This is a genomic window from Autumnicola psychrophila (assembly GCF_031846645.1).
Classification (GTDB): Bacteria; Bacteroidota; Bacteroidia; order Flavobacteriales; family Flavobacteriaceae; genus Autumnicola; species Autumnicola psychrophila.
This window is the reverse complement of sequence record NZ_JAVRHN010000008.1, coordinates 57672-115342: the sequence shown is the minus strand read 5'-3', so window position 1 is coordinate 115342 and position 57671 is coordinate 57672. Positions and strand designations below refer to the sequence as shown.

Here is a 57671-nt window from a genome sequence, read left to right as displayed (position 1 = left end):
GGATTCGAAATTGCCGAAGTAGATTTAAAACTCCGTGGTCCCGGAGACATGATGGGCACGCAGCAAAGCGGAGTCCTTAATTTAAAGATTGCAGATATTGTGAAGGATAACGATATTCTTAAAACTGCAAGACATCATGCGCTGCAAATCCTGAAAGAAGATCCGGATCTCGCTTTAGAAAAAAATGCCGTTCTAAAATACACCTACGCTCAACTCGTGAAGCATAAAAATATCTGGAATTATATAAGCTAATGTTATTGGATTGCTTTGTTCTAGGAAGAAAAGAGAAACAGGTATCCACAGGATCACCCGGTTCTAATGAAGCAGTATTCTTTTCTGTATTGTACGATAAAACACAGGAAGTGCCGCAAGCTTACAAAGCGGCATGTACTCCAGAGTTCTCTTTATTTAATGATGAAATAAAGCTTATTTACAGAGGTCGGCTTAATAATTCCAGCACCGGAAACGGGATTCTGGAAAAGGACGGGATCTTCGGGAAGCCATGGATGCTGTGTTAAATAACCGAAAAGTTTCTCTATTTCAAAAGTCCAGAATTGATTGTAATATTAAGTGGAAAGAATAATTTCTTGTCACAAATAGAAAAGACTTATTTAGCTTCAGGTATTTCCTATCGGCTTACTAAGTTTTTCAGTTTATTTTTGTTTAATTTTATTACTTCAACACTAAAAGAGATATAGATATGAGCGACTTAAAATTAGGAGACAAAGCACCAAATTTTGATGCAGAAACATCTGAAGGTAAAATTAACTTTTATGACTTTCTGGGAGATGGATGGGGAATATTATTCTCCCACCCTGCAGACTATACACCAGTTTGTACTACAGAACTTGGAGTTACAGCCAAGTATAAAGATAAATTTGAGAAGCGTGATGTAAAAGTCATGGCTTTAAGTGTAGACGGAGTAGAGTCTCATAAGGGCTGGATAGAAGATATTAACAGCACGCAGAACACTACTGTAAATTTTCCAATTATTGCAGATGAAGACAGGAAAATTGCCAATTTATATGGTATGATTCATCCAAAAGCAGATAACACCCTTACGGTAAGATCTGTTTTCATTATAGCTCCTGATAAAACAATCAAGCTAATGATCACTTATCCTGCAAGTACAGGAAGAAACTTCGACGAGTTGTTGCGGGTAATTGATTCCTTACAATTAACGGCAAATCATAAAGTAGCAACACCTGCAAACTGGAAAAGTGGTGAAGATGTTGTGATAAGTCCTGCCATTTCCAGCGAAGATGCTAAAAACATTTTCCCAAAAGGATTTAAAGAGGTAAAACCTTACCTAAGAATGACTCCGCAACCGGACGCGAAATAGAGAATAACCAAGTATATTAAAGATAAAAGCTGCATGAAAAATTTCATGCAGCTTTTTTTATATCCAATCCCTTCTTTTCATCAGGTGCTCTATATGCGCGCAATGATGACGGCAGTGCCAGGAATACATTGCAAGACAATTTAGAAGACGAACTTCTTTCTTACTCTCAGGATGGCGAAAAGTCCTGTAAAAATCATTTTGCTGCATTCCTTCAAGTAAAAATACCCATCTTGCATGCAGGGCTTTTAAATAATCCAGAGAAAGAGATACCGGAGCTTCTTTACTGTCAAAAAGTGCAGCATAGGCTTTTTCATCATACGCCTTTATCAACGGATTATCCTCTGTTAAAGCCCATTTAAACCGAATATACGCATGACTGTGGCTATCTGCCATGTGATGCACCAATTGTCTTATAGTCCAGCCGCCCGGTCGGTAGGTTGTATCGAGTTGATCGTCTTCCAGATTTTTCACCAGGTTTTGAAGCCCTTCAGGACAGCCTGCAATATCTCCTATCCAGTCCTGAACATAATTTTCAGGACGGCACTCCGGAAAATACAATTTCCCGATAGGATATTTTAATAATTCCAGTTGCTCTGAAGTCATTCTTAAAGATAAAAAAACGTGCTGAAAAAATCAGCACGTTTTGTCTTCAAAATTTTTGATCATCACAATAAACTGTAGTTCGATATTTGCCATTTTTCGGCACGCATCAAATTCAGCTATTTCACATCCATAAGTTCTACATCAAATACCAAAGCAGCATTTGGTGGAATCACTCCTCCTGCTCCACGTTCTCCGTAGCCAAGATGCGAAGGAATTACAAACCTTGCCTGGTCACCAACCTGTAGCATCTGGATACCTTCGTCCCAGCCTTTAATCACGTGACCCTGTCCAATAGGAAATTCGATTGGTTCTTTCCTTTTATAAGAAGAATCGAAAACGGTTCCATCGGTCAGCATTCCTTTATAATGTACAGAAACAGTCTTTCCTTTTTCAGCTTTTGCCCCGTTTCCTTTTTTCTCGATTTTATACCTTAATCCGCTATCAGTTTTTTCAAAACCCTGTGAAATTTCACCTAAAAGTTCTTCCTGTTGCTTTTTTGCAGCCGCTTCACGTTCTGCTTTTGCCCCGTTAAATTGTCTGAAAGATTCTACGGCATTAAAATTTTTAGCAGCTTCTCCTTCTCTTATAATTTCCAGTTTTTCGATCTTATCTCCCTGGGAAATTTTATCGACAACTTCCTGTCCTTCCACTACATTTCCAAAAACAGTATGTTTCCCGTCCAGCCATGGAGTTGCGCCATGAGTGATAAAAAACTGACTACCGTTGGTTCCCGGGCCGGCATTGGCCATAGAAAGTGTTCCCGGCGAGTTGTGTTTAAGATCAGGATGTATTTCATCCTCAAACTGATATCCCGGCCCTCCGGAACCTGTTCCTTGCGGATCTCCACCCTGCACCATAAAATCTGGAATCACACGGTGAAACTTTAATCCGTCGTAGTAAGGTTTTCCCTGGGGAATTGCATCATTTTCTATGTTTCCTTCAGCCAGACCAACAAAGTTTCCAACTGTTCCAGGAGTTTTCTCAAATTCTAAATTGACTAAAATCTCACCTTTTGAAGTGTGAAATTTAGCATATAAACCATTATCCATTTCTTCTGTTTTTTTATTGAAGTGCAAAGATACCGAAATAAAATATTAAGGTTAAAGGTTGATTGAAAAACAGCCTTCAAACCTGTCTGAAATGTTTTTTCCAAAGCGAAACTGCCTAAGTACATTAAATCACTAATACACCTTCTCCCCATTCACATAAGTTCCAAGCACCTTTATTTTCGGAATTTTTTCAGCTTCCACTTTCATAATATCCTTATCTAGAACTATAAAATCTGCAAATTTACCTTTTTCAATACTGCCTTTTTCATCTTCTTCAAAATTACTGAAAGCTGCCCAGATGGTCATTCCCCGCAAAGTTTCTTCCCGGGAAAGTGCCTCTTTCGCCATAAATCCTCCTTCCGGATAATTTTCAGTATCCTGACGTGTTACAGCAGCATAAAAAGTTAGAAACGGACTAACCTCTTCCACCGGAAAATCTGTTCCCAGGGCAATTATTCCAGCCTGGTCCAGCAATTTTTTATAAGCGTAAGCTCCTTCAAGGCGTTCTTCACCCAATCGCTCTTCAGCCCAGTACATATCACTTGTAGCATGTGTTGGCTGTACAGATGGAATTATATTTTTACTGAAATATTTAAAATCTTCTTCATCAATTACCTGCGAATGTTCAACCCGCCATCTCCTGTCTTCGCTCTCACTTAGCAACTCAGCATAGGTTTTTAATACAAGAGAATTCGCCGAATCACCGATCGCATGGGTATTTAACTGAAACTCTGAACCAGCTATTTTTCTTGCCGTCTCCTCAAAATCTTCAATTGGGGAAAGCAACGCACCAAAGTGTGCCGGCCTGTCGGTATATTCTTCTTTTAAAGCAGCTCCTCTCGATCCTAAAGCACCATCTCCATAAAATTTAAACGACCGCACATTTAATCGCTCAGTTTTATAAAGTCCTTTCTTTAAAAAAAAATCCAGGTTCTCTTCGGTGTTGCTGATCATTGCATAAATACGGATCTTCAAATCACCCTGTTCCTGAAGCTTATCTATTAATTCTATCGTGCTTTTGTCGATTCCGGCATCGTCTACGGTGGTAAGGCCATATTCAAAGCATATGTCCTGGGCTGCCAGCAAAGCTGCAGTTTGTTCTTCTGTGGTCGGTTCTGGTTGAGCATTGGTAACGAGGCTCATTGGATTATCTACAATTATCCCGGTAAGCCTGCCGTTTTTTTGCTCAATATCACCCCCTTCAAAAGGAGTTTCCGCAGTAATTCCGGCAGCATCCAGGGCAGCCTGATTAGCGAGTAATGCATGACCGTCTATTCTTGTTATCGCTATGGGAGTATCGGGAAACAGCCTGTCCAGCGTATCCTTTACAGGAAATTCCTTCTCCTTCCAGTCATTCTGATCCCAGCCTCTTCCGGTTATAAAATCTGATCCGGTTTTCTGCTGAAACTCTACAATTCTTGTAACTACGTCTTCAAAACTTTCAGTTCCTGTAAGATCTACCCGATTTTGCTGAAGTCCCAGTCTGTAGAAATGTGCATGGGCATCTATAAATCCGGGAAAAACAGCTTTTCCTTCAGCATTAAAAGTTTCTGCGTACGTATATTTCTCCTGAAGTTCTTCGGAAGAACCAATCGCCAGAAACTTTCCATCCTTCACTACAAACGCTTCTGCTTTACTGAAGTTATTATCTACAGTATATACTTCAGCATTAAAAACCAACAGGTCTGCTGATTCTTTTTCTTCTGAACATGCTGTAGAAACTACCGCAAGAATCAAAATGATTAAAATCTTTTTCATTTATTCGTTTTGTGTAAAAATAAAAAATACGCCCGATGAAGGGCGCATTTTCAGAATTATATATTCATTTACCAGTTTAAGCTTGTAGGATGCTTAAAATCCCATCGCTTCCCCAATAGCAGAACGAATATCGGGATTTGCAGCTGCGGCCAATGCAACTGACACAAAGAGCCCAATCATTGCATAAGAGAAATCTTTGAAAATCATTACTCCGGCTTTTTTGCGGTGCTTTTTTCCTTTCTTTTTACGTGCAAGGCTAATAGCAATTTCGCGTCCTCCAATCACCCCGAGGAAAACCCATGTTGTACTCATTGGGACAGTACTTATAAATAGCTTATAAATAAGCATCACCACATAGATTAAATCTACCAGCGTAGCCGCCCGGATATCAGAAATTCGGGTTTTTTCACTTACCACCTGCTGAATTTTGTCACCGCGCAAGTAAAACAAAAGACCAAGTCCCAGGAATATGGTTAGAGCAAATACCGTAAATTGAAAAACATCCAGCTGCCTTGGGAGAAACACGGCAATGTTTGCACCATCCTGCATTACCCAGACACCCCAAAGTGTACCACTCACAATCCATTGAGTGATAGTCCAGCTGTTATTAAATTTCCTGCTTTTAAAGTATTTTCTAATAAAGTTATATGATAGGTACCACACCAAAAATGACAGTACAAACGCCATTATATAACCGGTCCAGCTTTTCCATACCACAGAGGTAATTCCCGAAGTATCTGCACTAAAAACACTTAGGATAAGGAAAGTCGTGGAAACCGGCATCCGTAACCTCGTCAAAATCAATAAGATCAACGGAGCTATAATCTGGAAGAAACTAAATTGCTCAGGATGAGGATATGGTGTGCTTCCATCGGGTTTGGTAAGCCGCTGAAATGTGACATCTCCGTCGTACTGAAACCAGCTCCAGGTAACTACGCCCAGAAAAATAGTTCCAACATAGAGCCACAAAACCCACCATTGCTTTTTTTTATTGCTTTCAATAAAAGTTCCAAGGGACTGGATACTATCGTTTGCTACAGTTGCATACGCTGCAAAAAAGAAGCCCAGCCACATCGCGGCCCGGGTGTTACCAGTGAAAATTCCGGCCATTATAATCCCGATTATGATAATTGCCAGGAAAGTCTTTTCCTGCACTAAGAAATCGAGGATATTTAAGTAGGGTCGATCGCGGTTAATCCGCCTGAATTTCTTTGCCATTTAGAATTTTTGATTACTTTTTAATTCGGATTTAATTTTTGTTTTTCCGGGTGCAATATTAACTCAATTTTAAGTTTCCAATGTTTACTAATTGTTAAGTAATGGAATTTGCTCAAGATAACAAATTTCTGAAAAGCAATAACTTAAGCCGAAAAGGCCGAAAATTGGCAAATTAGTCTTATCATTAAAAAAGCACCCCGGAAGGTGCTTTTACTACTATAATTCTAAAAAAGATTTTAATCATGTTTTTTCTTCTAGAAATCGAATTTATAGGTTGCCCCGGCTAAAACCTGTAATCCCTGAACCTGGAAGTTCGTCCAGCGTTCATAATCGTTGTTCAGCAGGTTATTTCCTCTAACAAAAGCTGAAAGTTGCTCATTAAAACGATAACCCAGGTGGGCATTCAGATCAAAATAGGCGTCCAGCGTTACAATTTCTTCAAGTAAAGAACCGTCTACTTGCGTGTTGTCGATAATTGCCAAATCCTGACGTTCGCCTCTAAAGAAAATATTTCCACCTGCATACCATTTTTCAGTAATCTGATAATCGGCATTAAGGGAAGCCTTCACATTTGGCAAATTCCATGCTTCTGCTTCTTCATCGGTAGAATATCCAAGATATTCTGCATTCAGGGAAAGATGAAAATTCCTGTTCACATCAACATTTAGTTCTCCAAAGAACGAAAACGTATTTACATCATCATAAACGACCTGGAAAGAGTTTCCGTAGCCATAATTTTCTATAGAAGCGAGCGGACCTGTAGGATTTCTTCGGAATAAAGCTTTGTTGAATTGAGAAGCATATCCGGCTCTAGCATTATACCCCAAAAATGTGGTTAATCTCCCTTTTGCGCCTACATAAGCATCATATTCGGTCTCTGTTGGCTGGATCGCCAAACCAGGGGATACATAAGGGTTTTTCTGGTAGAAATCGTAGTAGGTATTTTGCTCAAGATCTCCTTCAATCCCTGCATAGGCAGTTAAAAGATCTGAAAGTCTGTAACTTCCCGTAATCTGTGGATACAGATAAAAATTATTATCGCTGTTCTCGGGATCAAGACTGAAGAAAAGTCCAATTCCTAAATTTAGAGTAAGATCATCCCGAAGCACCAATAAACTCGGACTAAAGCCGAAATTCATAAAAGTGTAATCCTGCGCGGTACCATCCAAAGCGGCCTCTTCAAATTGCCCATTTACGATATCTGCGGTAATGTCTGAAGTAATAAGTTCTCCGGCAATATTTACTTCAAACGTTCCTTTGGCATCAAAATGATTTTCTGAAGAGCCGTAAGAATCTCCCGAATGTCTGAATTTTGCTTTTGCTTTATCAAAAAAGGAATCATAAAGGTCTATTTCACCACCTGCATAAACTGAAAAGTAATTTTGTGTAGGATCAATATCCATTACCTGATCATTGGAAAGTGCAGGATTTTCCGGCAACCCATACCAGTTAAAAAGCTGGTGCTGCCCTCCTACTTCTGTCTTCCAGGATAGCTCACGATCCCGGCGTGTATAGCTCAAATTAAGCTCGGTATCATAAAAATGATCATCCAGGCGAACTCCTTCTATCCCACCCTGCGAGGAATTATGATTAAGAAAAATTCCGAAGTTATCGGTACGATTTACTTCGAGATTACTGTAAAATTCGGCTAAAACATTAGAGTAATTTCCGAAACCAAGAGTGGCATAGTTGTCAAAAACCTTTGGTGGTCTTTCCCTTTCCACAGTGGTAGCACGACCTTTGGCCGGCGTAAAAGTGGAAGCAACCGGAACTGAAAAAATGCTGTACTGAACCGGCTTCTTCGCTGTATTTACTGAATCTGCCCGGGTAGGTGTTTCCCGTATTTTGGAAGCATCGCGTACAGAGGGCGAATACGGTTTTACCACCGTTACAGTTTCGCTGCCAATGGGATCCTGGGCAAAAAGGACTCCGCTGATTAAAAACAAGCCTAAAACCAGGTTTCTTTTTATTATCGCCAATGGGTTAAATGTATTTAGCATTAAGCTGAATTTAGAATATGTTTTTAGAGTCATACTATTTGGATTTGCAGCGCGGTCCTTTATTGAGAAAATTCGCATATAGGAGTTTCTTAAATATTAAATTGAGTATGATTAGTTTTGTACTGAAGAGTTGGTTTTGGATTCTTTTGCTTTGATCCTTGCCAGTTCAGATTTCGCTTCAGCGACTACTTCAGGCTGATTTCCGAAATTTTTAATCACATTTTCCAGAATGTAGGTTGCCTGGTAAGCATCTCCCAACTGATCGAAATTCTTAGCCATTAACACCAATCCTTTTGCTCCCCAGCGCTTGTATCCTGAGAAATCTTTAGCCAGGATTTGTACCGCAGCATTTGAGGCTTCATAATTTCCGCTCTTGTTTTTAAAGTAGGCGTCATAATATAAAGCTTCGGCAGCCAGTTCTCCGGTAGCAGTCTTTTGGACTTCAGTATAAGCAGTTTTTGCCCTGCTTTCATTTCCGTTTTTCATAGCCGCCCTTGCAACAATTACCTGCGCATCTGTTTTCGCCTTCTCTTCGGCTCCGGGATTCTGAAGAACCTTTTCCGCATAGGCCTGAGCTCTAGCAATATTGCCTTCTTCAAAGTAAGATTTCATAAGATTCGATTGCGCAAAAATCACGTTTTCCTGTGCTTCTGCCTGCTTTTCCAGTCTTTCCAGCAACGGAGTAGCTTCAGCATAATTTCCTTTTTCAAGATAAATCTGCGAAAGTCTTGCCAGCGCCTGTTCAGTAAACTCATTGTTGGGTTTACTAATCACAAACCTGTAATGGCTCATGGATTTATCTCTATTCCCTTCACGGAAGTATAGTTGAGCAAGGTAAAAATTGGCATTTATCGAGTGGATTCCGTTAGGAAACTCCTGAATATAATTTTCAAATCCTCTGATTGCCTGAGTGGTTTTATTATTGAGATATTGATTTTCTGCAGCTTCGTAAGAGGTATTGTCCAGATCTGCATCAGAAACTTCAACAAAATCTATATTTCTTACCCAACTCGCATACTCATCTGTTCTTCCCAAATCAACATAAACATTTCTTGCTGTAGAAACTGCCTGCATAGCTTCAGGAGTATTTGGATAATCTGCAACTACCTTTTTAAGTCTTTCCAGAGCTTTATCGCCTTCATTGGAATTATAATAGATCAATCCCTGTCTCAACATCGCCTTCGGAACCAGAGAACTGCCGGGAACATCACGTATTAATCGATTGTAAGACTGGACTCCCTGCGCAGTGTTGTTCATGGCAACATAAGTATTCCCTAACTCAAACAGCGCATCATCCCTATAAGAAGAACGTGGATATTTGTTCATGAAGTTGTTCAATTCTTCAATTTTAGTTTCGTTCCTGTCTACAAACCCATAGCTGATTGCCTTTTGAAAAGCTGCGTAGTCACTATTTTCCACATTATTGGCAATTGCACTATTATAGGCTTCCATTGCAGGCCAGTACTGGCTGTTCACGAAATAACTATCCCCAAGCCTCAGATAAGCATCGTCGCGTCTTGGTCCGTCGTTACTCGTATTTTCAGCATACCTCTTAAAGTAGTTAATGGCCTGCGCATATTCGTTCTTTTTGAAGTAAGCGTAACCCAAATTATAGTCCAGGTTTTTCATTTCTTCTGTACCGCGTGCAGCTGTCATTCCGCCAAATTCCTTATAACCAATTATGGCGTCATCTATACGATTTACATTGAATTCACTTTCTGCTTTCCAGAAAGTGGCTTTGGCCGTAATAACCGGATCACGTGGTTCAGCTAAAGCTTTTTCAAAGTTTTCCAGTGCCTGGTAATAATCTCCTTCCTCGTAAAGTTCGAGTCCGTAATAAAAAGCTACCTTTTGAAAAGCCTGTTTATCGCTGAAGTTCCTGTTGTTTTCCAGCAACCGCATCGCTTCTTCATAATTTCCGGAATTAATGAAGGAATCTACAAGTAACGTTTCTACCTCCTGCCTGGACTCTGAATCAGGATATTTTTCCAGAAAATTAAGCAACACCTGTGACGGACTCTCATAAGAATTACCAATCTCATAACTGAGTTTAGCATAATTGAGATAGGCATCTTTCTGAATTTTTGCATCAAATTCCATTTCACTGGCATTTTTAAAAGCATTCAGCGCCTGTTGTTTTTGATCAACATTCAGATAAGATTGTGCAAGGTGATAATAGGCATTTTGGGCAATAGAGTTATTTCCGTCAATAATTTTATTAAATTCAGAAATAGCGCTTTGATAATCGCCCTGTTTGTAATACGCATACCCAAGCTGGTAATAATCGGTATTGTTCCATTTACCGCGCAAGCCCTGATATTCCTTTAAGTAAGGAATTGCCTGTTCGTACTGCCCCAGATTAAAATAGCTTTCCCCGATAATTTTATTAAGCTGAGATTTTTCCTGTCGGTTGGAACTTGGCAATTGCTCGAGTCCAAGTTTAATGGCTTCTTCAAAATTTCCCAGTTTAAAATTCATATCTGCCTGGAAGTACGAAAGATCTTCACTGTAACGGTCGTTATCCTGTACCTGTTCAAAATTTTCATTGGCTTCTTCGTAATCATCGCTTTCGTAAGCCATAAATCCAATATAATATTTGGCCTGGGAACCGTATTCTTTGGAATCTCTCACTCGCTCCAGATAAGTCCGCGCCTGCTCATAATCATTTGAGCGAAAATATGCGTATCCATTATTAAAGTAAAAACGCTGCCTGTCCTTACGGCTCATCGCGTTTTCATCGACTTTATCGTACCATTTTCTGGCCAGCGCATATTTACCGGTATTAAAGTAATAATCGGCGACGTCTAAATAAGCAGAATTTGTTTTTGTACTGGTGGGATAACGCGTCACAAACCTTTCCATAAGCCGGTCTGCTCCTTGCTGATTTAGCCTTACAGCAGCATTCGCAATATAATATGCTGCATCGGCTTCAATTTTTTCATCTTCGGTTTCATCTTTTACATCATCAAAAAGATTTTGTGCTGCCAGGTATTGCTGATTATTATAAAGTTCCAAGGCGCGGTTAAAGTCGGCCAGGGTATTTGTAAAAGCAGCAGTTTGCTGGGCAAAGGCTTGAAATGATAGTAGTAGTAAAACAACAAAAAGAAAAGGTTTACTGGTTGTCATTTATAGTTTTTTAGGTTGAAGTTCAAAGATAATTTAATAGTCTTTTTTATAACGAGGAAAGCGGACTATAATTATGTTAATATGAAAAAAAGTAAACCGCCACTTTTTGAAAAATGTATATTTACAGATAATTTTACAACCTAATTAGTTTTACAATTTATGTCCCAACCTGTTCTGGAATTAAAAAATGCAGCTATTTATCAGCGTGAAAGTCTTATCCTTTCTGAAGTTGACGTGACGGTGAACAAAGGTGATTTTGTTTATCTTATCGGAAAAACAGGTACGGGAAAAAGTAGCTTTATGAAAACGCTTTATGGCGATTTGCCTTTAACTGAAGGAGAAGGCCATATTGTGGATTTTAACCTGCGAACGCTGAAAGAAAAGGAAATTCCTTATTTGCGCCGAAAGCTTGGGGTGGTTTTCCAGGATTTTAAATTACTTACGGACAGAAATATAAAAGATAATCTTCTTTTTGTCCTGAGAGCCACGGGCTGGAAAGATCAAAAAGGGATGGACAGCAAAATAGACGAAGTTCTGGACAAAGTAGGCATGAAAAGTAAGGGTTTTAAGTATCCTTATCAACTTTCTGGTGGGGAGCAACAAAGGGTTGCCATTGCACGTGCTCTTTTAAATGATCCGGAATTAATCCTCGCCGACGAACCTACCGGAAACCTGGATCCGCAAACCTCTGTTGAAGTAATGGAAGTACTTCAGGAAATAAGCAAAAACGGAAATACCATTTTAATGGCTACACACGATTATGCTTTATTGCTAAAATATCCATCCAAAACCCTGAAATGCGACGGACAACGGGTTTTTGAGGTGGTGCAGAAGACGGTTTAAAAGTTTGGAGTTCGGAGTTCGGAGTTCGGAGTTCGGAGTTCGGAGTTCGGAGTTTAAAGTTTTTAAAAAGGCATCCCGACAAGATAGATGTGACAAAAATTAGATCAATTTTCGAAGCAAAAGAGAGGCTTTAAAAATGCCAATTATCGACTATAGTTAGTTCGTTGTTTGCAGTTCGGAGTTTGGTTTCAGTTCGGAGTCGGTTTCAGTTCGAGCGCAGTCGAGAACAATAAAAGATGAACTTTTTCACTTCTTCACTTTTTAACCTGGAACTTTTTTACGGCTTGACCTCATCTGCAGGAACGGGTCTGTCCTTCTTATTTATGAAAAGGTAATAGATATTCACCCCAACAATTACAGCGTTGGTAATAATTACCGGCCAGGAGTCGATTAAAATTCCGTAGATAATAAATAAGATGCAACCCAGGCTGTTTACAATTCTAAGCTTTATGATATTTTTCATAAAGAAAGAAATTGCGACGAAAAAAGAGGAAAGGTAACCTATCCATTCTGTTACTGAAATCTCTAATATTTCCATGTGATTTTTGGGTATAAAAAAGGCCGTCAAGAAGTAAAACTCTGTTGACGGCCTACTGCAATGTAACAGTTACATTATTTTGTTACGCTTACGATCATTTTCTGTAAGGAAAATTTTTCTGATACGAATATGGTTTGGTGTAACCTCAACATATTCATCTTTCTGAATATATTCTAAAGCTTCTTCCAGTGAAAATTTAATCGCCGGAACAATCTTCGCTTTATCATCTGCTCCTGAAGAACGTACGTTAGAAAGTTTCTTGGTCTTGGTAATATTCACCGCCATATCATCCTGACGGGAGTTTTCTCCAATTACCTGACCTTCATAAATATCTTCTCCCGGATCTACGAAAAACTTACCTCTGTCCTGAAGTTTATCGATAGAATAAGGAATAGCCTTTCCTTTTTCCATAGAAACCAGGGATCCATTCTGTCTTTCAGGAATACCACCTTTTAGCGGTTGATATTCTTTGTAACGGTGCGCCATAATGGCTTCTCCGGCAGTAGCCGTTAACAACTGATTTCTCAAGCCGATAATACCTCTGGACGGAATAATAAACTGGATCACCATACGCTCACCTTTTCCTTCCATGCTTAACATTTCACCCTTTCTCATCGTCACCATTTCTACCGCTTTTCCTGAAACATTTTCAGGTAAATCGATAGTCAGTTCTTCAACAGGCTCACATTTAACTCCATCAATTTCCTTGATAATTACCTGTGGCTGACCAATTTGAAGCTCGTAACCTTCACGACGCATAGTTTCAATTAAAACTGAAAGGTGGAGTACACCACGGCCAAAAACCATAAATTTATCGGCACTATCCGTCTCTGAAACTCTAAGGGCAAGATTTTTCTCAAGTTCCTTAAATAAACGGTCTTTAATATGACGGGAAGTCACAAATTTTCCGTCTTTTCCAAAGAAAGGAGAATCGTTAATTGTGAAAAGCATACTCATCGTAGGCTCATCTATAGCAATAGTCTTCAAACCTTCAGGATTTTCGATATCGGCAACGGTATCTCCAATTTCAAAACCTTCAAGACCAACAATTGCACAAATATCGCCTGCCTGTACTTCTTCGATCTTTCTACGGCCTAAACCTTCAAAAGTATGTAATTCTTTAATTTTTGTCTTTTTAATGCTTCCGTCTCTTTTAACAAGGGAAACCTGCTGATTTTCCTTTAACGTACCTCTCTGAAGACGGCCGATAGCGATCCTTCCGGTAAAAGAAGAGAAATCCAGGGAAGTGATCAACATTTGAGGTGATCCTTCAAGGTCAACTTTTGGAGCTGGAATATGTTCTATAACCATATCCAAAAGAGGCTCCACATTTTCAGTCTGATTTCTCCAGTCTTCACTCATCCAGTTATTTTTAGCTGAACCGTAAACGGTTGGAAAATCAAGCTGCCATTCTTCAGCACCAAGTTCGAACATAAGGTCAAAAACTTTCTCATGCACTTCCTCGGGAGTACAGTTTTCCTTATCTACTTTGTTGATTACAACACAAGGCTTAAGGCCAAGGTCAATCGCTTTTTGAAGTACGAAACGCGTTTGCGGCATAGGCCCTTCAAAGGCATCAACCAAAAGCAAAACTCCGTCTGCCATGTTCAACACACGCTCTACTTCTCCCCCAAAGTCGGCGTGACCGGGAGTATCTATAATGTTAATTTTTGTGTCTTTGTAAGTAACCGAAACGTTCTTGGAAGTAATGGTAATCCCACGCTCTCGCTCAAGGTCATTATTATCCAGGATAAGATCTCCGGTATTTTCGTTGTCGCGAAAAAGCTGACAATGATACATGATTTTATCAACCAGGGTAGTTTTACCGTGGTCAACGTGTGCAATAATTGCGATATTTCTGATAGCTGTCATATAAGCCTGTTTTAAAAGGCTGCAAATGTACACCTATTTTTCAGGAATTTACTAAACTTAAGGGAGATAATTGTAAAATTCGGCATTCCCTTTACACGTGGGCAATAAACTGTAAATCAAATCACTATATTTTGATGCTAAAAGGAACAAATTCTAATCATTGTGCTATTATAAAAGCAAACTTTGCTCAAATTTGGTTTAAAGGGGGCAAAAAAGCTCTAGAATGCATCAATTTCTAAACTCATAAGCCACATTTTGATATTTATTTATTAAATAATGAGCAGTTCTCAGATCCATCTCTAAATTTGGCAATTATCGCTCATCTGCAGAGGGACCGTAGGTGGATGGTACAGGTAATTCTAATAACCGGAAATAAACACCCATTTGTGCCCGATGGTGGGGAAGCTGATTAAGAACCATTACCCTTAGAACTTCCAAACGCGGCATTTCCATAATTTTATTTCCGTTTTTTAGCATCCGCCAGGTCTTTTCATATTCTTTATCTGATTTTTTCAGGGCATTTTCTGCCTGAGTCAGATTAATCTTGAAAGCTTTAATTATTTCCGGAACGGTATCAAAGTCGGGAGCTTTATAAGCCTCCAAGTCCATTTCATCTAACTCCATTGTGGCAGTGATCCAGCTTGGGATTTCGGCCATGTGATTTGCGAGTTCTTTAAAACTCATCGATTTTGGATGAGGCCGCCAGTCAATTTTATCCTGCGGGATTCGGTTGAAAAATTTTTCTGTTAATACCGCTTCATGCTGAAGCTGGGGAAGAAACATATCCTGGATAGTCATTATCTAATTATTACGGTCACTGCTGTGAATTTACGACAAATTTCTACACCATAAATGATAAGAAACGATGAAAATTTTTCAGAATTAATCCTACTGCCCTGGAAGAAGAAAGAAAGTTTAATTTATTTTATCTTTGCTTCAGAAATCTTTAAATAGATTTTTCCAGGAATTCTGAATTTTCTGATGCGCTGGAGATTAAATTTTACTCTCAATTTTTATAAAATGAAGCTGAATACTATCCCGAAAATAAAAAATACAGATTCTAATAATTTCTTTTTGCTTTGCGGACCCTGCGCTATTGAAGGGGAGGAGATGGCATTAAGAATAGCGGAAAGGGTGGTGGAAATTACCAGCAAATTGGAAATCCCCTATGTTTTTAAAGGTTCTTTTAAGAAAGCAAACAGAAGCAGGATAGACAGTTTCACGGGAATTGGGGACGAAAAAGCATTAAAGATCCTCAGAAAAGTTTCCGAAACCTTTGATGTTCCCACCATAACCGATATTCACGAAATTAATGATGCCGCTCTTGCTGCGGAATATGTTGATATTCTGCAAATTCCGGCTTTTCTTGTAAGACAAACAGATCTTGTTGTTGCCGCCGCCGAAACCGGAAAAACAGTGAACCTCAAAAAAGGACAATTTATGAGTCCGGAAAGCATGAAACATGCTGTTACAAAAGTCCGCGACTGCAATAACGAAAATGTAATGGTGACAGATCGTGGGACGATGTTTGGCTACAGCGATATGATTGTGGACTTTCGAGGCATCCCTACCATGAAAGAGTATGCCACTACGGTTTTGGACGTTACACATTCTCTGCAGCAACCCAACCAAAGCAGCGGAGTAACCGGTGGGCGTCCTGATATGATTGAAACTATTGCCAGGGCGGGAATTGCTACCGGAGTGGATGGTTTGTTTATGGAAACGCACTTTGATCCTGCAAATGCCAAAAGTGACGGTGCAAATATGCTTCACCTGGACCATTTGGAAAATTTGTTGAGCCATCTTGTGGCGATTAGAAAGACTATAAACGGATTCTAGCTGAAATTTCAACCCATTCTATTTCAATAATTGAATTATAGCCGCGTGTTTACGACATTATTATAAATAGACCCAAAGCTATAACTAAAACCGGCAGAAAGGGATAATCCATAGGAGGTAGCCAATTGCCTCTGCCCCAGGAGGACCTCTTCCAGGGAGGCATCCCCTCTTGGTAAAGATAATTGATCCTGTACATAATCATAATCGGAAGAGAAATTGAAAGAAAGCCCTTTGAACACCCGTATTGACAGGTTACCTTCAAAAGAAATCCTGTTTTTACTGAAATCATGAAAATAATTAGATCCTTCCAGACCTGCTCTTACCGAGCCCCAGGGTTGTAAAACGCGCACTTCAAATTTTAGAGACTGATTATAGAGGGTTTCATCTAATTGCCCAAAAATAGTTTCTTCGATATAATCACGATACAGGTATCCTACACTATAAGCTATTGTGTATTCTTTACGAAGAGCCACTTTATATGGCAACAGACTATATTCTATTGCAGGAGCAATCCTGTATTCTAAGTCCAGATTTTCGAAGGAGTTGGAATCAATATCTAAAAAGGCTCCCAGCGACCAATGATTGCTTATACTCCGTACTACTTTTCCATCAAAACCATCCCGGTGCAAAATACTGCGAACATCCTCCCCATCTTTCACATAGGTTTCCTGATTATAATTAAAAAAAGGTCTCATGCCTATACGCCAGGTTTCCGTAACATAATCGGCATAGAAGCCATATCTAATATCCAGAGATCCCCTGCTAGTTTCTTTGTCAAAATTTACTCCTCCGTAAACTTCAAAAATCCAATTATTCCATGCATCATTTTGCGGCCTGCTTTCCACGGGTTGAGCATTAAATTCCACGTCTATAGAATTTACCAGTGAAGTCTTTACAATATAAGGCACCAGTCCCAATTTGATAATTTTATTGAGACCTATTCTTTCTTCCTCCCGTGTATTTGTTTGTATTGAGGTATAGGTAAGAGTAGTATTCATCTCCTTAAATCTTTCCTGCCCTATAAAGGAAAGTGTAAAAGTTTCGCCACCACTTGCAGTACCCTGGCTTGTAATAAATATATGAATTTCTGCCAATTGTGGATCACGAACATGGTTTACAAAATCTATCTGTTGGCGAATAAAACTACCATCACACGAGTTACAATCTACAAATACCGATACTCGATCCTGTAGCACATTTATCTCATTAACTTCAATTTCTTCTTCGATATTTATATCTGTAAGGGTTTCCTGGGAAAGCAAGGGTAAGGAATTACTGAAAAATAAAAAAGAAATCAACAATCCAAAAGAACACCGAGGGTAACATTTTTTAAGTAAAACAATAATTTTATTAATCAGCGTCATAAATTTGGCCTTTAGTTCTCCCTATGTCCCACACTTCTAACATTTCATCAATAACTAAAATTGAAAACAGGTAAGGAACAGGATTTTTTTCCATAGATCAAAATAACCACGAAATATGGAGCTAGTGGGCTTTGAAAAGGTTAAATGGCCTAAAGGAAAGGTTAAGATGGTTAAGGAAAGGTAAAGGGACTATAAATTCAAAATGTTCTATTTACTATTATGTATGAAAACTAGGTTTTTGAATAAGTGGATAATTAGCACACGTTTTCAGCAGTATAAAAACAAGCCGAGGCAGTAAATAATTCCTATTTATGCCGAAAATTGGCGTTTTTAAAGGGCCGCCTGATTTGAATAATTACTTTAACTGAAGCTCCACCATTACCGGAAAATGATCTGAAGGATATTTTTGTTCGTAAGAATTGTTCAGCACCCCGTATTTTGACACTTCTACTCCTTTTGAGGTAAAGACATAATCAATCCGTGAGATTGGAGCTTTACCATAATCGTATGCGTTAAAGGTTTTTTCCGGACCAAAAGCAGGTTCTTTAGTAATCGTTTTGCTGTCATTCAACTTTCCGGAAAGAAACCTGATGCCATTGGAATCAGGTTCCAGATTAAAATCCCCTGTAAGTATTACAGGAAAATTTTTCCGGTTTACCTCTTCGATTTTCTGCCAAAGAAGTTTTGCACTTTCTTCACGTGCTTTGTCCCCCCTATGGTCGAAATGTGTATTGAAATGCCAGAATTTATTGCTAGATTCCTTTTCCTGGAACAGCGCATACGTGCAGATTCGCGGATAAGCAGCATCCCAACCTTTGGATGGTTCTTCAGGAGTTTCGGAAAGCCAGAAAGTATTGTTCTGCAAAACATCAAACTTTGCAGTGTTGTACAATATTGCAGTAAATTCTCCTTCGGCTTTTCCATCATTTCTTCCAACTCCCAAATAATTGTACTGCTTTAGGTTAGCCTGAAAATAATCCAGTTGTTCCTTCTTTGCCTCCTGTAGCGGCAGCAGATCAGGTTCATAAAATCGAATAAGGCTCGCTAGCGCCTCTTTCCGTTTTGACCAGCTGTTTTCGCCATCATTCTCGTTGGCATATTTAATATTGTAAGTAATTAATCTCATTGTCCTGACTTTCATTGGTAGGGACCAGAAAAATAAGAGGAAAATTCCGGTCTGCATATTAAATTTTCTTAAAGAAAATTAACTTACCTGTACAGAATAAATTCTTCTGAAAAAACAAGAATAAATAAAATATAATGTTTTACTTTGTATTTCAAAGTACTTTAAGATGGAAAACAAAAAGTATCTGAATGATCTAAATGAGATCAGGGAAATGATGAGCCGCTCTTCACGATTTATTTCTCTTAGCGGCTTAGCCGGAGTATTCGCAGGTATATACGCGATAATTGGCGCCGTAGTTGCGAAAATCCTCTTATCCAGCTACGGCAGCTTTTATGGAGAGGCCTATAACTCTTTAAATGTTGATGTAAAAGATCCTGATTTAAGAATAAATCTGATAATTATTGCCATTTGTGTCCTGGTGCTTGCTATTGCCACTGCCATCGTTCTTACTACCCGAAAAGCCAAAAAGAACAATCAGAAAATATGGGACAGCACCAGCAAAAGATTGCTTATTAATTTCTTTGCGCCCTTAAGTGCTGGCGGACTGTTTTGCCTGGTTCTATTGCAGAACGATCTTATAGGGCTCATTGCTCCTGCCATGCTACTCTTTTATGGTTTGGCCCTTATCCACGCGAGTAAATACACCTTTGGAGATTTAAGGTCGCTGGGGTATGCTAACGTGCTTCTTGGTCTTATCGCCACGCAATTTATTGGCGACGGACTTTATTTTTGGGCTCTTGGTTTCGGAATTTTCCATATTATCTATGGTATTGTGATGTATAACAAATACGAGCGAAAACAGGCTTAAATGAAGAATATAATCAGCAACATAAATAAAGCTTTTGATCACCGCATCAGGCTGGGAATTATGAGCATTCTTATGGTGAATGAAGCTGCTGATTTTACAACGCTGAAAGAACTTCTGGGCGCAACAGATGGTAACATCGCAAGCCACACTAAAGCATTGGAAAAACAAGAATATATAACAGTGGAAAAATCATTTATTAATCGTAAACCCAACACTCGATATCTGGCAACAGATGAAGGCCGAAAAGCTTTCCAGGAGCACCTGGATGCTCTCGAAAAGCTTCTTTCCTCAGGTAAGCAAATTAAAAGAAAATAAAAAAATTTATTCGTAAACTTTGAATTTCAAAGTACTTCACTTAACTCTAAAATTAATTTATGAAAACTAAAAGAATTTTATTTATTGTACTAATAGTTGGCGCACTATTACTAATTCCATTAATCGCTATGCAATTCAGCGATGAAGTAGTGTGGGATCTTTTCGATTTCCTTGTCGTCGGGATATTACTTCTGGGAACAGGACTTCTCATTGACCTCGTCCTGAGAAAAGTTTCCACCACTAAAAACCGAGTTGTCATCTGCGGAATCATTTTCGCGGTCTTGTTCATCATTTGGGCAGAATTAGCTGTTGGCCTTTTCGGCTCTCCCTTTGCCGGAAGTTAGTCTTAACAAATACAACATGGAATATTTTGTAAATAAAGATTCGATAGTACGGCAGATTTGGGGAAAAGCAGATATCATCTGGCTAGTTAAATGCTTTATATATTACTTTTCAGAAAATGATTCCGCAAACAGATGAGGATAAATAGAAATTCAAAAATAACATATCTCGTCTCTTTTGTTTTACTGCTAATTATTGAAATAGTCATTGGCGTATGGGTAAAGGATGATTTTGTGAGACCCTATGGAGGGGACTTCCTGGTGGTAATTTTAATCTACTGCTTTTTAATGACAGTTACCAAACTTTCAGTTTTTAGAGCTCTAATTGCCGTTTTACTATTCTCCTTTGCGGTGGAATTCTTTCAGTTGATCAATATTGTAAAGGTTTTGCAGTACCAGCCACCAATAATCGTAATGATCATTCTTGGAAGCAGCTTTTCTGCATGGGATCTGGTGGCCTACAGCCTCGGAATTCTTTTTACCGGTGGAATTGAATATTTCAGGAGTTTAATTTTGAGCAAAACATGAGTGAAATTTATTCGTTAAGGAGTTCCAACCGGGTGGTCCAGACAATCAATGTGAAATGCTAATAAAGTTACCATCAGAAAAGTGGAAGGTCGAAAATTGCCATTTTCGGCATCGATTCTGAAAAGCGTTCGGGGAAAATTTTTTCAGTTCAATCAAAGATGAAAATAAATTTCATTCGATTCTGGGAAACCGACAAGTTTAATTTTCGCATAGCTTTTTGAGCTTTAGCAAAGCGGAAATCCTTAAAATGATTAATTTTCTGTATATTTGCAGGCCCGGATAAGAATATTGTCCGATTTCTTTGAAAAAATGATATTGTATTTTCTGTGGACCCAAATTTTGAACTGGTTTCAGAATTTCTTCAACAAAAGCTGAAATAAGTTCCGCTTAGTGTTGCGAAATGGAATGAAAACCAGATGTTGAAATTTCCATTTATAGGCAAGTTATCTGAAAAGATCTTCCAGATGGCACTGCTGAAAATTGAAAATTTGACCATTCTCCTTTGCGTTAGGGATTGCATCGGAAATCCTTTTTGTGAGGAATGCTTTGCATGACGAATAAAAAGATTGAAGCGAAAAGCCCGGCCACTACAGCTCCTGAGCTTGTCGAAGGAAGCGAAAAGTGGCAACGCCCAGACTATTAAAAGGATTAAAGGTTGGCATGAAAAATGCAATAAAGAAGATAAGTTCTTTACATAATGGGGTCGACTTGGTTTTGACAGCGAGTCTAATTGAGTTGTAAGCACGTCGAGCGCTGGGATATAGCTCGTAAATCTCATATTTCACACTTTTTTAAACGGCGAGAATAACTACGCCTTGGCTGCGTAACCGAATTACAGTAGGTTACACTTAGTCCCTGCAAGGCAGGGAGCCAAGATGTCTCGTGGAAGCCTTGATTTACGGCGTCCACACCAGAGGCACCGATAAAGTAAATATAGGAACTGCAGGGCCTTGATGTAGTTCTGAAATCTAAGCGAGGATACGTGTAAGGTTGGTGGTTTTCGGCCGGCTTTGCATCGACAATCAAACGAAGACTAAGCGTGTAGAAAGCATCTGAATTGCTTGTTTGGACGAGGGTTCGAACCCCTCCGACTCCACTTTTTGAGTATCAAACTCAATCAAAAACCCCGGAATCCCAGGATTTACGGGGTTTTTCAATTTTAATGATATCGTTTAATATCAATTGATATCAAATAAAAGGGGACCAATTCTACTCTGGTTTAGGCTCACATCACCCTGAAACAATAAATCCATACATAGCTGCAGTATCCAATTTTTTAACAGATTTTGAAATCCTTCTGGTATTTTTTGATTTGCGTAGTGGTGATTTTAATATTCGTAAAGATTTCCAAAAAATATATTGCCCCAGAAATAGTTCTGGATCTTGTAGCTCATAATTGAAAAGAATTCAAAGAGATATTTTGAAATTTCATGCTTTAGATATTGCAACAGATGTTCTGCCTTCGGGAGATTGTCCGATTTTAAGGCAGGTTTTGCAAAATTTATTAAATGGAAATAAAACGTGTGGCAAAACGTCAAAGACTGTCGCCGGTAATCTACTTTTATTTTAATAAGGGGAGTATTTTACAAACCATGAATACGCTTATAAATTTCCCCCTTCAGTCATAGAACCAAAAGTTATTATCATAAAAGGCGGTTGATAATAATAATGTGAAGCTTCAATAGTCGGGGTTTTCTTGGTAGCTTTTTCTATTTTCGCACCTATGAAGTTGCCCGAACACTTTCTAGTACTGTCCATACTGTTTCTGATCATTCTTGGTTGTGGCAAAAGCACGAAAAACAACCCTCCTGGATTTAAAGAAGATTCAGCAGAAGCATATTTTCAACAAGCTCTTAATGCTAAGGAACCTTCTAAAATGCTGGTTCATTTTAAAGAAGGCCTTAGATTAGGAACAATAACTAACGATACTATAGAGTACTACCTTTTGGATGGAATCATCTACTCATTCAACAAACTTAAGGAATATGATAGCTCCATGGCTTATTCTGAAAAAATGATCAGACAGGCCAGGATTAATCAAAAAACATATTTTGAAGCTTTAGGCTACTACCGTAAAGCAGTAATCCATCAGTATTTAAATAATTATAAAGAGCAATTCAGAAATGCCTTTAAATCCCGAAACCTATATTTAAGTATAGGAGATAGCCTGAGAGCTGGAAAAAGATCGCTGGAAATGGCGAATGCCCAGAGCAGTATGTCAGATTATACTGGAAGTCAGGAAAATGCTACCCTCGCATTAAGCCTTTTACAGAAGACTAAAGACTCATCTTATATAGGCAGTGCTCTAAACCAAATTGGTATCGCAAATCGTGAGCGTGGCTTTTACCAGGATGCAATAGCAAATTACGAATCAGGTTTAAAATATTCAACCTCGACTGAAGACAGCCTTTCCTTTTTGAATAACATGGCCCTGGCATACAGAGACAATGGCGATTTCAGCAAAGCAATTGATTACCTCAAATTGATCAATTCCAAAAATGAATATGCTGATAAGGAATCGCACGCCAGGTTTATAGACAATCTTGCCTACACTGAATGGCTCAGGGATTCAACAGCCAATGTGTTAGTTCCTCTTAAATCGTCGCTGGAAATGAGGTTGAAAAATAATGATCTAAAAGGCCTGACCTCTAGTTACAACCATCTTTCAGATTATTACTCAAATAAGGATAGGGTCCAGGCCAAAGAATATGCCGTCATGTCATTGGAGGCCGCCAGGAAAAATGACAGTAAAATTTCAGAATTAAATGCTCTGGAAAATCTTCTTGGGATTGTAGAACCAAGGGAGTCTGAGAAATACATCAGAAGATACCTTCATTTAAACGACAGTCTAAAAACAGCTGAATTAAAGGCTAAGAATTTCTTTGCCAAAATTAAACTTGATGAGGAACAAAAACAGAAGGAAATTGATGATCTCCAGGCTGAGTCCTTCAAGCAACAACTGGAATCTGAAGAATTAAAAAATCAAACCATAATTCTTTCTCTTGGTGGATTGCTGATCCTGGTTAGCAGCGGGTTTGGATTTTATTATTTAAAACAACGCCACGAAAAAGAAAAAATTCAGGAAATCCATCTCACTGAGACCAGGATTTCTAAAAAGATCCACGATGAATTGGCTAACGATGTATATAATGTAATGAGCGGAATGCAGGAAATTGCATCAAATGACATCATGAATAAACTAGATCATATTTACAATCGCACCCGTAATATCTCCAGGGAGAATAGTAGTATTCCTTTGGGAGAAAATTACTTACCTCACTTAATATCTACTATTAGTTCTTCCCTTTCAGAAAATATCCGACTCATTTTGCGTGGTGAAGAAAGTATTAATTAGAGTAAACTTAGTTCCGAGAAAAAGATTGTCTTATACAGGGTTTTACAGGAAATGATGATCAACATGAATAAACACAGCCGGGCCAGTTTAGTGGCGCTAATCTTTTCTGAAGAAAAGAATTTACTAAAGATCCAATATTCTGATAATGGAGTTGGTCTTTCAAAGGAAAGTCTAAAATCGGGTAATGGAATCCGAAATATGGAAAACCGTATTTTTTCTATAAAAGGAAAACTTAAATTTGAAACCGAACAGGAAAAGGGATTGAAAATTTTAATCCAGATACCAATATAGTATTTCGGCATGTTTAAAAAAGTATTAGTAGCAGAAGATATGGACAGTATCAACCATGCCGTTGCATCTGTTTTAGAAGAATTAAATATTCCTGAAGTAGCACATGCGCAGTATTGCGACAAGGCCTGGCTTTTAGCCAAGAAAGCCTCTCAGGAAGAAAAGCCTTTCGATCTACTTATCTGTGATCTTTCTTTCAAGGCGGACCACCGGGAAGAAAAGATCAAATCTGGAAAAGAACTTATAGCCATCCTTAAATCTGAAAATCCGGTCCTCAAGATCCTGGTAAATTCAATAGAAGATCATCCGCAAACCGTAAAAGATTTATGGGATTCTGGAAATATAGAAGCTTATGTGTGTAAAGATCGCCACGGACTAAAAGAATTAAAGGAAGCAATCCTACATTTAGATAAAGGTGAAACCTATAATTCTCCTTCAATTGAAAAGACTTTGAACAAAAATAACCTGTTAACCTTAAGCGACTTTGAAATAAATATTGTAAAGTATTTGGCAGAGGGCTTCTCTCAGGACGAAATTCAGGAAAAACTGAAAAGTGAGAATATTAAACCCAATAGTAAAAGTGCTATTGAAAAAAGGCTAAAAAGTCTACGGGAAGATTTTAGCGCAAACACCAATCCCCATCTTATATATATTATGCAGGATTTAAAGTTAATATAATAATATGCCAGACCTTTGGAGGTTAAATTGAGTAGGGTCGATTCTTACCGAAAAAGGCTGGCATATTTCTTTTTAATAAATAAGCCATTTTCATTCCAAAATTATAGTTCCTATATTTGTTATTTACCAAGTAACGGTTAGGAAACGTAAGTTGCGGATTAGGGATACGGATTTGTTAGATTAACTTTTTTCTACCCCCTCTTTAAAGCATTTATAATGTTATTTACATTATCGATTAATACTGCTATCAGATTCAAAGCCAAACGAGGCATTACATTGTTTTAGAAAAAGAGGATTTCGAAACGGGCCTTATAGTGTGCAAGAAGGAGAATAAAATCAAGTAAACACACTAAAAATTTAAATAGGGAAACTCTATTTCTATAGCATAAAATACGGGATAGTGTCTTAGATATTAATGAGCTCGTTATTTTTTTTGAGGCTTTGAGTTGGAAAATCACTATCACCTTTTAATACTACATCCTGTTCATCTTTAATTCGGAATTTAGCATCCCCTTTTTTAAAGAACTGCCACCATTTTTTGTGATCGTATATTATTCTTTGCGCTTTAAAGGCAAAAACAATAGGGGTTGCATTTTTATGTTCCAATACTACGTGATCCTTTTTAGACCTTTCTATATTTACATCAGCATCTACTATTCCTTTAATAGTTGCCTCTAAATCTACTTTTTGACCATTCCCATTTAGAGCTGAAATTGAAAAACTATTACTTTTGAGGAGTGAATTAATAACATACAGCTCACTATCTTTAAGCTTTTCCTTAAAAGTATTGAATTGTTCTACTTCCGGTTCAGATCCGCTGATAAAATTATCCAGCTCCAAAAGGGAAACATGGTCTTCCAGTACATTTTGATAACTTATTTCAAGTGAATTTATATGATTCATATTGAATTCTCCCGAGAGTTTTCCCATCTTCAATTTATGAAGCAACCAATCCAGAATATTTATCCCAGCTTTTCCATCGAAGCTAACCGTAGAATTTTGCTGAAGGCTAAGAGTGGTATTATTTTCTGAAACAATTGGCGGCGGGCTATCTGCTATTGCAAATAATTTATCCAGGTTATTCCCAGAGGAACTTACATCTTTTTTATTTTTATACAATAATAATAGAGGAACTATACCTTCTTTTGGCAAGGCGACTAAATTATATCCGTACTGGGACAATGCATTCTTCAAAACCTTAGACATAATTATAATTTTTAATTAATACTGGAATTTTATGGACTGGAATCTTTTTAGTCTTATAATTTAAATCAGGAAATTTTGGATTTTTAAACTCGATAGCATCTATGGCGCCAGTATGACAATATTCCAGATCTTTATCATAACCATTGAATAGAGTATTATAAAATTGATTAGAATAAAGTAAGGCGGCTGGAACTGGAAAGACAGCCATAGTGCCAATAGCACACTCGCAATATTTTTTTACAGCTTCTGCGTGCTTCTTACTGTTACAAGCGCTAATAAGAACTAATCTTAAACCGTTTTTTTTACTGTATCGCTCTATAATCTTTTTAAATTCCTTTACCGGCATTGGATGTAAATGCCCATTTTGACCCTCAAAGTATAATCCTTCATCCAAAGTAGCATGCATAGACATATGCAGAAATATTGGTTGATATCGATCAAGAATTCTTGCAAATTCGTCTTTTCTAACGGAAGGCTCTATCCGTAGGTCGTAGTGCTCTCTATCTATCCCCTTTTGGAGGTTATCTTGTAAATCTTTAAACTCTTTGGCAAAATCAAAAGGGTTTTTATCTCTGGGATTTGCGCAAACAAAAAGAATTGGTTTCTTAGCCATGCCTCCCACTAGCTTCTCTAGATTTTCTAACATAAACTGATCCTGAAAGTAGCTTATATTTTCTTTTAAATCAATAAAACTACCCTTGGCAATACTTTTTTCACTTTGTAAAGCATAATCCAGCAGGTTTTTCTGTTCAATCTCAAAACGAGATTTTCGAAACAACTTTTCAGAGGTCCTTTTAAAATAAGTATTTACCTGTTTTGCTGCCGAACTGCCTTTTTTAATCTCTATTTGTCCAGATTGTATCGCACTAAGCAAAATCTTAATGGTTTCTTTTTCCAGGTGGATACGAAGGAGGTTCATTCTGAGACCCCTTACAATATTCTTATCTCTTTGAGGCATTAAACGAAATTCCGAAGGTAGCTTTATAAGCCAAACCTTAATATTATATCCATCTTGTTTTAATTTATATCCTTGTAATTCTATACTTCCGTTATCATTGGTCAATTCAATATTTTCCAGAGGAAATGACCTATTAGGTATTTTTAACCGCTCATGCCTGGTATAAATAAGAAGAATTGTTATTTCCCCAGATTGAACATAATCAGGGTTTATTTCAGCATGCTTTTTCTTTGAAGTTGATTCTTGTTGATATCTTGCTTTTAAAGGAATTCCAGCTTTATATAATTTGACGGTTTTATCTCCTACAAAGGCTTCCAAATTCGCATAGTAATCTAATATTGCGCTAATTGGAATATCCTCATCATTTGGGTCATTTCGAATAATTTCTTCAAGATTGTCGATCAAACCTATTTCTACCTTGCCTACAAAATGACCATCATTGTAATATCTTCGATAACTATTGAAAATAGAAACTGGAGTTGAAAGCCCCTCTGGAAACCCTTGATGTTGAAGTTCTTTAAATTTAATAGCAGACCGGGCTTCGCAATAATATGCTTCCCCTGTGAAATATTCGCTCCCACCAGAATTACGCGATTTAACCTTTCCGAAACCACTTACAAATGGTTTCTTACTTTCTGATGGATTAGGCCAGCCGGGTTTTTGTAGCCTACCATTGCTGCCGGGAACTATATCCCTTAAATCAACTATTGGATATTGAAAAATTATATGCATAAACTTTTTTTTCGGGCCTAAAAAAGGAGGGTTCTCACGAAGATTACCCTCCGGATCTTTACTGATCTAAATGAACAGTTCGAAAAATCTACGCATTAACCAGATCATTTAATCATGGCCTTTACGCTACTTTAAATTTAAACAAAAAAATCATAGGGCACTGATTTATAGCGTAGTATATTTTATTCTATTATGATTTAAAGATTGGACATACGAAAAACCTGCCAACCTTTCCTTTTTCTATATATAACGGCAGCTTTTAATCCAATCTGACCTTTACTGTTTTAGTTCTTGCCTTCCCAACTTCCTTTTATTATCTATATTACAGAGTTAAAAATCTACCTCATTATTCTACCGCCTTTTTTAAATTCTCTTTGAATCCCATCAATTAAATATCTTGAAATGATCGTCTTCTTTTGGTCAGCTAAGGCACGCAAGCAGGCATATTGAACTATATTCATAATCTCTGCTCCTACAAGTTCATATTTCTGGGCCAATTGGGAAAGATCTACCTGTTTATCTAAGCGAACTTTTTTAGGAAAAGCTTTTTTCCATATCTCCAAACGTTCAGAAAAAGAAGGAAAAGGGAAATGTATGATCGCCTGAAAACGACGTACAAACGCATCGTCAATATTACTTTTTAAATTCGAAGACAGAATGACCAATCCAGTATAATTCTCAATGCGTTGTAATAAATAAGATACTTCCTGGTTTGCATATTTATCATGGGCATCCCGTACATTAGTACGTTTACCAAAGAGTGCATCGGCCTCATCAAAAAATAAGATACCTTCGGTTTTCTCTGCTTTAGATAAAAGATTAGCCAGGTTCTTTTCTGTCTCTCCAATAAATTTAGATACTACCATGGAAAGATCGATCTTATACACATCTTTCCCGGTATATTTTCCCAGTAAACTTGCAGTTAAGGTTTTTCCAGTTCCGGAAGGGCCATGGAGTAAAACCCGATATCCGGGTTTTAGTTTTTTATGCATTCCCCAGTCGTATAACAATACATCGCCATGCAGGGTCCATGCCTTTAATTCCTGAATTTGGGCACTGGTTTCAGCATTTAAAACGAGATCTTCCCACTCCATTTCAGTTTCGATTAATTGAGCAGGAAATTTCATGCTAAAAGTGGGTTTACTAATCTCCCCCAATAAAAACATCTCTACATACTCTGGAGACATCACCAGTTTACCACTCATTATGGGTTCACCTTCCGGAGCATCCTCTAACCAAAGCAGTTGATTGTGACCAAAAAAATGATTTGATGCAAAATAATTATACACTTCCAGTCTTTTCTCAAATTTTTTACCAGCCAAAAGAAAAAGAGCTGTTTCTCCAGTAGGCAGGAAACCCCGGAAATTTTTACCCCTTACGCCTCCTATTTGAGGGAAATCTCCTGTGGAAGCCAGCTTATCCTGGATAACCCGGTCTAATAAACTACCATCTATCTGGGGGCACAGCGTTAATAATAACAAGGTCTTTTCCGATTTATTCAAATTGGCTTGTTTGATTACTTCTGGTACATGAATAAACCACTTCGAATAAGCAGGAATTTCAGGTTCGATTGTATTACTTTTTCCATTAAAATAACTTTCCAACCGATACTGGAGATATTCCTCGAGGTATTTAAATTCTAATAGATCTTTCATTATTTAAACATATTATGCCAGAACCATAGTCATTCAATGGAAAAAATGACCTGATGCTCCTTCAAGTCGCGTATTAGAAGCGGGGTTGTACAAATTCCTGCCGCGGGAATCCTTTAAATTTACTATAGCATTTCTCAAATTTGCATCAATAACTGCTATGGAATTCCCAAGATCAATAGTTACTTCACTGGAGGTTTTCGAGGTGGGAGGTGTGGTTAAAATCTCATTTAATACAGTATTGTAAATAGCAGTATTAACTTTCGCCGCAGATATATATCCCCAATAATGCGTTGGGTCACTATTGGCTAACTCTGAACCTGAACTAACCAATCCCGGAACAGTACCGGATGGATAAGCTCTTATCTGATCCATAATATATTTACTCTGAGCCCGATAAGCATTCATTTCAAGATCTATACTGTTAACGCTTCTCTCAGTTTGAGAGCTAAAATCATCTTCTGCATGTGTAAGCTCGTGTATGATAAGAGCTCTGTCCATGATTTGAAATAAATCTAGATTAGTTGGAAGATATAGGGTATCCGCTTTGCTTAAGTCATTATCTGTAGAATACTGATATTGAGCATCGCCTCCACCTAGTAATCTGCGGTAAACGGAAGGGATGAGCGCATCTACTTTAAGACTGCCATGTAGAAGCCTGGAGGCCATAGGATGATTATATTCCTTAGCTACAATATATGCGATCCCGGCCATAACTTTATCTCCAGCCGTATTTTCTGAGGCGGCATTAAGCATAGATGTGAGAACTTCCACAGATGCCACAGTTGAACCTGAAGTTAGGTGAACTGAGATTTTATCGGCCTGGTTTCTAAAGGAATTCCCCCCGGCAGCCTGTATTTCCTGAAATACTCTTATTCCAACTTCAGAATCAAGAGCAGCAGTACTTTCAGGACTAAGTCCAAGTTCAGCCATATATCTTCTAAACCTCAGTAACTGTATATCCAGGGGAACCGCTTCCCTACCAACGTTCATCACATGATCACGATCTGCGGTAGAGATAGCAGTCATAGAAATAATCAAATTACCGGTAGTATGGGCATTTAATACCGCTACATTTACTGGGTTTCTCATGGCTGCCATTAGTAGGAGTTCTGCATGTTGTACAGTTCCATTTCTTTGAATAGCATCTGCTTTTAAATCGGTGATTTCCTCATCGGTTAAAGGACCATCAGAAACTGCTCTTCTCACTCTTCTGAAAAAGGAATTTTGCCTAAAAATATAATTATTCGTGTAATTTCCGGTAGCATCTGTCTCTGCTTCCTTCTGGATCTTCTTTGAAGCATTCTGTTGAACTACATGCGTTAATTCATGAGCCAGAAGATGTTTACCTTTTGTAGAACCGGGATTATATTTTCCCGAATTAAAGAACACATCCAGGCCATAAGTAAACGCCTGTGCATTCAAGGATTTGTTCATATCTACCGCCTCTTTATCAGTATGAATATTTACATCCCTGAAATCGGTTCCAAAAGAAGATTCCATCTCTGCTTTAATATTTTTGGATAAGCTTTTACCCTTACCTGATTTACTTTTTAGCTGTTGCGGCATATTTTGAGGGGAAGCTTGCGAAGGATTATCAGACTTTTCCTGGATTGCTACTTCTTCCTCTTCATCCTGCTTGCTGATCATTTCCTTTTCTCCCGACTCTTCCTTCATATTCAGCATTTCTTCCTCTTCCTGATTTTCTTCTTTCTGAATCATTGGCTTTTCCTGCACAAGTTTATCTTCTTCCATACGTTGTTCGGCGGTACCCAGTTTTTCATCTTCCTGTGGCGAAGCCAGGGATTCTCTTTGAACGCTGCCTATCTCCTTATTTTGAATAAGAGGTTTCGATTTGGAATGTTTTACTACAGAATCAGCCATGTGATCTGCTTCTTTCTCATACTTATCTCCTGGTTTTCCTACAGAAAGTTTTGTTTGAATTCCGGCGTTAAAGAAGGGTGTGTGATTGTCATTGGAAAAGAAAGGGCTGGCTTTCTTTTCATTTTCTCCATGCTTATGCGGATTTCTATGACGGCGACTTTTAAAATTTCCTTTCATCATCTTCATTTTAATTGTTCATTTTCTACAGCTTAAGTTGGGATTTATTATCCTAATTCAGCATTGAAATATTGCATGGCTTTATCCCAAACAGCGCAACCTACTTTATTACCCAGTTTTCGGCCTTCCTTATCACCGGCATGAAAATGGATTCCGCCAAACAAGCGCGAGATCCCGGCCTGGTCTGCTGCATCCTGTAGCGTACGCCATTCCAGTTTTACATTTTCAGAAGGGGTACAACCCGGTTCAACCTTAGAACCTCCTTTCGGAATTACTACCGATTCACCATAATTCCTGCTTTCACAAAAACTTGATAATACTTCTGCGGCTGCCGCACTAAAAGTACTATGACCAGATACGTATTCCGCAAATGGTGGGGAGGGTATATAAGGTTTCCAGTTTGCACCATCAATTTCTTTTGCTCCCTCACACAGTCCGGCCCAGGCTTTTATAGTCTTCCCATGAAAAACATGTTGAACCAGACTCACCGGCCTAACATAATCGTAATGGTATTTACAATCCCAGGCCGCAATTCCCGCATCCAGTAGTGCATTTGTTAACACAAAGAACATTTTAATGTCGAAGGCATTTTTATGGGTATACTTTCTGGACAAATATCGACCCTGTCTGCAGAGTTGTTGCGGTGGTGAGGCCCAGGGGCCTTCTTTATCATATACCGCATCTTTAAATTTTTCCTCATGCATTCCTGCCCAGAATTCGGCGATCATTTTTTCTTCATCGCTTAAATTGGCGCTGTAATCTACCACTATCTGGGCCTGTTTTTCAAAACCTTCCTCATTAGAAGGTATTGGGGCTGGAGGTCGATATTGGCCGCCCAAGGCTAAAGCGAACGGCTTTACCAATCCCCAATGTGCAGTAAGAAATTCCTGTGGTTTATGATTTATAGATTGTGGTTGCCATCGATCATAATATTTTGCCGACTGCGGCAAGGGAGGGTTGGATGGGTGATACGCACAATAATCGGAATAAGCTGCTTCCTTTAAGGTTCCAAATGGATTGGAAAAATCTCCCATACGGCATTCTAAAATTAACCTTCCGGAGAGATTGCCTATACCGGCAGGATTATCGGGAGATAAATTTCGGTCATCAGGATCATATCCACAATCACACATAAAATCCCGGAAAATCGATTTTTGCACAGGAGGTAATTTAAGCCAGAAAAGTTCCTGTGCGACGGTATAGGCAGCATGGCTGTAAGCTTTTTCCCTGTGTTCAGAGATACAAGCGCTATCTGGTTGTTTAAAACGACTGCCCGTGGTGGTACTTACCTCACAACCTCCATCATTATAATTGGTCCAGGCATCATACATAGCAGTATGCACCATGGACAATGCACGTGAGGCTATAGTTGGTGGTGCTGCTATATAATGCAGTGCATCGCATACAAGACGATTCCATTTATGGGCTTTGCTGGGTGTATATTTTTGATTTGTTGCCATGATGAGGAGTTTTTAGTATAACATTTTATTTTTTCAGGTAATGGTTAAATAATTTTTTTTACATTATTTTGAAATATTAAAGCTCAGCTAATTCTGAAGTACTATTCCTTTGTACTCCGGGGGGAAGATTCGATGCAGTTTCAGTGTCTTTCAACTCTTTTCTCTGAATAGTTGGAGCATCTTTCTGGATTAGATCTTCGTTAGGAACATATGCATATCCATTGAAATTTGGATTGATAGAATAACTATGATGAACACCAGAATTGTCTATATAAGTTTGCCTACTTTCCACAACCCAATAGTATCTTGCAAGGCGACGATAAGTTTCTGCGTTTGCTGCCTGAACTAATGCCATCTGTCCCCTAACCCTATAGGCAAAATCAGTGGTATGGCGTTTTACAAACGTAGGTCTGAATCCTTCAAAATCTATTTCCTGTGGATTACCATAACTATTATATACAAAAGCGTTCCTATCTACTCCAAACCAAGCAGTATCTGAAATAGTAAATGTTCCTTCTTCAGCATGTTCTGTTTTCAGTTCATTAAAACTATCATCCTGAACCCTACTTAAATGATTTAATAGTTTGTTCAGTGGCTGGTCAATCACGTTTTTTCGATACAGCATATATTCATTTTCTGCAGAATTCCAAAGTTTTAGGCGCCAGGTACCATCAGGTTCTTTTAGGAACCAAATATTACTGCTACCCCTGGTTCTCCGATCATTCAATTCAGGATTACCCATGGCTTCAATCCAGTCAGTCATAGTCATAAAGCGGATATAAAATTGAGCAATTACAGTTTTAAGATCACTGTCGTAAACATTATCTACCACTACTTTTTTATAATCAGGTCTTTGACTTTCAGGTATTTCTTCATTAATAATTCTATATGCCTCTTCACTTGAAATATTTAATGTGACAGGATTTCCCCAAAAAGTTTCTCCTATCAATTTAATCTGAGGTCTAATGCCCATCTCTTCCCACCAGTATACTTCTCGTAATCCTTGTATTCTTTCCTCTCGTTCCCTTTGTACGGAGGATTCTTCTGCTGCTTGATAGCTATCATAAAACTCAAAACCTATACGAAGCAATTCTATAGCAGCTAATATTCCCGCACCAACACGCGAGCGCATAGCCACAGGTGCAGTTCCCCCTAATTGACCTTCCTGAGCCCTTCTGGCAAGATTGTTTAGTTGCATTTGTCTTGAAAGATTGATGGCCAGTTGAGAACGAAAGGCTATTTTTCGGCTTTGGGCTTCACTAATTCCCATCCTTTTGGCAACTCTCTGCACATAATTACGATTCCATTCAGCTCTAGTGCTTCTCCAGGCACTTCTTAGTTGTCTATTATATTCAGTGGCTCCTAATTCTACCCTTGCATCTCTCATTAATTGACGAACCAATTGCCTTTGTTCCGTTTTTAATGTATTCATTCCAGCCAGGTTTCTTTCACGGATTGCCTGTTGCATTTCCAGGGTATTCAAAAATACCCGGCCCATCAGGTTAATTCCATCTCTAATCAAAGCAATTGAATTTTCTATACCTTCTAAATTAACTGATCTTATTGTGGTTTGTATGTTATTTACCTCAGTAGAAAGTTGTGCAGTATTAGCTGAAGCTCTCATGCCCGTTGTTTGGGCCGCAGTTGCAAGTTCGCCCCAGAATGTATTAAGACGGTTGCTGAGACTACCTTTATGTGTTTCTATTTCTGAGCGCGCAGAACCTAAGGCAGATGATAAATTAGCTCCTTGTCCAGGTACCAGCCTAAAAGTAGACTCCATGGCCTTCAGCGTATCTGAATTGTTTAATATTCTATCTCTTAATTGATAGGCTTCCATTATTGTACTGCTATTGGTGTTACCCATAGCGATTACACTTGCAATCTGATTTCCGTTAAGTACAATTCTATTATTTACCCCCCTGCTGATTTGCCGCACACCTGTAGTTTCCCCGGGGTTATCCATAATCCTTTCTACAGGGATTTGTGCCGTATCCAAATACCGTATAGAAGCACTTTCGGAGGTTGAGAAGTTCTGGCTTGTTTGAGTAAAAAAGTTGGTTCTGCCGTTACTGGATTCAAATAACAATCGTAAAAACCTGGTCATGCCTGCAACATCCGGGCCTCTATTTACAGCACCTCCATGATGGGGAAATTCTACACCAGTCAGATTACGGGCACCTCCTCCCAAAATTCTTCTCATCGCGTTTTCTCCTACCATATTAACGACTTCATTTAGTAATCTTCCTTCAACATCTCCCGTAAACAAATAAGTACTGTTATTGCGTAAATCCCTCATTACCGTTACCGGACTAGTGTTGTTTTTATTAAAAGTTTTAGCTCCCGGGGTATTAAGTGCTGCATGTGCACCTCTGGAGCGAAACTCTGTAAGTTCCATATTTCCTACTATTGATTTTCGAACATCAATACCGGTACCTGTTACATTTAACTGAACAATACTTTGTCCCGGAGCAATTTGCACATTCATAGTATTCCAGGTTCCACTGGACATGGCCTGAATAAGTTGCTGTCTTGTTACTTCTACCACGGCGGCTCCCATTTGCGGAAGGTTAAGTACGGATGAGACCGCATTATAATGATCTGCATCCATATGGCTCAGTTTAATCATACGTGGCACCGCAGCCAAACCGGACGTAGTAAGATTATTTACAAACGTAGCAAGTCTTCTCGCTGCAGTTGAATTGGATCTTACCGCTCCTCCTGCTCCGGCATCCAACATAATACTCTGTCCTCCGATCGAGGATAAAAGTATCGCCCTACCTTTGCCAATTTCAAAAACAAATATTTCTGCTCCTCCCGGGATTGCTACAACAGCGCCTAGTCGAACTGAGGATAAACGTGCAATGGCAGTATAATTTTCCCCGCCAATTTGCACAAAAACAATTCTCCTTTCAGGAGTGATTCCATCGGGATAATGATCGTGAATAACCTGAGCGTCCTCGTCATCAATGCGTACACCCAAATTAGCCAGTGCGGTTCTAATGACTAATTTTTCTTCATCAGTAGCCGGTACTCTTTGAATTTGTGGAACTTCCTTTTTTTGGATCGATTCTCCCTGCTGCACCGTATGTGTCAATTCATGCGCTAGTAAATGTTTGCCGGTAGTAGTTTCGGGATCATACTTCCCGGTATTAAAATAAATATCAGAGCCATGAGTAATCGCCTGAGCATTTAATTCCTTATTCATTTGAACAGACGAATTATTTGTATGTATCCGGACCCCCGAGAAATTTATTCCAAAAGAACTTTCCATCTGTGTACGGATATCTTCGGGCAAAGCCGAACCTCCTCCTTTTGTGGATTTCAACCGGCTTTCTAAAGATGCAGTAGTTCTTTTACCTCCACTTCCTTCAGCTTTTGTTTGCAGTTTTCCTTCTTCCTCTTTATCGCATGCTTCACACTTCCGCTGAATGTTATTCTCGTCATCCGACGGATTAGCATTGCTTTCAAAAATTGGTTTTCGCTGCAATTCTAATGGCGATTCCTGAACTATATCCTCCTCTTCAATCCCGGGTTTTTCAGCCCCCTGTTCACATGCTGTACACTTTTTCTGTATCAATGGGGTAATTGAAGCGGCTAAGGGTTTTGCCTGAACCGCTATTCTGTTTTTCGCTTGTACATCTCTGGTGGTTAGTCTTTGCACCACCTTATCAGCCATAGCATCAGCCTCAACTTCATATTTGTCATTTGGCTGACCAATGGTAAGTTTGGGTTGTATCGTTTTCGGACTAAAAAAAGAATTTTCGTGCGAGGATGATTTTGGAAAAAAGCTATCCTGCCCTTCTTTATTAAAGAAAGGCTGCCGCTTTTTCTGAATAACCTTATTAGCGGCTGAACTCGTTTTTGTTTCGGCTACCTGCACACTTCATTTTTAAAGTTTGCGCTCTTTGATCTGTTCCACAGCTATACTGGATACACTTCCTCCGGTACTTCCTGCAGTATAAACTGCAGTAACATCTAAACTAAAATTGCTCTCCACGACCAGAAAACCTTCAAAACCATGAATAAATGTGATCCCAAAATCCTGGATGTTCCGGCATACAAAGCGTTCCACTCCATCCGGTTTTATTTCAGACGATTTATATTTAGTGATTTCCAAAGGGTTGGCAATCTTTTTCCTAATCTTAATATCCTTATCATGAGGATTGTGAATATTGACCGCGGTTTCATAAACACCCGGCAATAAACCATCTGATGTTTGTGATGTTCCGGGAATATGGGAGGTGCAAATTATTTTAACAGCGTACTGAAATTTGTACTTTCGTTTTATCTCTTTTTCCATGACTATTATTATTAATTTATAATATTATTACTGGTCACTCTGTGTACTGATCTGCCGGCTTAGATAAGCTCCTGTTCCTGGATTATTCCACGATGTATTTTTTATACGGATTTTTAACTTTGTAGTATCCTTAACAGCGGAAGGATTTTCTCTTACTTCCCTCTGTATTTCCGCAACTTCTATAATATTCGTCAATGTTGTTAGGCTAACATCCCTTTCTCCATTGCTAGTATCACTTGAATCAGTATCGGATTTCTTACCTGCCAATACTTTACTGTTTTTCGCATCTTCCTGTTTCTTTACTATTGCTTTGTTTGTCAGATCAATTGCCTTTTCAGAATTTCCTAATAATAAGTTGGCTTCGCTCATGCTTTTAAATCTTTTACACTACTGGTTCTTTTTTCAAGTTTTTCAGTAACATCTTCAAGTTCTTTTCTGGCTTGCTCGTTGTCAGGATTTTTCAGAAGCCGTTCAACATTTTCCCTCATGGCAATTTTGTTATTCCCAACCTGTATTTCTTTGATACTGGGATAGGCAATCATGATAATGGCAATAGGAAAAAAATAGAGCAATTTCTTTATATCCTCATTTTTGATGATATAATAAACCAGCCCTATACATAAAATTGCAAACAAAAAAGCGCCTAAGAAAAGAAGTACTATTTCATATAAATAAAGGTTGTCGAAAATACTTTCCATAATCTCATGATTTAATTAATCAAACAACAATAAGATGATTTTTAAGCCTTCTATAATCCGAAACCTGAAATTCACCTCCATGCTATTTTTAAATGTTCTTCCATCCACGGAAGTTTAATAATACTAATGCCCCATGGTAGCTTGTCCAACAAAATGTCTATTGTTTTAGCTTCGACGATCAATTTCCAACCGGAATCATTTTTCATTAATTTTCCGTCTCTTACTAAAAATCCTTCCTGAAGACCTTCTGGAGAGGTTGTTCCCAAGGCACCCCAGTTCTCTATTACTGCTTTTAATAAATGATTTGATTCTTCCTTTTCAGTCCTACTTAATCTTATAAGATGATATATAGGCAATTTGGCTGGCATACCGCAAAGAAATTTTGGCAACTGCATTTCGTATTCGGGCATCACATCGTTCCCTGTAGCCAAAAACTGGAGAAGCAGAACCGCTTTACTTTGGCAATGAAAATTTTTAAAGTTGTTTTCTTCTAAAAATTCTAATTTTTGAAAAAGCCGGATTAAAAAAGGATGCAGTAATACTAATCCTGCATTTGTAATAAATTGGGTTCTTTTAATTTCATCAAATTCGGCCTGAATTTGATTGGAGCCAGCTGCGGTTATCTCCAGTATATTTTCTTCTCCAATGTCTAAATGAGAAGCTTTATTTTTTTCTGAAATTCTTCCTATTGCTTCATTCATATAAGAATACATTCCAGGTTTGGTTTCAGCAATTTCTTTTAGCTGCCGAAATAGCTTGTCGGGCAATTCTTGAAGAATAGCTCGTTGCAAAACTTCGCTGTTTGATTTTTTCGCCTGAAGGATCACTTTCCTGAGAACTAATTCCCAGTTTTTTATCTCTAATTCCCTGAAATTGATTTTCAGAACTGAAAGAGATTTTGATTCCTTCTTTAAAAACTTTCGTAATTCCTCTTTAAATACAAGCAATTGATTTTGTGAAAAACCGGTGTAAAGTTCTACGATGGATTTTAGATCCTTCTCACTATGTTGAAGGATAAGTCGCTGCAAGGCGTTCTCGCTTTTCAGTAGCGTTTCCTTCAAGCGGGAAATTGCCCGATGTTCTGTGGCAAGAGTTTCCAGAACCTGGGATATCCAATTATTTTCAGGCTTTAGGGCATAAACAGGCAACACTCCTCTTTCCAGCCAAAACAGCCATAACTGAAACATATAATTGGTTGTAGATTGTCCTAATTTCGGTTTTGCAAAACCTTGTGAATTCTCATTGTTTTTTGAATTAATTTCAACTGTATGCTGTTTTAATTCTGCTTCCAGAAGTTGAAGTATTTCTCTGGTAATAGTATCATCATCTAATCCTTTCAGGTTTATTTTGCCAAGGTCAATCTCCACTTTATCCAATTGAAGCACTTGTTCTTCTCCGGCATAACGATCAAACAGATCACTTAATTCCGGAGCTAAATTCTTCCAAACCAACTCACTCAACTTTTGCTGTAAAACATAGGTATCTTCCGCAGCATTGACCTCAACCTGAATAACCTGTTTTCCTATGAGATGATTATTAGACATTTTATACTTTTAACATCTTGTTGATTTCCTTTATGGGTTTAGAATGAGCGGGGGATTTTAAAGCTTTAGAATTCCAGTTTTTAGATAATTGCTTTTCTGGGATACCTTTTTCAGAAAGAGTACTTATACTTTCTTTGAGAGTTGCCAGGTCTTCCTTCGGAATTCCTTCTTTATGCTCCTTTACCAAATTGTCCAGCAGATGAATAGTGGCATTTTGTATCAGTTCTATATACTTATCCTCATTAGGGTTCCCATATAGACTATACCTGTTAAAGAAATTCACCAGATTTGCATAAGCATTTATGGTAGGACTCTCATTTAAGAAGGAAAGCGCACGCTCATAACTTTTGGTCTCTTTAAGTTCATCGTCAGCCAATTCTTCAATATTTTCCAGATAAGCAGAATTTCTTTCTCTAACCGTCGAAAGAAAAATTTCCTCATTATCACGGATAGGTTCCTCTTGAGGAGAACAATATCCCCAGAAAATACTGCCTTCGGGTGCAGGAGGTAAACAACAGGGATTAGTATATCCTTCTTCATTATTTTCACACTTACAATCACCACCTACTCCCGGAATTGTGGGGCACACTGGTTCCGATTTCAGTTCTTTAATACAATCGGTAATGCGACAGTTCGGATATTTTCCATCGGGATCACACCAGGGAGCATCAGGATTTTGTAGCCAATCCAGCCAAACTCTGAATTTATCTTCAAAGCGACACATATCCCTTGGACTTAACCAAAGGACATTAAGTCCCACCAATGCCGGCACTTCTTTATAAAGCAGTTGCTCAAAGGCAGTCCTGGCATCGGGAGTTCTGAAGCCCTTTAACCAGGAAGGAAGAGCGAGTGTTGCCCAAAAAGAATAGGGGTCGCTGCCCGGCAGATAATGTATAACATCAGGTGAATCTTCCGCACAGGGGTCATCTTTATCCATATCAGGATACCATTCTATTGGGCAGCAATAATCAGGACAAATGGGCAGAAGACAATTATCTTCTCTTTCATTATCATTAGCAGTACCGCTGAATTCCCGGCAGTCCTCCTGATTTTTTGGTCGAAGCAGGATATGTTCCAGAATATGCATGCCCATATTATCGGTACAGTTCCTTGTAAAATCTATGGCATCCAATAAATCCTGATAATTTTCATAACGCTGCGGATGAAAACCCAGCTCTTTAGTAGTATCTACAATTTGAAAAGAATAAGGCCCAACATCACTATTCTGAATACACTCTATGGCATACTGTTTATTTTTAAAGATTTCCGCCAGATACCTAAAAGCGTCCAGCGCTGCCTCGCAACAACTATAGCAATTATTACTCATAAAGGGATACTTTGCACTACAGGGATCTTCTTTTACAATCGGATTTTCTTCACAGCCGCAGGGTTGTAACCCGTCTTCTGAAATTTCTTTATCATTATCTGGCCAGTAAAGACGGTAACAACGTTCGTCTTCGCTTATAATTACAGGGAAATAGGTGACAAAACGTAAAAGTTCATCCATCTCATCTCCAAGCCTTTCCATAAAACCCGGGACCCAGTTATCATCCTCATATTTTTCCCGCAGACATTCCTGAAGGATCAGATATAGTTCATCTTTAGGCAAAAGTGCTTTCTTGCAATCTTCTAAACATTTCCTGATCGTAAATACCAAATCACAAATCCGATCCATGCTATTTTCATTCTGATCATCAAAAATTATAGCACTGCTAACATCTAGATTTGGTATTACCTCAGGCGCCTCATCTATTAATCCCTTGAAGTTTAGATAATCTTCCCAGTTAAGATTCTGAAGTTCTTTTTCCCATTTCAAAATTGCCTGATCACGTTCGGCTTCGGAATTATAACTACAGGTATGCCTGGCCAGAAAATAAGAAGGTTCCACAACCTTGAAAGTCCATTTGTTATCTATACAAACCGGAATGAAGTTCTTCGGATCATCGCTGGCATACAGGAAACTGCGTACACCACCGGGAAGGCAATCTCCACAGGCATCTTTTCTATATGGTAAATTGTCGTCACTAACCGAAGCAAAAGCGTCGTCCCAGGCCTCTACTTCAGAAGTATAACGGCAAAAACTTTCCACCAGAACCTCTACCAGGCCAACATAATATTTACCATTTTCGCAAAGTATTCTACAGTTTTGGGAAATTCCTGCCAGAAGGTAAAAATGATTATAAGCTTTTATAGCTTCGGTATAACTGGAATAAGATTCGTTACCCAACCATATTAGACTGCCAAAATCGTCTTTCGGATAATCCCCTTCCATTTCTTCACAGCCTTCAACCTCTAATCCTTCTTCAGCAACAGTAACCTTGAAATTATAAGTTTTCTTAGCCTCTTCTTCTACTTCAAAAATTGGGAACAGGTGAGCCATACGGGTATAAAAATCAACAAAATCTTCTCCTGCCTCTATGATCTTCTTCTTTGTTTCGGAAGGTATCACTGCGAGATAAGAACTGTCATCACAGGAAATATTTTCCGGCTTTTCATAGATTTCATCGAAACTTATTTTAGCATCTATGCCATATTCATCTAAATTCTTAGATAAAAGCAGCAATTGATACCATTCTTTTTCCCAGGCCTTAATCGCTTCTTCATGAGTATCATACCCAAGAAAACTTATCAACGAAAATTCTAGTCCATTTTTATTTTGAAAACATAGTTGGTAATGATATTTATTTGGATCTTTTCCTGGACACACCACCCGCTCTTTTGGAGGACATTGATCCAAATCTATAGGAGGAATCAAATCACAAATCTTCTTTTTAATATTTTCCGCATTCTCTCTTTCAGAACATCGATAAGGATTTACCGCAAGAGGATCATTTTTTTTATAAAATTTCCATTCATATAACTGCTCACGGTTTACCCGCATTTCTTCGGAAATAAACGCTTCTTTAGGCCTGCCTTCCGGATCATAGATCCTTTTAAAATATTTCAGGATTGTCTCTGCTTCTTCAGAAGAGGCTTTATAGGAGTCATCTTGATATTGGATTGCTACCGGTTTTTCAGCAGATTCTTTATAAAATGCGAAGTCATTTTCATCCTGTGACGATTTCATTTCCAACTGTGGTAGCTGCTTGATAAACCTGGCGTATTCTTCTTTTGCTTTCTCTTCAGACGCGAATGAATTATTACTGATCAACAATGGCTTAAATTCTCCATTTTCAGAAAGGTTCCCGTATAAAAAATTAAATCTGGAAGGCGTTGTTTCAACTTCAAAACGATAAAAATGGTCACTAAAAACAGGATTACCAGTCCCGGCTTCTTCCAGAAGGGTCTCTTCAAAATGGGTCCTTGCTTTTGGATTGGAAGAAAATTCCTCTTCAGAATGCAACAGACCTTTATATTCTTCTTTCAGCGCCCAGGTATATTTATTAGGTTGTTTTTTAAGCGAAACCGGAGGCTCCTCTTTTTTAAAAAATCTTAAAGCTGCATTAAGTGCGCGTTTTCGATCAGTTTCAGATTCGTAAGTAACAGCTGGCTCTGCCAGTGAAATAACCGAATTTAAAACTATCCTAAAGCCCAGTTTTTGTCCTTCTTCTCCAAATTCTTCATAATTCATTTTTGAAGTTCCCAGTTTATAAAGCTGCTGCATGTCATCCAGGGCTTCTTTCTGATGAGAATAAAGATGGGTACTCTCAAGATCGGGAAAACTATTCCGGCCCGGGACTTTGAAACTGTAAGCATGTGCGACATTCGTGAGTTTGGGCTCAATATTTTCCTTCTTAAAGGTTTTTGTACATACTTTAATCGTTGCCTCCGGATTAAAAACTTTTGCATTACTTTCTGGAGAAACAGCCACCCTCTCATTTTCAATATTCAGTGAAATTCTAAAGCTGTTTTCATTCAGTTCTTCATAGGAATAGTTGTCAGGGTTTTGCCCCGCCTCTTTTATGATCTCCCATAAATTTTCTACTGAAGATGTTTCATGGTGAAGCTTTTCAGCTTCTAGTGTAACCACTTCATTTATTACCACCTTCCATGAAACTGCGTCCCTTTTTCTGGTAACGTAGGGGGCTAATTCTACATTTTTAATAACATCCTGCCAGGCTTCTTCTTCGGTTGGAAAGGTATTTTCGCTGGAAAGATTTTCATCAGAATCTGCAGCAGTAAATTGCCATTTCCAGTAAGGATGTTTTGTGATCTCCACTTCAAATGGCGCGGCGTCGAAATATAAATCTTTACTATCTAGAGGAAGTAACTTAAAATCTTTTTCTTCTATTCGCTTTTGCTCGTTGATATTTTCAATAAAATCATCTTTCTTTTCCCGGGCAGCTTCAACCGAATTAAGCCTCGTATTCTTGCCTTTAACAACCACCTCTCTATTATCATCTAACAACTGTTGTTCATAACGGTATTTTGAAATGATGATATTTTTTTCCGCAGCATATTCTGAAAAAAGGCTTTCTACCTTCTTCGTATTGAAATCACTTACTTTTCTTTTTAGATCCTGGTACGCTGACGGATTTCTTAAATAATCAAGTATTTTGCCTGCGGAAAATGTATAGGCTTCTTCGCTAGCATAACTTCTGGCAGCCTTTAACAAGATTTCCCCGTTTTCATCTTTTAGTTGAAGCTGGTAACAAGGAGTAACTTCGATATTACACAAATTTCGACGGTCATAATTTTTTATTCCGGAAAGTAGAGAGATTCGCTTTTCAAATCCTGAAACGTTTGAAGTCTTCCAGGAGGGTTTTAAATAGTCAAATGCTTTTCCTCGATTCCGACTTATATCTGCAAAATCGCTAAGAAAAACCGACCCATCCCGGATGGTATTTTCCTTCAGTTCCTCAGGAGCGATTTTCTGCCGATATTTTAAGAGGGTATAATCTGTAAAGCTTTCCCCGAAACGTGCCAGAAGATGATCCAGCATGCTTTGCCTTCGACGGCTATACTCCCCTCTGTTTTCTACTATTTCCTGAATGAAATCGAGATAAGAGACCGGATGATATTTTAAGCTCAAATAATGTTTATCTGGGTCCAGATTATCTGATTTATCACTTACCAGGCTATAATTAGTAGCAATAGATGCCAGAAATGCCACATTTCTACCTTCATTTGCGGCGAGACTGTATTCCTTAAATCTTTTTAGGCCTACCAGGATAATATCATTAAGCAGGTAAGGATGTAATACTAAGAAATATCCATGCTTGTCCTTGAGTACCTCCACCTCGTATTCTTCATTATTAAAACTATCTGTAAGCTGATCAATATAGGTTTCTCTTAAAGTGGCAGACGAAAAAGTGAACAATTCTAGCATTTCATCCTTAGGGCCGCAGGAATTGCTAATGTTAAGCACCGCCCGTGCATTGCTCTCCAATTCCTCTTTCGATTTTTCCCAGTTTTCATCCTTAGCTACGGGCAGGGCCATTTCCGTTACCGGAATCGTATCTTCACTTTTCTGATAGAATTTAAGCAGTTTTTCAATTCCCGGTACGTTCTCCGGAAGTTGAGCATAATATGTCTGCTTCTCCTCTGCAGTTCGATCAGCTTCAGGTTTTAATGAAAAAAGAGACCTGATATTAGATAATTGTGCGGTGTAGTTGGCCAGCAACTGGTCATAAAAAAGCAGATACCCCTTGAGTTGAAGAGCCTTTGTTTTTCTGTCGACAGAAACGTTTTCAGGCAAACCATCTTCTCCTATTCCATAAACTACTGGAAAATCATTTTGAATAGAATAATAACTGGCCAGATCTCCATAAAATTTACCTGAAGGTACTGCAGCATCCAGTTTATCTTCCGACATGCTGAATTTTTTGAAAAATGGAAGCGTGGCCTGGATTCTATTTTTTTCGATACTTAAAAGTCCGCTGGCACTATAAAGATCAATACAGGTCTTTACCATAGAAAAAATAGGAATCTGCGTTTCTTCTATTTTATTAGCTTCTATCCAATAACAGGAAGGATCATTAATATCTGTTCCACCTTTTATTTTAACAGACCTGATCTTTCGGACTCCCTCAATTTTCAAGATCACACTATAGAGATCAGAAATATAAATAGCTGAACGTCTTTCTAAAGCCTCAAATTCTTCGGTATCTACAAAACCAAAGCTATATTCAAGATAAGGACGACCGGCAAAAATTTCGTCCATATCTTTACCTTTATCCAGCAATTCCTGTAGAGTATAATATTTTACCTTTGGCTGGATAAACTCTTTTATAGCGATCAATATGGACTTATAGACCTTCGATGGTTCGAAGCCTGCTTTTATTTCAACATTTGCGCATACCCCAATTTCTAACGGTTCAAGAATGGTAACATCAATCAGGTCTTCACATAAACTCCGGTAACCAGACCATAATTCTCTTGCCTTTTCCTTTAAATCATTATCATCCTCAACCCCGGTTTCTTTCTCTATAAAAATTTTATATAAACCATTTAGTTCTATAGTATCCTCAATAAGATCTCCTTTACAATCCTGGACTCGGTTCTCTGCATTAGGTGCGCATGATAATATATTTTTCCTTTGAATTACTGACAGACTAATTTCCTGGGTAGCGGGTTCTATCCAGGCATTTCGCACCCCGGGACATTCTAGAAGTAATTTCCTATAATCCAGAATAGTAACGGGATTAACACTTAAAATCTTCAGCGGAGTTAAAAAATTATCCTCTTCCTGAAGGGAGTCTTTGGAGCTTATTAAATTCTGAAAAGGGAGGTTGGTTTTGTAGCCAAGATCCATCAGGGCATAGATAAGGACTTCCAGGATCGTAATTCCCGGGTCGTGTACATTATGATCGGTCCATATCTTACCTGAGAGCTTACCTATATGTTCAAGACCTTCTTTTTTAAGCAGGTCAAAATTGAGATAGTCCGGAAATTCCGGATCCTTCTGTTTAATGACTTTTGCGATATTTTCGTCAAAGATTCCTGCCATGACCACTAATTAATTCTTTATATCAGGAAATAATTATTTCATTCCTGTATGCTGCTTTCTCGCATTCTTCTTCATTTATAATTATGCATATCCTACCGCCCGTTAATATCGATCTCGCTGTTAGCGGTTGGATAACTCCCCGCTTCTGGTCACATTTACCCATTAATTTAGTATTCTTTATAAAATCTACATAGTCGCGTTGTTCTACAAAGCCCACCAGATCTGAAAAATTAATCTCCTGTCCAAAAGCAAGTTTTTCGGAATCACCCAGAAACCAGGGTGCCAGAAATTGAGAGATTTCCTCTTTTAATTTCTTAGCATAAAAATTACCCGATTTTCCCCGGTACAATCGCACCTCAATATTTACATCGATTGGTTCATACCTCGGATTCATCACCTTAAGGCGAGCAAATGCTGAAACCTTTTTACGAATATGATCACCTATTTTTTCTAGAAGGCTAACTGGCACCTTGGGATTCATGAGATTCCCTGGTTTTAATTTTTCTAAATCTGGAATTACCGCAATAATGACATACCCAGGTGCTATTTCCAGATCCCTGCGGTATTTTTTTGCCGATAAACCCATACTGTGGGAAATACATTTTACCTTATAGATCTCAGGAAATGCTTCCAAGATTATTTTTTCATAATCCTGAATCATTATTCCCCTGTTTTTATGCTTCAGCTGTTCACTGACCCTCACATAGAAATGACCAGATACTTCGGGTTGTCTGCCTCCAAAAGAATCATACAATTGCGAAACTTTTTTCAAATTGAAATCACTATTAACCGTCTTGGAAATACTTCCAGCAGGTAATGGATTATCCAGCCGCTGTTTATCACTTAATTCACTGAATCGTGCAGAAGTAAGTGCCGCCTGAGTATGAATACCAATAGTTTCAGCTATCGCCTTTACATTTGAAGGGGCAGACACTTTAAGCCAATAAAGATCGTCTGGCATTATGGTATGACCTTTCTTATTAATATCCTCAGGCAGAGCTATGTTTATGATGCCTGAAACGGTAAGTCCATCTGTGGCATCAGAAATAATGTCAAAATCTGGAAGCAGTGGCCTCCAGCTATTATTATTTAGATAATACCAGTTGATAGTTGCTCTATTCTGATCTGAATCGGCAGTGGCTTCAGCCAGCTGGAAAAGTAAAGAAAGATTTCCGCCTGCTGTCACCTCTTCCAGGCCAATAAATAAGGTTCCTTCATCTTCAAAATATGGAAGCAGCGTAGGATTTTCTTCAATATTTTCATGCTTTGAAGTAATTTCATAAGGATACAGATGAAGGAGCTCCATATCATCAATATTAGCAACGGCCTTATAATCTATAGAAAGTGACTTAATTAACGGTGTAAAAGGTTCGTTAGGCGTCCCTCCCACATTGTCCACATCCAGGGTATTAGCTACCCTGATAATTCTTCGCTCCATATCAACCAGAATGATCTCGAGGCCGTAGGAATCTAAATTATTATTGATATTATCATCTGAAATACCATTGGAATCTCCCGCTGGATTATCTTTTATGAAATCGTTAATTTGATCAAGATCGCCTTTAGCATGGTCTAACTGTCCTAGTATAGTTGAAAAATTACCTGAATTTCCAATTTCATCTATAAGATTTCCAATATCTGTTAAAGCCTGTGTGACCCGAGATTTTGAAGCCAGAGGGTTAGCATCGTAATTAGTGTTAATAAAATCAAGGTGGCCTTCTATAGTAATGGCAAGTGATAAAATACCTGGTATGCGGGTATCATTGAGCGAATCAACGTGACCTATCACATTATTAATTTCAGAAATAATTGAAGCCATTTTATTTTTCGCCTCATTGCTAAGCTTTTTGAGTAATTCCAGATCATTCTTAACCAATTCAATCGACTCTGGATCTAATAAATTGGCAAGCGCCATCATTTGTCTGGCAAGTACATAAGGATACCTGTCATGCTGAAAACTTATACCGGCGAGGGTGAGTCTTAAAAAACCCTTTCGGCTTTTTATGGACAATGGTTCCAGATCTTCTTCAGGCATAGATTTTGGCCTGTATTCGTAATCAGTGAAAAACTCTTCTTTTAATTTATGGGAATAAGTATCGCCCGGTCTTAAACCTATGCAGGGATTTGGATCTTCCTCTTCACCTGCATCTATTTCGGCATCTGTAAATTCTTTAGAATTTTCAAATAGAGGAAATAAGTCGTGCAATAAAAGCGTTTCATCTGCAAAATATTCTGAAGAATAATCATCGTCCCAGTGATTGTCGATCCCTCCAGCATCAACCAGATTCGGCGCAGGTGGTTCATTAACATTATACTCATCTTTTACCCAGTTTCCGTTGTTTAAAAAACTTGATAGGAAACGAAAACTCAGGTCTGTGATCGCGATATCATTGTTCTCAAAATTATCGCCTCTATAGTAGCGGTAATGATCATGTAAATTTCCGGGTTTGTCCTTCCAGGTAGTATTTATCCAGAATCTTTGCCAGTTCTTACAGAAAACTTCTTTACTACCTATGTAAAAATTAGCTCCTTTATCTACGTCCCAATTTTGCCCAACTTTAGGCCTTGGGCCAAAAGGCATTATGGGTTTATTTACGTCCTGAAGATTTTCATCATTCTGGACAATCAGGTTTTTCACCCCGCAAACGGTGACATCAATTTTAGCATCGGTCACAATTAAATCCTGCAGTAATTCATAAGGAGAAATATAAAAATCGGCGGCAGGGTCTGGTCCTTTTCTCAGGCAGCATTTTTCATCGTTAGAATCGTCATTATCACAAAGAATTTTTAAATCCCCATTCAATTCTATTTTAACAAGCGGAAAATTATCTACCAGATCCAATTTTTCCTTTAAATTTTCTTCATTATAAAAAACTACCGGAGGATCTTCCGGATCTAGGGTTATATCAAATTTGAATTGAAAATCAGCTCCACCGGCCAATGGTTTTTTCTTTATGGTGAGTGTGGAAGCAGGTTGAATCCATTCTTTTTCTCCACTAAAATAAAACCGGAATAAGGGCTGTTCAACGGTCTTAGAAGCAAAACCAATGGAATTAAGACAATTGGTGATTTTGTTTTTATCATTAGCAGTAAAAACTGGTTCACAGCTAACTTGATCTTTAGCCTCTAAGAAAATATCAAGCTTCTCCTTTTTAACCTCGAAAAGATTCTGTGTTATTAATAATTTGCTGATATACTGCTTCGCAACTAGTGATAATTTGTTTTCTTCAGCCAGGTTTTTATTGCATTCCTCAATAAAAAAATCACTTAATAGATAAATGTTTTCACTACCCGCCAGGCTGAGTTTTTGCTCAATATGATCTATAAGAGCTTCTTTCTCTATAGGACTTAGGCCATCTAATTTTTCAGATAGGTTACAGTTGAGAGTAATAGTCAAATCCCTTTTACCTTCCTCAAGCAATAAAACCGGAGATGAGAGTACAAAACCCAACCGCGCCTTTGGATTTGCTTCCGGTTGTTCTTTTCCCTCAATAATTTTTTTGCTGAATTTGTCACCCAGCGTTGACCAGTTTAGAGCATCCTTAATTTTTTCTCCTTTCCCATCTAATGAATTTGCCACAGGAGCAATGTATACCCCTTCAATAAACTTGTCGTTATCATTGTTCTTAACCGGGTAGAGTGAAAGACTTCGAAGTTGGCTGATTTTAGCCTTATCAAGAATAAGTTCCTGATCCAGGCCAAACTGAATGTCTTGCTTGTTAACATCTTTTCCATCTCTTAGCAGCAGATCCTTCGGCAGCAAATAACCATTCTCAAGATGTTTCGCTATTTCAAAAATTATATGAGCTTTATCTGCCACTGCATCCTTTGCAGTTAACTGCAGCACATTTTTATAAAAGAAATCCAGGTGTTTTTTACCCAGTTCGTTTATATTCCCCTGGAGATGCTTAAAAATTTCCAGGAACGTAAATAATAAAGCTAAATGAGGTTCATGCTTTTCTTGTAAGGAAGCTTTTAAAGGATGAAGGCTTTCCTGAATATACACTGGCGCAGCCTCTATAATCTCCCCAAGTCCCGAAACGAATTGCTCAAAAATTTCAAACGCTATTTCTCCGGCAAGAAGATATCCTGCCGTTTTTCCTTTTTTCACCTGCTGAATACAGGGGTTTAAAGCGTAAATTTCTGAAACACTAAGGGCCCAGGGCTCTTTTAGAAAAGGGTCAAAATTTTTCCTGGTAATACATAAAAATGTAGTGGCAGCATTATATAAACTTATAAAACGCCGTAAGGGTTCCTGAAATGATGATTTAATAATACTTAAGATGGAAGTAATAAAGCTATTTCCAGATTTGATCACCTCAGAATAAAGGGTAGCTGTAGGAAGAATAATTTCATTATAAATGAAGTTCAAAAGTGCCTCCAGAGTTAATTTTGAAGGATTTTCTTTCAGGGCCTGAAGCAATACCGAAAATCTACTCTCCAGATCTTCGGTGGAAATTTTGCTGAAATTTGCTAGCTGAAATGGCAGACTGTTTTTAAAGAAATCAGTCCAGTTATCTGCTTGCTGATATTCCTTATTCTCAGGGTCTTCCTGAACTTCATCATAATTAATGAGACTGGCATACTTAGAAATTAAATATAAACGGTCTCCCAGGCTTTTATCATCAACAGGAGCATAGCCGGGCGAAAGAGCTTCAGGATTCCGATTTCCCTGACTGCTACCGCTACGATTCTTTAGTGGATGCGCTATGTTCGTTGGTTTGATCATCTTCCTTATCTATTTTGACGGTCTGCTTCCCTCAGATAAAAATCATATACATAGTTAAAGCGAGTATTTGAACTTTCTATCTGGTAAGTAACATCGATCTTCACCAGGCCTTCAAACAATTCAAAAGAGTCGGCCTCTGTTACCTCTACCCTCTCTAACCGGATCCTGGGTTCATAATATAAAATGGCCCGTTCCACGAGATCTTTGATAAACCCCAGAAAAGAATTATCTATACTTTCAAATTGATAATCTTTTAGGTTGCAACCATATTCAGGCTGCATTACCCGTTCACCAAGACTTGTGGAAAGCAGTATTTCGAGACTTTCTGCAATATCATTTTCGGCACTGACCAGCCTTACTGTTTTACTGATTTTATCAAAAGCTGGTGGAAAAGACCAACCGGTTCCTAAATATGCTTTATCACGTTCCATTTCTGTTAAAGTTTTAAAGATCAAAGCTTAGCCCCCGATCATTACCATTGGGAATCCCTGTACTATTACTCCCCCATGAGCTGTAAGATCTCCCATTCTTGCTGCTGGTCTGCCTCCAATAAATACAGTAGAAGAACCTTTCACGATGCTATCGGGAGGTCCGGCACAAACACATATGTCACCTGTAACAGCGGCCGGCATCCCTCCAATAAGTACCGTAGGTATTCCTGGGCCGGTAATGGGACCACCTACGTGTGGTGAAGGCCCGTTGAACAATGGGCAGGTGTGCATATCGGTCAGTCTTGCTGCTGCTGGCATAATATTCTAGTTTATGTTCACAATAGATCCTTTAATTTCTGTAATTCCATCTGAAGATAATTTGGCCGTGGCCCCTTTTACTTCCATAGCAGATTGCGCAGAGATTCCCATTTGAGCCGCGGCTAGCGTCATAGCTGTCCCTGCTTTTATATCAATAGTACCAGATGCCTCAATTTTAATATTTGTAGCACTTTTCATTTCTATTCCTGAAGTATCCATTTTCGTACTATTCCCATTTTGATCTTCAATGTTAATAGAGGTACTGTCTTCATCGAGCTTAATACTGTTACCAGCCGGAGTATCTATAGTAATTGTTTTGGTATCATCATTAAAATGAACCCTCATTCCCGAACGTGTTACAAATGCCTTTTCATTATTTTCATCCTCTGCACTAATTGGAGCAGGCTTCGCGCTGCTGTTCAACATTCCCAACATTACGGCATCCCTGGGATCATCATTTAAAAATCCTACGATCACCTCATCATCAATTTCGGGAAGGAAGAATGATCCGCGATTTTGCCCAGCATCCAGGGTGGCAATCCTGGCCCAAATTCCAGGCGCTGAATTATCAATTACGGGTAGGCGTACTAAAATGCGGTTTTCCCCTTCGGGATCATTTTCTAATTGCACTACTTTTCCAATTTGCAAACCTTTAATTACCGGAAGAAGTCCTCCAGCACCTAATTCATTTATATCTTTATATTCCCTTGCAAAACATTCCGCATTTAATCCAAATTGTGCCTGAGTATACCAGGAACCGTTATAAACATCCTGCCTTACCGCCGAAACATATGCTTTCCCGGTAAACCGGGCTCCTATTCCCTGCAGATCGATCATCTGCCCGGGTTTTAATTCTCCGAAACCTGTAAATTTTGCTCTTCCTTTTATTTTTGAAAGCCTGCTTCTTTGAAGAATAGATTTGGTCCATTCCTGGAGTTCTTCTCCAATAGCCTGTCCTGTATGCCTTAACTCATATTTTTCCGGACCAATAGCCGCGGAAAGTTCAGCTCCAGAAATATTTCCAGGTTCACTTATATCGGTACTATCGGTAACACTTTCAAACATGCTCTGTCCGGAATAATCCCAGGATTTGGCTTCCACCGAAGCCCATTGGCTACTGGCATCCATTTCGGCTTCAAAATCTATCAATGTAGAACCAAATAGGACCGCAAGGGCAGGCTCTACATTTGTTGCCGGTGCCTTAACATCAACTTTTCCATCATTTACCACTACCAGTTTTCCACTGTTTTCTGCCCGCATCATTAAAAAATCCCAATCGGTGCAATGACTCTGAACCATCTCATCATGATTATGCGCAGTAGCTTCTACATCTGAGGTTAAACCGTGATATTTATTAATTAATTCTTCAATTACTTCACTGTCTTTTATATTCTCAAAATACCTACTGTGGCGGCCCACTGTCATTCGTACTGCCTCGTCCTTACTATCTAGAATAAGTTCTGTCTCGCCGCTTTCTTTTGCACGTATGCTATGCTTTACAATAATTCCTTTGAACAATTGTGTGTTCTCGCTGTCCCTTCCAATTTTGATATTGATCTTCTTCCCGGGAATGAAATTTTCCTTTTCGCTAATACTGAAAGTCTCTTCGGAAGTATCTCCATCTTTAAAGATTATTTTAGCGGTTGGAATTTTGTTTACTTCTTTCACAATGGAGATGGACATTACCTGATAGCCCGGATCTATTACCTGCCCATCTATAACAATGTCGAAAGTGGCTACGTTATAAGTAGCTTCTACTGGAATTTCTCTTTCCTTCATACCTCACTTGTTTTATCTACCGGCGGAAAAACCAGTTCAGTTCCAGGTTTTATTTGCCGGAAACTGCTCAAAGCATTCGCTTTGGCAACCTGTAGCACATAATTGGAATCTTTGTAAATTTTATAAGCCATTAAATCCAATCGATCTCCGGCTTTAACCAGTCTCACATGGGTGAGATCGGGCGATTTTTTCCGTTCTCTTGCCACACGTTCTTTCTGGGCAACATAATTGAGAAAAGTAGTACTGGCTTTTACCCTGAGCGGATCACCATTTGGTTTAAAAAGAGTATAGTTGAGATCAAGATTTGACAGGATACACGGAAACACAAACTTTCCCCATTGTACCTGAAGAAAATGAGGTCGATGAATTTCTCCTTCCATATTATATACCGTCTTCATCAAGATGTCTATCTGTGCCTTTACTGAAGGATCGTCTCCGTTGTATTTATAGCCTTCAATAATCTGGGTACCGTCAAAGACAAAATCGAGTTTTAATTCTTCGGGCTTTGTTCCCTTATAATCGGGATTGGTGCCCTGGTTCCCCTGACCCTGCTGCTGGTTGAGTTCAACCTTAAAATTCTGGGTGAAACTTTCGGGATTTACGGGCAGGGATATGGGATTGGGATTAAGCTTCGATTTTTGCTTGAATTCCTCATCGTCATAAGCATGTATTAAGACTTTTATCAATTTGCCGGAATCTTCCATTATCGCTCAGATTTTTGTTCCATTATTCGAAATACCCTTTCCAAAACCTCATTAATGATCGCTTCGGAATTCCCTGCAGCGGCATTGCCTCCAGATTGAATATTTTTATTGTCAACCGAAGCCTTTATAACTAGTTCCCTGATTTCTATAGGCATAATAATTCAGATTTAATTTTAAGCTACTGCAACGAGCTTGAAATAATTGTAATTCAGTTCAAGGGTTTCTATAAGTACTTCACCACGTTCAGCATTAAGTTCCGTAACTTTCCAGCTTAGCGGCCAAACATGGGAAAGTTCCCACTGCATGAGCACATCATGTTTTTCATTGAGTAACTCAACATTTACTTTGGTCACAGGCACAACTACCAAATTCTGAAATGCCTGCTGGAACCATTTGGTAAGACCGGAATCTTCCGGCGACAAAATGCCACGTTTTAAGGTAAGAGTGGTGTATTTACTCCTGGTAACCACGCCATGCTCAAACCTGTTCTCTCCACCCTCCTTTATATTCTCTTTTTCTAACTGTACATCCAGCCCGGTTACCGATTGGAACCTGATATCCGCTTCTTTTTCCTCGGGAAGGTTCAGGAATTTTACCCTAAAATGAAAACCTACTATTTGATAGTCGGAGGCCATATGCTAATAGTTTTTATTTTGCTTCCAAGATGGTTAAACCTTCGTGCACCAGTTCCATGGTTTCAATAGCAACTTCATTGGCATCTGCCTTAAGATCTGTAGACTGAACTTTACTTGGCCAGGCATTTTCAAGTACCCAGGTAATTATAGGCTCATGATTTTCATCTAAAAGTTTAATTGAAACTGCACGCCTGTATTTTGAACCTGTATCATTCCCTTCCTGGAAATAATAGGTTTTCTGCCATTCTTTAAACAAATCGAAATCGCCCTGAAAAGTCCCTCTTTTCAGCGTTATATTGCTGAATTTGGTAAGACCCGGCTGTTTGGTTTTATTATACTTTTTACTATTACCTTCCCTGTATTCAATAACTTCTGTTTCAAAATCAAGTCCACTTACTTCGGTAAACCCAATCCTGAAATCGGTTCCCCATTCCACCCTAAAATGAAACTTGGGTACTGGATAATCTCCTATTGCTGCCATGTTATTATTTTTAAGATTCGATTTTTATTTATTTCCCGCTCTCTGCAGCTTCTGCCGCCCTTATTGCTTCGGTAAGACTGGTTTTATGAGAAAGCTTCTTATCGCTTTTCTTCTTGTATTCCATCCATTTTTGTTTTAAAGATTTTGTCTTTTCGATAGCCGCATCATAAGCGTCTTCCAGTTCTACATAATAGGTATTCTCTTCTCCTATTCTGAATTTAGGTTTTGGCTTAACTTTGTTTGGATTACAGGGAAATTCAGAAGATTCGATAGTTTCATCGTCCCGGTGATCTCCAGAGCTACATTGTTCTTCTTCCGGAAGTCCTTCTTCAAAATCTTCAATTATTGCTAATATCTTTTTCTTCAATCCGCTGTCTTCATCACAGAAAAAATGGTCCAGTTGTACCGCATACTTAAGTGTTTCCAATAATTTCTTCAATAGTGCGTTTTGTAATTCACATACCAGAATGATCTTTGCTTCATAAGCTTCGATACATTTTATAACATCAGCCTTATCTTCATCACTTGCATTAGAACATTCTACTTCTTTTTTAAAGGCAGTAATCCTATCCTTTAGTCCTGGCTGATTTTCCTCATAAGTGAAGAAAGAGTCAAAAATCCGCTTGATAAGGCAGGTTATCTTTTCCAGTGCTTCCACTGTACACTGTGAATTTTCACAAAGAATACTTATCTGATCTATAAAAAACTGTAAAGTAGTCACCACATCCCCGGCTTTTAAATCGGTACTTTCTACCAGATCAAGCCATTTTTTTAATTTCGCTTCCCAGTTAAAGGAATTGATATAGGCATCGTGATAGCTATTAGTCTCGGCGACCATTTCATTATACTGGTTACAAACCTGTACCAGTTCAATTTTCCACTTATCCAGACAATCCTTGGATTGATTATCATCGCCTGTTCCGTTTTCGCAACAGGCCCTATTGATCATAAATGTTGTCATAATTATCTTTTTAAATTAAAGAGGCCTGTTAATTCTGATCAGCCGTTTGCCTTCTACTTCCCCGATCGGGATATCTTTTCGCTTCCCTGTCATCTTCAAAACAGTTTTTGATCTCTTTACACAAATCGAGGCATTCCCCGTCACACTCACTTTCACAAATAAAACGGATTAAATAGTCCATTGCCGCAGCAGTATTGTTTTGAACCTGTTGATCACACATAACCTGTGCTAGTTCTTCTACTACGATATTCAGATCGGTTCGAAGCGTGGTTACTTCTTCTGCAGTTGATTTAATGTTAGCATCTATACACTCTTTGAAGATTTTTATCTTATCTATAAAAGCAGTTACAAATGGCTTGAGTCCCTCTGTATTGGTAAAAGTTTGGATCCCGGCAAGGGTGACAATGGAATCAAAAGCATTCTGGCCTTTTTCGTCCAGCTTTTTGGTTTTCTCCATAATTTCCTTCAGAGATTCTTCAATCTTGTTCTTACCATCTCCTTTGTAGGATTTTCCTTTTTTTGGGAAGAGTTTGTTTTTCACACAATTAGACATCGCACAGGCTTCATTATGTGCTTCTTCTATTTTAATCCGTAACTCGTTTATCTGGGCTGAAGATTCCTTGATCAGTTTTTCTATGTCACTATCCTTTTTTATATAATCGTCTACATTCTTTTGAACGATGTTAGCCTTTTTGTAATTACCCAGGGTAATACATGTATAGATATCATTATAGAACTGATTTGATTGCTTTGCTTTATCCAGGCAGCAAATCTTATAAGCTCGTACTGTTTCTTTGGCTTTTTGTTGTGTACCAGAGGCAGTGGCCGAACTCGATGCGTTCTCTTTCTCGTTTCTTATAACCTGAAGACTTTCACAAATAACCGTCTCAGGACTTTGCGCTGCCTTATTATCATTGGTTTTTATATTTGCCATTTTCTTATTTTTTAATTATCGCCTCCAATTTATTCAGCCAACATTTTATGACTGAATTTCAAGATGATGAATTCGGCAGGCCTTACTACAGCCATTCCTATTTCAACGATCATTCTTCCTTCCCAGATATCTACTTCATCCATAGTCTCATTCAGGCCGATTTTAACATAAAAGGCTTGCTCTGGAGTAGTTCCCATTAGGGCTCCCG

General features: G+C 38.5%; 45 protein-coding genes and 1 other RNA gene (2 of these 46 cut by a window edge). 13 read left to right on the top strand and 33 right to left on the bottom strand.

All coding sequences use genetic code 11. The annotated features are described in order from the left end of the window. From recG to RM541_RS11755, 3 genes are all read left to right on the top strand, one after another. Positions 1-252, top strand: the end of a protein-coding gene (recG, locus tag RM541_RS11765; protein ID WP_311500346.1) for an ATP-dependent DNA helicase RecG. The gene continues 1848 nt to the left of window position 1, outside the view; the window shows 252 of its 2100 coding nt (coding positions 1849-2100); the start codon falls outside the window, past its left edge; the stop codon is at positions 250-252. Next, a complete protein-coding gene (locus RM541_RS11760) occupies positions 252-518 on the top strand; it encodes a thioredoxin domain-containing protein (RefSeq protein ID WP_311500345.1) in 267 nt (88 codons plus the stop codon). Before recG ends, RM541_RS11760 begins: the two co-directional genes overlap by 1 nt. A 182-nt stretch (positions 519-700) precedes the next feature. After that, complete coding sequence (locus RM541_RS11755) at positions 701-1342, top strand: peroxiredoxin (protein WP_311500344.1); 642 nt, start codon at positions 701-703, stop codon at positions 1340-1342. A 57-nt stretch (positions 1343-1399) separates the two neighbouring features. Here RM541_RS11755 and RM541_RS11750 read toward each other — a convergent pair whose 3' ends face one another. The 6 genes from RM541_RS11750 to RM541_RS11725 all read right to left on the bottom strand — a co-directional run bounded on the left by RM541_RS11750 (position 1400) and on the right by RM541_RS11725 (position 11096). After that, positions 1400-1945 (bottom strand): YfiT family bacillithiol transferase, encoded by a 546-nt coding sequence (locus RM541_RS11750; RefSeq protein WP_311500343.1) that lies wholly within the window; start codon positions 1943-1945, stop codon positions 1400-1402. Positions 1946-2061: 116 nt separating this feature from the next. Continuing rightward, positions 2062-2994 (bottom strand): peptidylprolyl isomerase, encoded by a 933-nt coding sequence (locus RM541_RS11745; RefSeq protein WP_311500342.1) that lies wholly within the window; start codon positions 2992-2994, stop codon positions 2062-2064. 132 nt (positions 2995-3126) lie between these two features. After that, on the bottom strand, positions 3127-4752 hold the full coding sequence (locus RM541_RS11740; protein WP_311500341.1) for an amidohydrolase: 1626 nt from the start codon (positions 4750-4752) through the stop codon (positions 3127-3129). Between the two features lie 93 nt (positions 4753-4845). Next, positions 4846-5970, bottom strand: coding sequence for a hypothetical protein (locus tag RM541_RS11735; protein ID WP_311500340.1), 1125 nt, complete (start codon positions 5968-5970; stop codon positions 4846-4848). 254 nt (positions 5971-6224) lie between these two features. After that, entirely contained in the window at positions 6225-7970 is a 1746-nt protein-coding gene (locus RM541_RS11730) for a porin family protein (RefSeq protein WP_311500339.1), read from the bottom strand. Between the two features lie 111 nt (positions 7971-8081). After that, positions 8082-11096, bottom strand: coding sequence for a tetratricopeptide repeat protein (locus RM541_RS11725; protein WP_311500338.1), 3015 nt, complete (start codon positions 11094-11096; stop codon positions 8082-8084). A 159-nt stretch (positions 11097-11255) separates the two neighbouring features. Here RM541_RS11725 and RM541_RS11720 point away from each other — a divergent pair, with 159 nt between their 5' ends. After that, a complete protein-coding gene (locus RM541_RS11720) occupies positions 11256-11939 on the top strand; it encodes a cell division ATP-binding protein FtsE (RefSeq protein WP_311494528.1) in 684 nt (227 codons plus the stop codon). 277 nt (positions 11940-12216) lie between these two features. Here RM541_RS11720 and RM541_RS11715 read toward each other — a convergent pair whose 3' ends face one another. The 3 genes from RM541_RS11715 to RM541_RS11705 form a co-directional block, all read right to left on the bottom strand. Further along, positions 12217-12477: a YgjV family protein gene (locus RM541_RS11715; protein ID WP_432264677.1), complete on the bottom strand. Its 261-nt coding sequence runs from the start codon at positions 12475-12477 to the stop codon at positions 12217-12219. A gap of 69 nt (positions 12478-12546) precedes the next feature. Further along, complete coding sequence (gene typA, locus RM541_RS11710; protein ID WP_311500336.1) at positions 12547-14349, bottom strand: translational GTPase TypA; 1803 nt, start codon at positions 14347-14349, stop codon at positions 12547-12549. A gap of 312 nt (positions 14350-14661) precedes the next feature. Then, positions 14662-15147, bottom strand: a complete 486-nt coding sequence (locus RM541_RS11705) for a DinB family protein (RefSeq protein ID WP_311500335.1) — start codon at positions 15145-15147, stop codon at positions 14662-14664. 222 nt (positions 15148-15369) lie between these two features. On the opposite strand from RM541_RS11705, the gene kdsA reads away from it, so the two are divergent. After that, positions 15370-16188, top strand: a complete 819-nt coding sequence (kdsA, locus tag RM541_RS11700) for a 3-deoxy-8-phosphooctulonate synthase (protein ID WP_311500334.1) — start codon at positions 15370-15372, stop codon at positions 16186-16188. 35 nt (positions 16189-16223) lie between these two features. Here the strand turns inward: kdsA and RM541_RS11695 are convergent, their stop codons facing one another. Then, complete coding sequence (locus RM541_RS11695; protein WP_311500333.1) at positions 16224-17450, bottom strand: hypothetical protein; 1227 nt, start codon at positions 17448-17450, stop codon at positions 16224-16226. 457 nt (positions 17451-17907) lie between these two features. Then, complete coding sequence (locus RM541_RS11690) at positions 17908-18678, bottom strand: endonuclease/exonuclease/phosphatase family protein (protein ID WP_311500332.1); 771 nt, start codon at positions 18676-18678, stop codon at positions 17908-17910. A gap of 166 nt (positions 18679-18844) precedes the next feature. Here RM541_RS11690 and RM541_RS11685 point away from each other — a divergent pair, with 166 nt between their 5' ends. The 8 genes from RM541_RS11685 to RM541_RS11650 all read left to right on the top strand — a co-directional run bounded on the left by RM541_RS11685 (position 18845) and on the right by RM541_RS11650 (position 24991). Beyond that, positions 18845-19486, top strand: a complete 642-nt coding sequence (locus tag RM541_RS11685; RefSeq protein ID WP_311500331.1) for a hypothetical protein — start codon at positions 18845-18847, stop codon at positions 19484-19486. Then, on the top strand, positions 19487-19801 hold the full coding sequence (locus RM541_RS11680) for a winged helix-turn-helix domain-containing protein (protein WP_311500330.1): 315 nt from the start codon (positions 19487-19489) through the stop codon (positions 19799-19801). 59 nt (positions 19802-19860) lie between these two features. Beyond that, complete coding sequence (locus RM541_RS11675; protein WP_311500329.1) at positions 19861-20145, top strand: hypothetical protein; 285 nt, start codon at positions 19861-19863, stop codon at positions 20143-20145. 132 nt (positions 20146-20277) lie between these two features. Then, the gene (locus RM541_RS11670; protein WP_311500328.1) at positions 20278-20670 is read left to right on the top strand and encodes a ribosomal maturation YjgA family protein; all 393 of its coding nucleotides are present in this window, start codon (positions 20278-20280) and stop codon (positions 20668-20670) included. A gap of 699 nt (positions 20671-21369) precedes the next feature. Continuing rightward, positions 21370-21769, top strand: a transfer-messenger RNA (tmRNA) gene (ssrA, locus tag RM541_RS11665). Between the two features lie 624 nt (positions 21770-22393). After that, on the top strand, positions 22394-24025 hold the full coding sequence (locus RM541_RS11660; protein ID WP_311500327.1) for an ATP-binding protein: 1632 nt from the start codon (positions 22394-22396) through the stop codon (positions 24023-24025). A gap of 63 nt (positions 24026-24088) precedes the next feature. Then, positions 24089-24316, top strand: a complete 228-nt coding sequence (locus tag RM541_RS11655) for a sensor histidine kinase (protein ID WP_311500326.1) — start codon at positions 24089-24091, stop codon at positions 24314-24316. 9 nt (positions 24317-24325) lie between these two features. Next, complete coding sequence (locus RM541_RS11650) at positions 24326-24991, top strand: response regulator transcription factor (protein ID WP_311500325.1); 666 nt, start codon at positions 24326-24328, stop codon at positions 24989-24991. 405 nt (positions 24992-25396) lie between these two features. Here RM541_RS11650 and RM541_RS11645 read toward each other — a convergent pair whose 3' ends face one another. The 22 genes from RM541_RS11645 to RM541_RS11540 form a co-directional block, all read right to left on the bottom strand. Continuing rightward, on the bottom strand, positions 25397-26197 hold the full coding sequence (locus RM541_RS11645) for a gasdermin (RefSeq protein WP_311500324.1): 801 nt from the start codon (positions 26195-26197) through the stop codon (positions 25397-25399). After that, positions 26190-27887 (bottom strand): hypothetical protein, encoded by a 1698-nt coding sequence (locus RM541_RS11640; protein ID WP_311500323.1) that lies wholly within the window; start codon positions 27885-27887, stop codon positions 26190-26192. Before RM541_RS11640 ends, RM541_RS11645 begins: the two co-directional genes overlap by 8 nt. A 338-nt stretch (positions 27888-28225) precedes the next feature. Beyond that, positions 28226-29542: an ATP-binding protein gene (locus tag RM541_RS11635; RefSeq protein ID WP_311500322.1), complete on the bottom strand. Its 1317-nt coding sequence runs from the start codon at positions 29540-29542 to the stop codon at positions 28226-28228. Between the two features lie 33 nt (positions 29543-29575). Then, positions 29576-31609 (bottom strand): eCIS core domain-containing protein, encoded by a 2034-nt coding sequence (locus tag RM541_RS11630; protein WP_311500321.1) that lies wholly within the window; start codon positions 31607-31609, stop codon positions 29576-29578. A gap of 38 nt (positions 31610-31647) precedes the next feature. Continuing rightward, on the bottom strand, positions 31648-33060 hold the full coding sequence (locus RM541_RS11625) for a vanadium-dependent haloperoxidase (RefSeq protein ID WP_311500320.1): 1413 nt from the start codon (positions 33058-33060) through the stop codon (positions 31648-31650). Positions 33061-33136: 76 nt separating this feature from the next. After that, on the bottom strand, positions 33137-36940 hold the full coding sequence (locus tag RM541_RS11620) for an eCIS core domain-containing protein (RefSeq protein ID WP_311500319.1): 3804 nt from the start codon (positions 36938-36940) through the stop codon (positions 33137-33139). Positions 36941-36949: 9 nt separating this feature from the next. Beyond that, positions 36950-37360, bottom strand: coding sequence for a hypothetical protein (locus tag RM541_RS11615; protein ID WP_311500318.1), 411 nt, complete (start codon positions 37358-37360; stop codon positions 36950-36952). Positions 37361-37387: 27 nt separating this feature from the next. Then, positions 37388-37729 (bottom strand): hypothetical protein, encoded by a 342-nt coding sequence (locus RM541_RS11610; RefSeq protein ID WP_311500317.1) that lies wholly within the window; start codon positions 37727-37729, stop codon positions 37388-37390. Beyond that, positions 37726-38058, bottom strand: a complete 333-nt coding sequence (locus RM541_RS11605) for a hypothetical protein (RefSeq protein ID WP_311500316.1) — start codon at positions 38056-38058, stop codon at positions 37726-37728. The genes RM541_RS11610 and RM541_RS11605 overlap by 4 nt, the downstream gene beginning before the upstream one ends. 71 nt (positions 38059-38129) lie before the next feature. Then, positions 38130-39602, bottom strand: coding sequence for a contractile injection system tape measure protein (locus RM541_RS11600; RefSeq protein WP_311500315.1), 1473 nt, complete (start codon positions 39600-39602; stop codon positions 38130-38132). A 1-nt stretch (position 39603) separates the two neighbouring features. After that, positions 39604-46491, bottom strand: a complete 6888-nt coding sequence (locus tag RM541_RS11595; protein ID WP_311500314.1) for a hypothetical protein — start codon at positions 46489-46491, stop codon at positions 39604-39606. 22 nt (positions 46492-46513) lie between these two features. Continuing rightward, entirely contained in the window at positions 46514-51220 is a 4707-nt protein-coding gene (locus RM541_RS11590; protein ID WP_311500313.1) for a baseplate J/gp47 family protein, read from the bottom strand. Between the two features lie 5 nt (positions 51221-51225). Next, positions 51226-51651, bottom strand: coding sequence for a GPW/gp25 family protein (locus RM541_RS11585; protein ID WP_311500312.1), 426 nt, complete (start codon positions 51649-51651; stop codon positions 51226-51228). Between the two features lie 27 nt (positions 51652-51678). Further along, a complete protein-coding gene (locus RM541_RS11580; RefSeq protein ID WP_311500311.1) occupies positions 51679-51969 on the bottom strand; it encodes a PAAR domain-containing protein in 291 nt (96 codons plus the stop codon). Between the two features lie 6 nt (positions 51970-51975). Then, the gene (vgrG, locus tag RM541_RS11575; protein WP_311500310.1) at positions 51976-53748 is read right to left on the bottom strand and encodes a type VI secretion system tip protein VgrG; all 1773 of its coding nucleotides are present in this window, start codon (positions 53746-53748) and stop codon (positions 51976-51978) included. Then, positions 53745-54452, bottom strand: coding sequence for a CIS tube protein (locus RM541_RS11570; protein ID WP_311500309.1), 708 nt, complete (start codon positions 54450-54452; stop codon positions 53745-53747). The genes vgrG and RM541_RS11570 overlap by 4 nt, the downstream gene beginning before the upstream one ends. Next, positions 54452-54607 (bottom strand): DUF5908 family protein, encoded by a 156-nt coding sequence (locus RM541_RS11565; protein WP_311500308.1) that lies wholly within the window; start codon positions 54605-54607, stop codon positions 54452-54454. Before RM541_RS11565 ends, RM541_RS11570 begins: the two co-directional genes overlap by 1 nt. Before the next feature lie 18 nt (positions 54608-54625). Next, positions 54626-55087 (bottom strand): phage tail protein, encoded by a 462-nt coding sequence (locus RM541_RS11560; protein WP_311500307.1) that lies wholly within the window; start codon positions 55085-55087, stop codon positions 54626-54628. Positions 55088-55100: 13 nt separating this feature from the next. Further along, the gene (locus RM541_RS11555; protein ID WP_311500306.1) at positions 55101-55568 is read right to left on the bottom strand and encodes a phage tail protein; all 468 of its coding nucleotides are present in this window, start codon (positions 55566-55568) and stop codon (positions 55101-55103) included. Positions 55569-55596: 28 nt separating this feature from the next. Further along, positions 55597-56529: a hypothetical protein gene (locus tag RM541_RS11550; protein ID WP_311500305.1), complete on the bottom strand. Its 933-nt coding sequence runs from the start codon at positions 56527-56529 to the stop codon at positions 55597-55599. Between the two features lie 28 nt (positions 56530-56557). Beyond that, positions 56558-57463 (bottom strand): hypothetical protein, encoded by a 906-nt coding sequence (locus RM541_RS11545; RefSeq protein WP_311500304.1) that lies wholly within the window; start codon positions 57461-57463, stop codon positions 56558-56560. 29 nt (positions 57464-57492) lie between these two features. Beyond that, a protein-coding gene (locus tag RM541_RS11540) for a phage tail sheath family protein (protein ID WP_311500303.1) crosses the window boundary here: on the bottom strand, positions 57493-57671 show its final stretch. It continues 1231 nt past the right edge of the window; the window shows 179 of its 1410 coding nt (coding positions 1232-1410); its start codon lies off the right edge, out of view — the gene reads right to left on this strand; it ends in the stop codon at positions 57493-57495.

Coding starts and splice junctions, on each gene's coding strand:
- RM541_RS11650 (WP_311500325.1), top strand. CDS start 24,326: ATGTTTAAAAAAGTATTAGTAGCAGAAGATATGGACAGTATCAACCAT.
- RM541_RS11610 (WP_311500317.1), bottom strand. CDS start 37,729: ATGAGCGAAGCCAACTTATTATTAGGAAATTCTGAAAAGGCAATTGAT.
- RM541_RS11670 (WP_311500328.1), top strand. CDS start 20,278: ATGAGGATAAATAGAAATTCAAAAATAACATATCTCGTCTCTTTTGTT.
- RM541_RS11615 (WP_311500318.1), bottom strand. CDS start 37,360: ATGGAAAAAGAGATAAAACGAAAGTACAAATTTCAGTACGCTGTTAAA.
- RM541_RS11735 (WP_311500340.1), bottom strand. CDS start 5,970: ATGGCAAAGAAATTCAGGCGGATTAACCGCGATCGACCCTACTTAAAT.
- RM541_RS11720 (WP_311494528.1), top strand. CDS start 11,256: ATGTCCCAACCTGTTCTGGAATTAAAAAATGCAGCTATTTATCAGCGT.
- RM541_RS11675 (WP_311500329.1), top strand. CDS start 19,861: ATGAAAACTAAAAGAATTTTATTTATTGTACTAATAGTTGGCGCACTA.
- RM541_RS11550 (WP_311500305.1), bottom strand. CDS start 56,529: ATGACAACATTTATGATCAATAGGGCCTGTTGCGAAAACGGAACAGGC.
- RM541_RS11580 (WP_311500311.1), bottom strand. CDS start 51,969: ATGCCAGCAGCAGCAAGACTGACCGATATGCACACCTGCCCATTGTTC.
- RM541_RS11750 (WP_311500343.1), bottom strand. CDS start 1,945: ATGACTTCAGAGCAACTGGAATTATTAAAATATCCTATCGGGAAATTG.
- RM541_RS11645 (WP_311500324.1), bottom strand. CDS start 26,197: ATGTCTAAGGTTTTGAAGAATGCATTGTCCCAGTACGGATATAATTTA.
- RM541_RS11595 (WP_311500314.1), bottom strand. CDS start 46,491: ATGGCAGGAATCTTTGACGAAAATATCGCAAAAGTCATTAAACAGAAG.
- RM541_RS11745 (WP_311500342.1), bottom strand. CDS start 2,994: ATGGATAATGGTTTATATGCTAAATTTCACACTTCAAAAGGTGAGATT.
- RM541_RS11565 (WP_311500308.1), bottom strand. CDS start 54,607: ATGCCTATAGAAATCAGGGAACTAGTTATAAAGGCTTCGGTTGACAAT.
- RM541_RS11545 (WP_311500304.1), bottom strand. CDS start 57,463: ATGGCAAATATAAAAACCAATGATAATAAGGCAGCGCAAAGTCCTGAG.
- RM541_RS11590 (WP_311500313.1), bottom strand. CDS start 51,220: ATGATCAAACCAACGAACATAGCGCATCCACTAAAGAATCGTAGCGGT.
- RM541_RS11730 (WP_311500339.1), bottom strand. CDS start 7,970: ATGCTAAATACATTTAACCCATTGGCGATAATAAAAAGAAACCTGGTT.
- RM541_RS11605 (WP_311500316.1), bottom strand. CDS start 38,058: ATGGAAAGTATTTTCGACAACCTTTATTTATATGAAATAGTACTTCTT.
- RM541_RS11630 (WP_311500321.1), bottom strand. CDS start 31,609: ATGAAGATGATGAAAGGAAATTTTAAAAGTCGCCGTCATAGAAATCCG.
- RM541_RS11755 (WP_311500344.1), top strand. CDS start 701: ATGAGCGACTTAAAATTAGGAGACAAAGCACCAAATTTTGATGCAGAA.
- RM541_RS11740 (WP_311500341.1), bottom strand. CDS start 4,752: ATGAAAAAGATTTTAATCATTTTGATTCTTGCGGTAGTTTCTACAGCA.
- RM541_RS11555 (WP_311500306.1), bottom strand. CDS start 55,568: ATGGCAGCAATAGGAGATTATCCAGTACCCAAGTTTCATTTTAGGGTG.
- RM541_RS11760 (WP_311500345.1), top strand. CDS start 252: ATGTTATTGGATTGCTTTGTTCTAGGAAGAAAAGAGAAACAGGTATCC.
- RM541_RS11660 (WP_311500327.1), top strand. CDS start 22,394: ATGAAGTTGCCCGAACACTTTCTAGTACTGTCCATACTGTTTCTGATC.
- RM541_RS11570 (WP_311500309.1), bottom strand. CDS start 54,452: ATGGAAGATTCCGGCAAATTGATAAAAGTCTTAATACATGCTTATGAC.
- RM541_RS11600 (WP_311500315.1), bottom strand. CDS start 39,602: ATGTCTAATAATCATCTCATAGGAAAACAGGTTATTCAGGTTGAGGTC.
- typA (WP_311500336.1), bottom strand. CDS start 14,349: ATGACAGCTATCAGAAATATCGCAATTATTGCACACGTTGACCACGGT.
- RM541_RS11655 (WP_311500326.1), top strand. CDS start 24,089: ATGAATAAACACAGCCGGGCCAGTTTAGTGGCGCTAATCTTTTCTGAA.
- RM541_RS11640 (WP_311500323.1), bottom strand. CDS start 27,887: ATGCATATAATTTTTCAATATCCAATAGTTGATTTAAGGGATATAGTT.
- vgrG (WP_311500310.1), bottom strand. CDS start 53,748: ATGAAGGAAAGAGAAATTCCAGTAGAAGCTACTTATAACGTAGCCACT.
- kdsA (WP_311500334.1), top strand. CDS start 15,370: ATGAAGCTGAATACTATCCCGAAAATAAAAAATACAGATTCTAATAAT.
- RM541_RS11715 (WP_432264677.1), bottom strand. CDS start 12,477: ATGGAAATATTAGAGATTTCAGTAACAGAATGGATAGGTTACCTTTCC.
- RM541_RS11690 (WP_311500332.1), bottom strand. CDS start 18,678: ATGAGATTAATTACTTACAATATTAAATATGCCAACGAGAATGATGGC.
- RM541_RS11680 (WP_311500330.1), top strand. CDS start 19,487: ATGAAGAATATAATCAGCAACATAAATAAAGCTTTTGATCACCGCATC.
- RM541_RS11585 (WP_311500312.1), bottom strand. CDS start 51,651: ATGGAACGTGATAAAGCATATTTAGGAACCGGTTGGTCTTTTCCACCA.
- RM541_RS11725 (WP_311500338.1), bottom strand. CDS start 11,096: ATGACAACCAGTAAACCTTTTCTTTTTGTTGTTTTACTACTACTATCA.
- RM541_RS11635 (WP_311500322.1), bottom strand. CDS start 29,542: ATGAAAGATCTATTAGAATTTAAATACCTCGAGGAATATCTCCAGTAT.
- RM541_RS11685 (WP_311500331.1), top strand. CDS start 18,845: ATGGAAAACAAAAAGTATCTGAATGATCTAAATGAGATCAGGGAAATG.
- RM541_RS11560 (WP_311500307.1), bottom strand. CDS start 55,087: ATGGCCTCCGACTATCAAATAGTAGGTTTTCATTTTAGGGTAAAATTC.
- RM541_RS11705 (WP_311500335.1), bottom strand. CDS start 15,147: ATGACTATCCAGGATATGTTTCTTCCCCAGCTTCAGCATGAAGCGGTA.
- RM541_RS11625 (WP_311500320.1), bottom strand. CDS start 33,060: ATGGCAACAAATCAAAAATATACACCCAGCAAAGCCCATAAATGGAAT.